We start from the raw sequence: 47,868 nt of genomic DNA on the forward strand, positions 1-47,868 counted from the left end.
AGCTAAAATCTGTTTGCAATCCCCATAGAGATAGAGTATAGATGTAACATTAAATCCAGCGGCTAAGTTCAACCTCATTTTATCTGTTAATGCCGCTGGCACTACAGATAAAACGCTAATTGTTATGCGTAAGAAACAGAAATGAATTTACTTATATCTAAAATACTCGAACATGATCAAAATGGAGTTCTTGAATTAATTACAGCTAATCCTGAATTATTAAATCAAGCAAGTGAGAGTAATAGATCACCAATTGAAGTAGCAAAAGCAACGGGTAATCCATATATTTACGTAACATTACTGCGTCATTATGAACCTAATCATAAAATTGAAGAAAATTGGTATGAATTATTAACAGAATATATAAGTCAGATATCTAATGACTGGATATGTTCAAGCTGGAATAAAGACATTGAATATGAGATTTGGCATGCCATAAAAGGTAATCCTTTTTGCATCAGTGGGTACGATGAATTTGCAGATTTGACCCCTGAAATCAAAAATGATTTAGAATATTTATCATTAAAAGTCGATGGCTGGGCAATATTTGAGGAAAATCAAGTTGTGCCAATTGAAAAATGGAATGCTCTTTATAATGAGTGGCTACATCAAAAATACGCATAACAAGACAAAGATAAATAATAATAAGGGGTCGCCCATTAGAAGTACCCCTGTTAATGGCAAAATGTATCTGTTAGCAAGAAAAAAGGACGATCCATCCGCATCAAGTGCATTCCTATTGATCAAGCTGTAAATAAAATAACCCGGATTCCGCATTTCTTCACCCCCGCTACCTGCTGATCAAAAGGAAAAGAAAACTATCCCCTTTTTCTCAGTCTGAGAGGCAGACAAAAAGTCCAGGGTCAGTGGCAGTTGTACTGCATGGTTCATAATATTGAGAAATCAGACAATATATTCTTGAAAAAAGGTAATGATTGAGATAAAGATAAGTTATTAAATTTAATTATTGGCTGTGGTGAGGGGAGTTCTACAAACAGGGTTTTTCTACAGTCTCGTTATCAATCGAAGAAACAACATGCCTAAGAATAAAGTTACCGGAAGTTGCCTCTGCAAGAAGGTGACATATGAAATCAGAGGCGATATTGGTATATTCCATTATTGTCATTGCTCGCGATGCAGGAAATTCACTGGAAGCGCATTCGCTTCAAATCTCATGGTTGATCCAAATGATTTTAGCTGGGTAAATGGTGAAGATTACATTGGAAGATTTGAACTAAACGGGGCTAAACACTTTGCAACGTCATTTTGCAAGAAGTGTGGGTCATCCTTGCCCTGGTTGGAGAAGAAAGGTAAGGTAGTAGTCATACCAGCTGGCACACTTGATGGAGACCCTCAAATCAGGCCATCTCAAAATATATTTTGCGGCTCACGAGCCAGTTGGTATAAAGATACAGACTCACTACCAAAACATGAGGAACTTCCACCTAAAAAAAATTAAACAATTGCTAACCCCGCCACTGCAAGGGACTTGCTGGTAGGAGTGTTGAATCGAATTTGTTGCTTTCTAAAATCTTAATTCCAGTTCAGAGGATTTGCTCTTAACCCGCACTCCCCTGAGCTAAAGCGATGGTTGCAGTCAAAAAATAGAAAATGAAAGTAATTGATAAAAGAGAATGGAAAAAATGGTGGGGCAATAAATTCCTTCGGAAGAAATTTAGGGATGAAATATTTTATAAGGTACTGTTTGATGACATTTCATTTAATAATCTCATTTTTTATGACTGTATATGGGAAAATTGCCATTTCAAAAATTGTCACATAGGTTTTAATACTCACTATTACAATTGTAAGTGGATAAATACAAAATTTACTGGCAAATATTCCGGGTTCAGCGATGGCAGGTTTGAAAGCTGTGAATTCACTAACGTAACCATTCAAAGCGGCTTAATGCATAATCTCAGATTCCGGGATTGAAAGTTTAGTGGTAAATTTAAGAATCTTATATTTATAGGGAACAAAGGAGGAAACCCTAAAGAAATTACTGAATTTCATAATTGTGACCTTAGTGCTGTTATGCTTGACAATGTCAGCTTTGTAAGTGGAGTAGACTTTTCTTCTGTTTGTTTACCAAAGAAGGGTATTCGGGTTTTTAATAATGCCGGTGGCGATTTTACCAATGCCCTGTTTAAAAAGAAAACAGAATTGGATGAAGAAAACTTTATTCCATTGGAGGTATTGGCGGAGGTGAGCAAAGACCAAGAGATAGAGGTTGTTGACATTTTAACGTTAAATCATTTGTTTTCGAAAAGACCTCTAGGCCTTGAGGCGTTTGAAAAAATAGCAAGTGAATTTGAGATGCCCAACCAGCCACTGCAAGGAACTTATTAACAGGGCGTTTGATTTGAACGTAGTTAATTTAAAATTATTTTTAAAGCTCAAAGGTCTTGCCTTTAACCCCGCAAGCCCCTCAGCTATTTTGTTATATTGCTAAAAAACGATAATGGATATTACTTTAGCCAATATTGAAGATTCGGAGCAGATTTTAAGCCTCCAGAAGCTGGCATATCAAAGTGAGGCAGCAATTTACCAAGATTACAGTATTCCTCCATTGACACAGACCATTGAAGAGATAAAGGGAGAATTCGAAAATCTGGTTTTTCTCAAAGCTATTTATGGAAAAGACATACTTGGATCAGTGAGGGCATACTCTGACAGTGATTCCTGTTTTATAGGCCGATTAATTGTTCATCCCGAATGGCAAGGGAAAGGTATTGGAAGCAAGCTAATGAATGCTATAGAAGTCTATTTTTACGGTGCGCAAAGGTATGAATTATTTACAGGAACAAAGAGCATGGGGAATGTACGTCTTTACAAAAGACTGGGGTACAAGCCATTCAAGGAAGAAATCGTAAATGAATCCGTTTCATTGATTTATATGGAAAAAACGGGAAGTACAATAACATAACAGTCGCATCAACTCGGACCGGCAATTCCGCTGCGCTCCATTTCCATCCGGTCATGGGGAGCATTAGCCATAAAAAACAGGAAGTATCCATGGAAATAGCTACCGCACTAATAATAGTTTCTATTGCAATAATGAGTATATTTCAATTGAATAGGGTATCTTCGAAGGTAAATATTAAACTAGGTGATAACGCATATTTAAATAATCATGCCAAATATCAGGCATCTCTATTATTGCTATCATTCATTGTTCTATTTTTTGTATATTTACAAAACCCTCAAAACTTTTGGTTGTTTTTCTCAAGTGGAGATTTATCCGCTCATGCTGAACCAGTCAGGTGGTTTGGTATTGGTGAAAATAAAACATGGATATTTGCAGGATTATATTTAAGTATAATTATTACGCTTGGAACATTTAGTTTTGTATATATTCAGTTCAGGAAATTAAAAGTACATTTTAAAGAACTTTCACCGTATATATTTTGGATTATAATTTTTTCTTTAACAAATTCATTTTCAGAAGAGGCTATTTTTAGGTTAGGGCTGGTTTCACCTCTATATGGCGTACTTGATACAAGTAATATCATTCTAATATCAGCCGCTTTTTTTGGGCTTGCTCATTTTGGAGGAATGCCGCACGGATTAATTGGCATGTTAATGGCTGGCTTTCTTGGTTGGTTTCTTGCCAAATCAGTTATAGAAACAGAAGGTATTTTTTGGGCATGGCTAATACATTTCATACAAGATGTGGTAATTTATATCGGCTTTATGTTAAGTAATATTTCTAGCGGGCGGATGGTTGAAAATGGCTAATCGGGTAGCCGGGAGGAATGAATCCCCCAGTCCCCAATTACCTACTACTTTTTCAAAGGCGGACTAAAAATGGGAACCCTTATCTCTTACTGAATTAATCCTTGATAATTTCCTGTTCTCTATTATCAATTTTCAATTAATCACCAGCAACCCGTTTCAGTTTTTTAACCCTCAACCGGCAGTTGCCTTTTGGTTTGCATCGGGATTAATATTCATGTATACATGTAAACATAATTAAAGAGAACTTGAATTAAGGCAGGATAAATTATTGCAATTAAACTTCGAGTGGGATCCGCGCAAAGCTGTTATTAATAAAGAAAAACATAGAGTTACTTTTGAAGAAGCATCGTCCGTATTTCTTGACCCAATAGCAATAACCATATATGATGAAGATCATAGCATGGAAGAAGAAAGATGGATTACGATGGGATTGTCTACAAAAAACAGTTTGCTCGCTGTCTGCCATACTTACAAGGAACAAGGAAGGAATTCAGCTACTATAAGATAATTTCCAGTCGAAAAGCGACAAGGAACGAAGAAAGACAATATGAGGCATAAGGAAATGAAAAAAGAATATGATTTTTCTAAAGGAGAAAGAGGAAAGTTTTCCAGACCTAATGCGCGCCTTAACCTCCCTATTTACCTGGAGCCGGAAACACTTGCATTTGTGGAGAGAATAGCCGCGAAGAAAAAGATAGACATGTCGCAAGTTGTCAATGATCTTATCAAAACGGACATGCAGATTATTGATTACAGCAAATAATTTCTCTCTCAATATTTATTCAAAAAATTATTCCCACCGATAGATTTTTTTCAGAGCATTATTCATATTTCACCTAATTAACATTTGACCAACATATCTTTCCACGTACAACGGGGCCAGACCAATTTTTATTTTAAGTTATATTTAGCGTGCGCCATGCGCTCGATTATCAGGGTTCTCTTACCAATCTGTTAATGAATGCTTTCATGAACACGGCGCGCACTACGAAGCCGGCAAAGAGTTAAAATATGATAATGTTAAAATTGGCAGGATGCTGACCCGCTTAAGGAAAGAGAAGGGGCACAGCACGTACCGGCTTGCCATAGAAAATTCAGAACTTCATCTGCAAAGCAGTGATGCGACAGATCAAATAAATTACGCATTATCAAATAAAAGTGTCAACTTATTTTACAATTCGACTTTTGGACAAAGAATCACAATGACAGTGTAATGTCTATACCTTTGCTAAAGTAAAGCCCTTCAACTGCACAATAAATATTCTAAAGACAAATGAGAGTGTCATCTTTTTTTACACTTTTCACAAATACGCTGGAAGCTTTTTTTAAAAAATCCCGCCAATTCAAGCGGTTATGATTACGGTACGAAAAATGCATCATACCTGCGCCACAAGATAGCTGTTGAGATTACATAACGGCCAAAATTAAAGTTGAAGGAGTTAAATCATGAAACAACAGGTAAGAGCAGTACTTTTTGCAGTAATATTGGGATTAAGTGGATGGTCTGGTGCAGCGAATGCCGCCCTCATCTTCTCGGATGTAAGCATGACGAGTAATTCCGTTACCTTTACCGTTAATGGTGATATGAGTGGGTATACAATTCCTTCCATAATACCGAACACCTTCGAAATATTATATACGGGAGATATATGGGCGGGAGTCACGGGTTATACAGCGAACACATGGTCAAACACGGTTTTTGACGGTATGACGATACAAAGTAGCGGCAATACAGGCGATTACGATTACTCAGGTCCCAATCGCCCATACACATGGACGCAATATACCACCGACCTGGCGGCGGGGATAGCAACGTCCCGCCAGGTAACGGTTACCTTTGGTGACGCTTATTTGAACCCCGACTTCACTGCAGGTGAGATGGTGTTCATCTGGGGAACCGAGGGATACGCTCATACGGAATTGGGACGATGGGACGGCAGCCAGCCGGTGCCTGAACCGGCAACGGTAGTCTTATTAGGCAGCGGATTGGCCGGGCTGGCTTTCATACGACGTAAGGGAAGCCGCAAATAGCTAACCATCCTGAAAAAAGGGGGTCCTGTATGAGTATACAGGCCCCCACTTTTTACACCTTTTCCCCCCTCATTTTTAAAATATTTTTTTTCTTCCCTGTCAAAAAAAGAAAATACACTTTTTTTCTTGCAAGTGTATGGTATCTTTAATAGAACGGTCGGGTAAACTGGAAGGGGGAAGGAAATGGGGAATTCATTAAAGCTCGATTGTAATTAAAGGCCCGCACCTGGATTGATTCAGGTTGTGGGCTTTTTACTGTTTAAAGGGAGGGGATTCAGCTTAATTCAAAAATAGCGATCACTTTACAAACACAGTAATCCCGGTAGAAAGTGAAAAAAGGAGGTATTTTCATGAAAAAAAACATTCCCATGCACTTGTTTCTTTTTCTTTTCCTGTTGTCTGGATGCGCTCACAGTTTAACCATACATGAGCCGGCCGATGGGTCAATATTCGTCGAAGGCTCGACTATTCATCTGGAAGCCGAGATCCGGGGAGGGGAGTCCGGTTGTGGCGGGGAAGACTGCAATTGCGCCCATTGGTGGTGGACATCAGAAGCTTCAGACCTGGGGCTCGATAAAAGTAACGGCACAGAAGTTTCTTATTGCCGGTATACCTGGGAACTCCCTGCTTCTACTCTTGGTGTGGGAAATCATAGAGTTACTATTCATGCTGATCAGACAAATTACAGGGAGACGAGAGAGAGTATTGGCATTATTATTCAGCCCTGACGCTAATCATATTTCTTCATCCCAGCTGAACCTCGGCCACATTAAGCGACTTCCAGTCCCTTATGCCGATGCCCCGCTCTTCACCCATTTTCAGGTAGGGAATCTCATCGGCTTTAAGGTCAAGAAACTGTAGCGCCCAGCTATCGATAGCAACCTCATCAAGGCCTGCCATGATGGTGTTTTCGATGGACACATCGGAAAGATTACCCCCTGTGGGGCCGTTTCGTTTAAGCACCCGGGTGGCATCCATGACGGTGAGGGTGGGCCTTACGGCGGATGCAAGGTCGGCAATGGAGGTATTGATATCCTGGTGCAGCTGGTTACGCCTGCCCCCGAGGACACCGTACCAGTTCTTCATGGCAAGGGTTGCCTTGCTCAGTGAATGGTGCTTGAGAGCGGGTATGTTGATTATCTTATCGACTTTATGATAGTGAGCGAAGACGGGCCATACCTTTAGGAGTTCCCCCTTCATATCGGTCTGGATAAAATCGTTGTCCGAAGGGTAGGCAATTTTTCCTCCCCGCTGAAGGGTTGCCTTTTCGATGCCTGAACGGGCGAAGGTACGGTAAGGGTCATTGATTGAAACGTCGGTCACCATGACGCCGGAGGCGCGGGCCTCGATACATAATTTCACAACAGCGCCCACGACAAGGGGATTGGTATTGGCTGCCTGCTCGGGCTGACGGTCCCAGGCGGCATTGGGTTTAATAAGAACAGAGTCTCCCGGTGTAATGAAACGGGCCATTCCACCCAGCTTTTCCATAACGCCTCTTACCATTTGCTCAACATCGGTCCCCCTTGCAACGGCAAGGTCAGGATAAAGGGTCGATGGGGCTATTCTAAAATCCTTGAAGCTGTATATCTTTTCAGCCTTTTCCCTGACCGGAACATCACTGTAAAAAAGATAGCCCCAGACACCGGTAGCCGCTACGGCACTGCCGGTAATAGCTGCCTTTTTGATAAAGGTTCGCCGGTCTATGGCCCCTTCTGCTTTATCATTCTTCGAAGTCATTATTTTTCCAACAGCTCCCTTAAAAAAATCTCATCAACGCCACCTTCGTCCATGCCATAAACCATAAAAAACTGCCCATTTCCCGGCAGGAGAAGCCAGTCTCCCTCAAAGGGGTCTTTAACATGATAGTAAGGGCTTTGCCCCAGCATTATTTCTTCATAATCTATCTCTTCATTTTTCAAAAATCCGAGAAGGCGTAAAACCCTTTTATCAAGCTCTTCTCTATCTCCTTCCATAAGGGCGACAGTGAGTTGTTTGCTCCCTATAAGGTAGTCTTTTTCAAATACATTATTTAAAAAATCAATGCCACGATAGGCCTCTTTAAAGAAGCGGAGCGAAGCGGCAATTGCTTTGGTTTCGGGAAAGCGTTTAAGCTGGGGGATTTCCGTTTTTAGTTCCCCCATGGCTTTTTCAATCATGATGGCCATAGATTCTAAGGGCGCGCCCCCGGTAAAGGCGCTGACCTTTACGTAATAAGGCCCTTTTGAAAAAGAGAGCATACGGGGAGAGACAAAGCCCATAAAACCCCTGTCGATTTTTGTAAAGTCATCGGAAATTTCCCCCATGAGGGCGCCAAAGGCATTGGCGGCTGTGCCCATGTCGTAAACATCAGCCGTGCAGCAAACCTTATCTGCCGGTTCTCCATATTCGGCAACGGCAAGGCTTTTAAAGCCTGCCGAGATAAAATATTCGGCATGACCGTTGATGTGTTCGTAAAGATTATCTTTTGTAAAAATCCTCACCCTTCCTTGCCGCGCCATAGCGCCTTCTTTTTCAGGGAAAAAAGACAGCAGGGGTGAGCTCTCTTCTTCGCTTTTGCTGAAATCAATCAGGCCCGGGTCATAACGCCGGCCATCCATGTAGATAACAGTCGCTATAAGAGGAAGAAGCAGAAGGAGGAGATACCTATAGAGCATTGTAGATGGTTGGGATTCAGCAGACACGGGGCCTCTTTTTTATTTGACACTGATTGGTTATGATAATTCTTGATAGTCTTTAAAATAATAAAATGTCATTTCGACCAAAGGGAGAAATCTTCAGAGTTACTTAATCCAATAAAAAAAATTTCTCTCTCTAGTCGAAATGACAAATACAGGAAACATCATCTGTGAAAATCATGACTAATCAGTAAAAATCTGTGTCCAAATACTTTCAAACAGAGCTTACACCTTCAAACTCAAGTCCTCATGTGCCCGCCTCAACATGGAAGCCACAGGAAGACCATAAGGACAGGCCTTTTCACAGGCATCATCTTCACAGCTTACACAACATTCAGCGTTACCATCAAGTTTAGCGTAACCCTCCATGGCCCTCTTTTCCATACCATAATTTTCAAAATACATCTGGTAGCGCAGAATGGTCGCAATCCCGGCGCCCGAGGGACAACTGCCGACACATTCTCCACAGCCCGTACGACAATAGCTGCTGCTGTATTTTGCTTCATATTTTTTTAATACCTCGGCATCCGCTTTGGTAAGATTCTTTCCCGAGGCCTGCAGGTATTCACCCATATCGCCAACAGACTTGATGGTAACGACAAGTCCATCCACTTCAGAATGGCTAAGAACCCACTTTAAAGCCGCCGGGGCAAAGGACTGCCCTTTTGAATCAAAGTCGGACTCCTTGGCGCCTGCAAGTGTTTTCATGGCTACAACACCGACGCCTCTTTTTTTTGCTTCCCTGATGACATCGGGCAATTTGGGGAATTTCATAAAATTGAAGGCAGGCATGATCATGTCGTAGTGGCCTGATTTAACAGCGGCCATTAGAAGCGCTTCCATATTGACCGGACCATGAGATGAAGCAGCCAGGTATTTTATTTTTCCCTCTTTTTTAAGTTGATCGACAGCGGAAAGAAGGTTCTCATCGAGCAGGCGTTTTTTCTCATCTTCGACTGTATCACCCATTTCCCCGAGGGCATGAACAAAGCAAAAATCGAGATAGTCCGTATTGAGCCGACTCAGGCTCCCCTCTACGACTGATATGTACTCTTTTTTTGGACTGCCTGCTTTGAGATGAGCCGGATAGGAAGGAGGATTGCAGAATTTGGACGCGATGATCATCTTGTCACGTTTTTTAAGCTTCTTTATGGCCTGGCCCAGAACCTTTTCACTTTTGCCGTAATCTGGCGCCGTATCGAAGTAGTTAATACCGCGATCCATAGCGCGGGCAATGAGGGAAGCGGAACTGAGCTTACCGCAGCCAAAAGAAATGTCACTCATTTTTAGCCCTGTTTTGCCTATCTCCTTATAGGCTTTGACCGATGCCTTGCCAGCCGCTGCACTCTTTCCCGGAAGACCTAAAGCTGCCGCCCCACCCGCTGCCGCCACCCCTTTCAGAAAATCCCTGCGTTTCATAACAGACCTCCTTTATAACCTCTATAGGGTTAATCTAAACATAGCAATAACTGCTACATAAAAAAGCTATCGGACAAAGGATGCCATGTCAAGGCAAATGATCTTTACCTTATGGTCTTCCCACACCCTGCCCCTGGTTTTAAAAACCTGGCATAACGTGCCTTTTTGTCAACCTCGCTACAAGCTTTGCCGAGATATAGGAGCCAGAGCCGGATCAAGTCTGGTCAGGAAGTTCTGAATAGTTTTGACGATGGTGCGGCTTAATAAACTTTTTTCTGATTTTGCGGATTTTGAGAACATTCAGCCCGCAAAGGAGCGACATGATCATGGCATATATAAGAGGGAGCATATGAGAGAGGCCGGGGTTTTGCTCCCGCAGTGCTCCCTCATGGGGTATCAATAGATGAAAGCCGGCAAGATAACATACCATGAGAATACTTAAGGAAAAACCAATCTTGTCAAGCTTGAGTACCGTTTTTAATTGCACTTTCAATTGCCCCCCCGTAACAAAAGAATTAACATCGAAATATACACAAAAAAGCCCGATTCCCAACAGAAGGGAACGGACCTTGTTATTTAAGCTTTTATCTTACATATAAAGCCTGTCTTCACGATTAAAGTTGTCTGCCTGAATCCATAATAACGAACTTATCAATTCAGGCTTTTGTCTGTCAAGTACTTTGCCGCACAGGAACTGATTTCGATGGTCTATTCTTCATCACCCTCCGTCAGGGTCAGTTCCCAGAGATCGTTTATCCGGTCATAGCGGATAATATACAGGCAGCCATCTTCTGCTTTTATCTTGAAATATTCATGATCTTCACCGTACCACCTGTCAAGGATATCTACCACCTCAAGGCGTTTTTCATCCAGCCTGATAGCCAGAGGCCTTTCATTCGCCTTATGACCGCTATAGGCCTCTACAGCAATAATCATTAAACAAGATACCCGGATTATCCGCCGATGAACCGGAGAACCTTTTCCAGGTTCTCCCCAGGGCTGTTTTGAATGCTCGTTATGTTGTCATCTTTTACTTCATCACCACTGTGGAAATGGTTGGGAAAGGTTGACAACTTTTTATGTAGGGGCGCTGTATCTATTCTTAAGGTAATGCTATCCTGTTCCCATGAAAAAACATATTCCTCAGCGCTCGGGTAAATTATTTGCAAGTCAGGCCCCGACTTAAGTTTCACTTGAATACCATCATAAAGAAACTGCGGTTCTCCATCAAGAAGCGAAGCCAGTTCATTATTTAATAATTCTACCAGGTCTTCATGAATAGAACTCATATTACGCTTCCTCCAGTATCTTTTGACACTTTTCCCTCATCGGCTCAAGTTCCTTAGTAATGGCTTGTACCGCAAGATAGTGATCGTAGGCCGGATGCTCACTAATTTCTCCACTTTTAATCTTATCAAGCAGTTCATCGGTTCTTCCCAGGTCATAGGGTTCAAGCAAACCGGCACGGTGCTCCCTGAGTGCAAGCATTTCATTGTAAACGCCGGAAAGCTTTGTTTTCAAACCTGTTTCAATATCATCAAAAAAATCCCTCATTCTTTTATCCTCCAATCATCTTAATAATTTCATCAAATGTCTTGATTTCTCCGCCATATTTTTTTATAAATGGCCTGGCCGACTCCCTGTCGGCAAAGGGTGCAAAGGTCGGGCCCATAGAACCCTGAATAGAGGCGCCAACAACGTAATAAGCCTTTTGCGCATCAATCCAGCTTCCCACCGGTTTTTCCCAATCCGTAGTTGCTGTATTTTGTACAAATAGGGCCGCTACCTGTGCCTCTTTACCCGGTTCGGCATAAACGTAAAAGAGCTCCTTCGTTTCGCAGAAAAAGACTTGTTTTCCATCTGCTTTGTATACTATTTGTGCCTTTGGCCCCGGATAATTACCAACAATCATCCCGTCAAGTGCACACTCCTCAATGCCCGATATCTTTCCGGGCTCAATGACAACCTTTTCTTTCTTCTCTTCCTCACAGGCAGTCAAAAAGGATAATAAAGACAAGAGAACAATAACACTCTTTTTCATCAGCAATTCCTTCGTCTGAATATAAAATATCCTGCAAGAAGCGGCCAGATTATCCAGATAAACATTCCACCATAGAGGAAGGGCTGGCTAAAAGCCTTTCCTTTCGTAATCGTAGCAAGTCCATAGGCAGTCTTTACACTCTCAATGGAGGCTAGATTTAAAAGTCTGAAAAGATCGGCAGGGTTGGCATAAAGAAGTGCCGAGAAAAGAAATGTGCTTATCTTACCTTCAGTGGCAACAAGAATACCGATGAGTACCAGATCAAAGATGAGGACAAAGAAAAACCAGAAGAAAATTACCCATCCGATTGCTTTTGAACGTTCTTTTACCATGACAGAAATCATGAGAGCAAGGCTTAAAAAGGCCAGGCCCAGCAGGATAGCTGAAATAATAAAAAAGATGTAATCACTGATATGTTCCGTACCCGATTTCCAGGCGATAATGGCGCCTGCAATTCCGAAGCCGGCTACGGTAGACGTAACAATAGAGAGAGAGAGGCCGATAAACTTGCCAAGATATAGCTCAAACTTGTTAATGGGCATGGTCAGAATAAGTTCCAGCGTCTTTCCCTCTGCTTCACCGACGACCGTATCAAATCCGAGGGTCAGCGCTATAATAGGAATGAGGTATGTAACCAGGCTGGCAAGGCTGACGATGGTAACATCAAAGCCGCCGAATCCCGTTTCTCCCCTCGGCGAAAAACCGAAGTAGGAAATAGCAAGGGCCATTACTGCCAGGATAAGGGAGACACCTATTATCCACCGGTTCCTGATACTATTTTTAAATTCCTTGACGGCTACCGTTGAGATTAGGACCGGTGACATTAAACCTCTCCTCCCATGGCATAACCCATAAAAACATCTTCCAGGGAAGGTTCATGAAACTCTATATCGGCTATCAAATGTCCTTCTTTCATGAGTTCCTTGAGAAGCACCATCTTGCTTCCGTTGGGACAATTAACAAGAAGGAGGTTCTCTTTTAACGAAGCTATCTCTCCCCCGGCCTTTATGGCTGCCTCTTTGACGGCATGAACCTTATCCTTCACAAAAACACGTACGGTGGATCTCAGCCCAAGAGCAGCTCTAAGTTCCTTTACACTTCCTGAAGCGAGAAGCTTTCCTCCTCCGATAATACCAAGGCGGTCGACGCGGTCCTGAATTTCCTTTAATATATGGGATGTTAGTACGATAGTTACCTCCCGTGCCTTAACGTCATTCAATATATTGTAAAATGCGCCGATCCCTTCAGGGTCAAGACCGGTTGTCGGTTCATCGAGAAAAAGGATTTCCGGTTTGCCGAGAAGCGCCTGGGCCAACCCTATGCGCTGTCTCATCCCTTTTGAATATTCTCCCACCTTCCTTGTGGCCGCTTCCGTCATGCCTACAAGATCAAGCAGTTCAGAGACTTCACTCTTTGGGGCACCTTTTAGCCTGGCATAAAAAAGGAGTGTTTCAAGACCGCTTAAATGATCGTAAAAAGCAATATTCTCCGGGAGGTAGCCTGTGTGTGCCCTTACTTCCCGGCTCCAGACTTCAGATACATCGGTTCCCATCACCCTGATCGTTCCCGTTGTCGGTTTAAGAAGTCCTAAAAGCATCTTGAAAAGCGTCGTTTTACCGGCGCCGTTTGGCCCGATAAGACCGAAAAGCTCCCCCTTTTTTATGGCAAAGGAGACCCCCTTTACGGCCTCCACGTGGCCGTAACTTTTACTTATATTTTCTACATCAATGATTAACTCTGCCAACCCATTTTCTCCATTCATTGTTTACCGGTCTCATGAGCGGCGCATCATCAACTATCCCTTTTTGTCTCAAAATGGGGAACTGGCTTTCAGCCATCCTTAAGGTCTGAACAGCAGGACTGTTAAACAGCAGTTTAATCATGGGGTAGGCCCATATGAGCCGCTCCATGACGGTATTGGCTTCATAAGGCTTGTCACCCTTGCCGTTACCATCGATATCCCAACCCATGTAATCACTCCAATAGTTGCCTTTCCCCTCATAAGTCCACTTTTCATCCTTCATACCTACATATTTAACCTGGGTCTTGTTTCTTATAAAAGAATTGTCGTAGACCTTATTGTCTTCAGACCCCGCCCAGACATGGGACCCGATGTCATTTCCCACGACAATGTTCTCCCATATTTCATTAAAAAGGGAATTGTAAATGAAGAGGCCTTTTTCATTGTTGGCCAACACGTTTTTGTGTACTTTCGTCTTGAAAATATCCCTGAAAAGAAGTCCGAATTCGGTGTTATCATAAGAGTAATTCGATTCAATTTCAAGTCCTTTGGAAAACATTATGGCAAGACCTGCCTTATTATTGTATGTTACGTTGCCTTCGACCCTGTTGAAGTCAGCATACATGTAGTGGATGCCATATCTTAAATCGTGGATTTTATTGTTCTTTATAAGCGTCTTTCTCGTAATAGAGACCAGGATTCCATCTCTGGCCCCTTCCACATGGTTAGCTTCAACAACACCATGTTTTACGTTCCAAAGGTGTATACCATTACCCCGCTTTTGCGATATGAGTCCACTGCGCCCTTTAACATGATTGTTGATGATTTTCACGCTTTTGGCACCATTCGCCCATATACCGAAAGCACAATCTTCAACAAGGTTATTTCTTATTTCACTTTTTTCAGCTTTTCCTTCTATGAATATGCATGAATCATCCTCGGCCAGGTCACCGCCACTTCGGATTACGCGGAAAGAATCAAGAATAACATGGGGGGATTGAATGATAATCGTATGTCCCCTGCCGCCGCCATCAATGACAGGCATATCAATGCCCCTCAAAGTGACCTGCTTATTAATAATAAGGTTTTCAGGGTATGTACCGGCACTTACTTCAATGGAGTCGCTGTCAGAGGCTGCTTCTATTGCCTCCTGAATAGTCTCATAGGAATGTCCTTTACCTACTTTTAAAGTGGCGGCCTTCGCTTCAAGGAGGGAAATACAAAAAATGAGGGGGCAAAGATATATCCATGCCCCCCTTATTTTCTTGAGATTCAGCATTTATGCTTTCAGGCAGAGCCTTTCTTTTTCTTTACTAGCGGTGGGCACTTGTCCATATCAACAAAGTTTTCCTCACAATCAAGACAATAGAGACATTCTCTCATGTTGATTTCTCCCTTTTCATTAATTGCACCTGAACCACACTCTTTTGCACAGATATTACATTTTGTGCAGAACTCCCTCCTCTTTATTCCGAAGAGGCTCAATGTGGAGGGGATCGCAAGACCTGCTCCGAGAGGACAAAGGTACTTACAGAAGAACCGGTAATTGACAAGACAAAAGGCAAGAAGAAGGAAGAAGTAGAATACATAATACCACTCCCTGTTGAGTCCCACAAGAAAGGCCGTCTTGAAAGGTTCAATCTCGGCATAGCGCTCAGCCATTTCCATAGAGTAGAAGGAAAGGCCAAGGAGGACAAGGAAAATAACATACTTGAGATACATAAGCTTGCTGTGTACCTTGTATGAGAATTCAAACTTTAATTTATTTGGGACAATGGTGTGGAATATTCTGTAGGCAAATTCCGTCAGCGTTCCATAAGGGCAGAGCCATCCGCAAAAGATCCCTCTTCCCCAGAGGATAATAGATATAGCGATGAACCACCAGAGAATAAAGATCATAGGATCGAGAAGGAAGAGGCTCCAGTCAAAGTTTCCAACAAACTTTTGAAGAACCGTAATAAGCTGAGTAACGGAAGGAGCGGCCATTTTGTAGAAACCGATAAAGACAAGGAAAATAGCCATAATGGTATACTTTGTCCATTTGGCTGCCACCCTGTTACGAACGAGTTTTAGTCGCTGAGTAAAGAGAAGAAGGATGATGATGAGAAGAATAATCAGGAATATTTCACTGACAATATTGCTTTTCCAGATCTCTACCCATACCGGTTCATCTTCCTCTGCCACTTTCTCGATAACCATATAGTTATCAGGAAGCTGGTATTCCGATTTAAATACGTTGAATTTTCTTTCGATTGAACCAACAACGTGGGCTGAAAGAAAATTAAAGGCAAAGGGCTCAAAGGGAGAAAATCCTTTTTCCCGAATGATATAAACGCCGCCCTCCTTGAATTCAGGGGCGCCTTCTGCTGCTATGTCGTAGAAATTGTAATAATCAAGATCTCTGAAAGTAAAGTTATTGCCTCTCTGTTCAAATCCGAAGCGCTCAAAAATACCTCCCCGAACAAAACCAGAGCCTTTAAAAGAGGAGACTCCGTTGCTTACAATAACAAAGGCATGTCCCCCTTTTTCTATCTCCTTTTTTACCCATCGATAGTTATTTTTTCCCATCAGGTTGAGGCCGGCCGAAGGCAGGTTAAGATAACCAAAATAAATATCGATCCAGGCCTCTCCCTCTTTGGCCTGCTCATAACCGACTTCATCAGGGTTTACCCGAAGATGACCGAGCAAACCCTTATCAATCAACGCCTTCCAGGACATCGGTGTAAAGTCTTCAATTAAACGGCCCTTGATCCCGGAAACCGCTTGAATTATCCCAACCTGTTCTGCAATGAGACGGGTGCTTTTCATAATAGTCAGGTCCTCGGCAATAACCGTAACAGTAGCGCCACTCACAGCATCGAGGGTCTTTACATTGGGGTCTTCACTGTCACCAAGCTTCGTCTTTGTGCCGACCTTCAGGCCGATATATTGATCTGCAAACCTGGTGAGTTCTTCTTCGGGAATACCAACCATCAAAATAGGTTCACTGTGCTGAATAATTTTGACGCCCTTTATGATTCCCTCCATATCCATGGAGATGAGCGTAACAATCGGTTGCCCCGAATAGGCAGGAATATCTACAATGTCTACGGAGAGAAAAAGGTAGCCTATGGTCTTTTTTGCGCCATCAATGGTTTGATAGGCCTCAATATATTTGGGATTCCCCTTACGCTCTGAAAAGTCCCCGGCCAAAGGCATAAGTTCTTTGCAGGGCACATGCGCGCACAGATCGGGAGCATTAAGTATGTCCGATGAGAGCTTTTTATGGAAGACTCTCGCATTTGATACGGAAACAAACAGGACAAGTGTTAAAACAAGAGAAAGAGAAATAATATGTAATGATTTTTTCATAATTGTCCCCTATCGAAAGTTAACTGTATTATGTTATCAGAAAGCTTTTTGATTCTCAACCAATCAATGGTGAAGTTCACACAAAAAAACACCGCTTACCCCTCAGTTTAATTAGCAACTTCTAAACTATGAAACTAAAGACATCACCAAGAATATCATAAGTGAACACTTACTTACAAGGCAAAAATAACAACGTTCCCGAAAGAAAGGTTCCTGTTATCCTTCATGATACAAATAAAAAAAGGGCGTAAAGAAATAACCTTTACGCCCTTTAAAAAAGCTGCTCCCAGATGATTATTTACTCAACAATCATCCTTCCTCTCATTTCGAGATGAAGCGCATGACAGAACCAGGTACAATAGTACCAGAACATACCTTTTTGGCTGGCCTTGAAGGTAGCCGATACGGTCTCTTGGGGATGCACGCCAAAATTGACATCGTGATTACAAAGAGCGAAGGCATGAGAAAGATCCTCAACTTCGTCATTGTTGGTTACGATAATCTGGACAGTATCTCCCTTCTTCACCTTGAAAGAAGTCATGCCGTATTCGGGGGCAACAGCACTCATATAAACCCTGACCTTATTCTTGCCTTTTCGTACGACTTTATCATCAGCGCCAAGCGTAACATTATCTTCCTTGGCCCACTTCTTGTACTGATCGAACATCTTGTCGTTGGGGTCGTAAATTTTCTTTGGATTGATAAGATCTCTTCTTACGATAACAGCGTCATGTGGCTCAGGGTGAACAGCACCGTCATGAACAAGCCTCATCTTTTTACCTGAAATATCAATGAGCTGATCGTTATCGGAGCGTCTTGGGCCAACATTGAGGAAACGATCCTTGGAGAATTTGCAAAGGGCAACGAGCCACTTTCCGTCAGCATCCTTGGTTTCACCCATAGAGGTATTAAGGTGACCAATCTGGTAGTGAACGTCGATCTTGTCAACAATCGGATTGATCTTCTTCGCCTTTTTAGGATCTTTTTCTGCATATTGCTTGATAGCCGTTTTAATGTTCCACTTGGTAACCTGGCTATCAAGGAAGATAGAGGTATAAGCATGCCCCCTGTCATCACAGAGCGTATGAAGCGGTCCCAAACCGACCTCAGGCTGGGCGACAACACAGTCTTCAGGCTTTACCTTCCCTTTGAAGGCCTGACGAACTTTTTTGAGATCAATAACGGTACAAGTCGGAGAAAGTTTGCCGGAGCAAATAGCGTACTTTCCGTCAGGAGTTACGTTGATTCCGTGAGGGCTTTTTGGTACGGGCACGTAAACTGTGTATTTCCCGTGGCCAGAGGTCCCTTTACTTCCATCAAGAACCCTTACACCGTTAATCTTCTTGAAGTCACCCTTCTTGAGTCCCGCCTCGATATTAGCGGTATTGAAGAATACAGCCCAGTCCCTGTCTTTGGCCATCATGCCGCCCAGATCAACAGCCTCTTCCGAGTTGTAGCACGTTGCCATAGAAAGTGTACCGTCATGGTCAGTGGCACAAAGATCCAGGTTACCCGTAACAGCAATCTGCCACTTCACCTTCATCTTCTCGCCATCAACCGCAGTATGGAACGCCTTATATTTGGTCGGATCTTCCATGTCGCGACCCTCGTTTGGATGGGGCGTTCTGAATTCCGAGTTACAGAATACGTAGTAAGTCTTGCCCTTTCTTACTCTCATGGGGAAAATACCATGTGTTCCCTGGCAGTTAGGGAGGTCGACACTGGCATCTGCCTCCATATAGTCAAGCCTTACCCTTCCAAGTCTGGCATTGAGCTTGTCATTGATATAGGCATATTTTCCGTCATAGGTGCCTTTGTCGTATGAGAGATGGCAGTGGTGAGTATCGCCTGATCTCATGACCTTGCCGCCTTTCATAAGAATCTTTTTCGATGCGTCTGTTGTTCCATAGCCGGTAGCGCTACAGTGATTGAACATGGGTATTCTTTTGAGCTCCCTCATGGAAGGAACGCCGAGAACCCTAACCTCGCCCGATTGACCGCCACTCCAGAAACCATAATAATCGTCAAGCTTGCCAGGCGGCACATGAGCGCTCAACGTCCCTTCTTTTGCCTGGCTTTCAGTCGGTTTAAGACCCATCGCCACACCTGCGCCTACAACGGTGCCGGCAGCAGCAGTTGTCAGAAAACCTCTTCGGGTTAGACCCTTGCCTTTCTTTTCCTTTGCCATAAATCCATCCTCCTAATGTTTAATAATTAAAAAACAACAATAAAAAAACTTTTACGAAAATCCGCCTGCCCATGATAAAACTGCAAAAAACCCAAAGCTGCTGCAAATCCAACAACCAATAAGGCATAAACAGCACAGATGACCCAAATATAATCACAATAAGAAATGCTAGTCAAGAAAAAATTACAAAATTTTTTTCTTTTTAAAAAAATCGATTTTGTGCTATTTTTATAAGCTAACTTTTATTGTACGGGAAAGGTATTTTGGGTAAGGTAATTACAATTGCTAATCAAAAAGGGGGGGTAGGAAAAACCACTACCACCGTTAATCTGGCTGCCTCCCTTGCTGTAGCAGAAAAAAAGACGTTAATTGTTGATATCGATCCTCAGGGCAATGCGGGAAGCGGGCTTGGCATTAATAAAGATCAACTTGACAAGACCGTCTATGATGTACTCATTGAGGAAGCTGAAATAAACGAGGTTATTATTGAGACAGACCTCGATTATCTTCATATAGCGCCGGCCAACTCACACCTTACCGGCGCCGAGATTGAACTCGTCGGCGCTTTTGCAAGGGAAAATCGCCTGAAAAACGCCATAGCCGGGGTTCTCGATGAGTATGAATATATCCTTATCGATTGCCCGCCATCGCTCGGCCTCTTAACAGTCAACTCGCTGACGGCTGCTGATTCGGTCCTCATACCGCTTCAGTGTGAATTCTATGCCATGGAAGGACTGAGCCAGCTTTTACGCACCATTAACCTTATCAGACAGCAACTGAATCCCGATCTTAGTATAGAAGGTATTCTGCTCACCATGTTTGACAAGCGAAATAATATTTCTCATCAGGTTGCCGAAGAGGTAAAAGACCATTTTAACGAGCAGATATTTACCTCTACCATACCGAGGAATGTTCGCCTCAGCGAGAGCCCCAGCTTTGGAAAGCCTGTGCTTTTATATGATATAGGCTGTACGGGCGCTACCAGCTATCTGGAACTTGCCAAAGAAATCATTTACAGGAGAAACTAGAACCTTTGGAAAAAAAGAGAAAGGCATTGGGAAAAGGCCTTGGCGCGCTTCTTCCAAGCTCCGAGTCTACGGGCCCATTGGGGAATAAAAAGGTCTACCTTCTTTGCCCCATTGAAAACATCCATCCCAACGAGTACCAGCCCAGAAAAGTTTTCGACCATGAGAAACTTGAAGAGCTCATTAACTCGGTAAAGGAAAAGGGCATAATCCAGCCGCTCATTGTGAGGAAAAGCGGTGAGCAGGATTATGAACTGATTGCAGGAGAAAGAAGGTGGCGGGCGGCCCAGAAAGCGGGTCTGAAAGAAGTGCCCGTCGTCATAAAAGATGTTTCTGATAAAGAGAGCCTGGAAATTGCCATCATTGAAAATATCCAGCGGGCCGATCTCAATCCTATAGAGGAAGCGGAAGGTTATAAAAGGCTAATCGATGAATTTTCCTATACGCAGGAAGAACTGGCCAAGCAGGTAGGCAAGGACAGAGCCACCGTCAGCAATCATCTCAGGGTACTCAAACTTCCCGATGAAATTAAAAAAGATTTATCGGCAGGCGCTATCAGCCTGGGTCATGCCAAGGCACTTCTTTCCGTGACATCGGAAGGTAATTTGATCACCCTGGGCAAAGAGATCATTAAAAAAGGATTGTCCGTCAGAGAGACTGAGGCGCTGGCAAAAAAAATGGAAAAAAGTCCTGCCGCCAATAAAAAAGAAGAGCCTGTCAGGGATCCCAACGTGGACAATCTTGAAGACAGGCTTGCTTCATTTTTCGGTACAAAAACAAGAATAATAAAAAAGGGGAAAAGGGGAAAGATCGAGGTTGACTTCTATTCATTAAACGAACTGGACAGAATTATAGAACTCCTCGGTCTATAACTATATTTTTTAATTTAAAGGAGGAACAAATGATTTCAAAAAAGGAATCTAGCGCAAATAGTGAAGATATTAACGCTTTTCTCGGCAAGGGGACCGATTTTAATGGAAAACTCACTTTTGAAGGAACAGTAAGGCTTGACGGCAAGTTTTCCGGTGAAATTTTTAGCCCCGGCATATTAATTATCGGCGAGTCTGCCAATGTAAGCGCCGACATCAATGTCAATACGCTTATTTTGAGTGGTGAACTGACAGGAAACATTGAAGCAAAGACAAGAGTAGAAATACATGCGCCGGGCAAGCTTTACGGAAATATTACCTCACCCGTCCTCGTTATCGATGAGGGCGTCATCTTTGACGGTGGCTGCAATATGAAAAAAAAGGACAACAATAAAGTCTCCATCCTTGAAAGAAAAGAAGAGGAAAAGGCAGTTAAATCCTAAATTGTTAGATCCTGGATCAGAAAACATTTTCAATCTCAAGCGCGAGGTTGACTGCATCCTTTCAGATGTCATTGCTGATTCCTACTCAACGGATGAGATGGAAAAAAGCGCAAAGCGTCTCTCTGAAATGGGTGACAGAGTACAACCCTTTGTGGCAAGGCGACTAAAAAACCTTACCGAATGGGGTAGTGTGGAGAGAATTCTTCACTTCATTGAACTTCTTAATGACTGCTCTTATGCGGAAGTTCTCAGAGAACTGCTGCAAAACAAGACCTTCAGGAATGCTTCCCTGAGAACGCGGGTTGAAGTCATGGCGACCCTTAAAAGTTATGAAGCGGCTCACTTTCATGAATCAACGGGCTTTCATAACAAGGATAAGGATATGGCCTACCTTCTCTGGGTCAAAAGAGTGCTCGAAGATTTCCATGTCAGGGAATACAGAGCGATATCTCTTATAGAAGACTTCTTTATCAGTCATCCAAAAGGGGCCGACATTCTCGACATCATACGCTCCATGACGGGTGAAAAAGGGGTACCTCTGCTGACCATTCTTGCAGATTGCGAAAGAACTGAAACAGCCCTTGCCGCCGTCAGGTGCCTGTCTAAAATAAAGGATGACAGCGCCGTCAGGGCATTGAAAGATATCTATCATCACTCCTGGCGAAGCGAGATCGTAAACGCGGCGGAAAAGGGATTAAGGCGTCTCATGTTTTGCGGTTATCATATTGACGGGGCGCCCTTTTCTGCGCAGAGCAAGTCCATCGATGTCCATAAACTTTTTGTCAGCCCTGTTGACGCCATGGGAAGTATCAACCTCTGTCTCTCAATGAACAGGGAAAAGGACAAGGTAGAAACCATTTTTCTTACACTAAATGATGAACTCGGCATTATCGATGTCTTTGGCGCCAAAAGTATGAGCGGGAAAGATCTTTCGGTCATGATTGACGATATAAAAAATGACGCCATGCTCGTTGAAGGAGATATGGCTTATTTTATGAAGCTTTTGAACAACTCCCTTTACCAGAGTGAACAGCACAGGCTTCTTCTCTCACCGGAGTTTCATTACAGGAAGCAACCCCTGAAAGGCTATTTAAAGCCTGAACCCTTTAATCCCCAACTTGGCTTATCCCTTTTAAAGAGGCTGAAAAAGGATAAAAAACGTGTTGAGAGAGGCGGAGAACTCCTGGAGCTCGATGAATTTTCAGGCTGGATAATCTCTCTGCCCGCTGTTTTCCACTATGCGGAAAAAGTTTCCCTGCTAAAAAATGCGGATCAAGGCGTCAAATCTTTCAAGGAGCGTTTGATCATTAAGGATTTTTGCAGGGAAGTGCTCGTGCCCATGGCCGGGCGTTTAAGATCACGATTATTCTCCATGGCGCACTTTCTGTTACATTACAGTGACAAACCTGATATGGCCCATATTGCCATTGCGACGGCAATTAATATGGGCAGGAAAGAAGCGCTGCCTTTTATCGAACTGCCCTTTATAAAGGCCATGGCAGAAAAGAGCATATTAAACTGCAAAGAAGTGCTGGAAGACGGCTTCGACCTGAGAGAGTATGAAGAAGAACTGGACGGGCTGGATGAATAATTGTTATTCCCTCCCCAAAGGAACAGGACATAAAAGGCAATATGATTAAAAGCGGGGCCATAGCCATCAACAACGAAATATCAGACAGCGGTAACGGTGTATCTGAAATTGCTGATTTTGAAAAGAGAATCCTTGAAGGGGGCGAGATAAGCGAAGAGGAAGCGATTCGCCTTATCAATCTGGAAGGCAGTGAGATTTTTGATCTGCTTCATTCGGCAAGCAGAATCAGGGGCCGCTTCAAGGGCAATAAAGTCAACCTCTGCTCAATTGTTAATGCAAAGTCAGGGCTTTGCTCCGAGGACTGCTCATTTTGTGCCCAGTCTTCACATTTTGAGACCAGGGCCCCTGTCTACGACATGATAGAGCCGGAAAAGATCGTCCATGCCGCAAAAAAAGCAAAAGAAATGAAGTCGCGCGAATTCAGCATCGTCACAAGCGGCATGTCCGTTGACAACGAAGAAGACCTTAACACCCTTTGCAATAGTATTGAAAAGATAAAAAACGAAGGCGGTCTCGAACGATGCGCCTCACTGGGCAACATGTCGAGAGAAGCGATGGAGCGGCTGAAAAAAGCAGGTCTCCAGAGCTTTCACCATAACCTGGAAACGGCAAGGAGTTTTTTTCCCAACATCTGTACGACCCATGACTATGAAGATGATGTCAATACGGTGAGGATGGCTAAAGAGCTCGGCTTTGAAACATGCTGCGGAGGGATATTGGGCCTTGGGGAAACAAGGGAACAGCGTGTTGAACTGGCGCTTACATTAAAAGAACTCGATGTGGATTCCATCCCTCTCAACTTTTTAAATCCCATTGAAGGAACGGCCATGGAAGGGGCGCCCACTGTTGAACCCATGGAAGCCCTGAAAACGATTGCTGTATTTCGCTTCCTTCTTCCGCAAAAAGACATTATCGTATCGGGAGGCCGCGAAGTGACCTTCAGAGACCTCCAATCCCTCATTTTTATGGCCGGAGCCAACGGAACACTTATCGGCAACTATCTGACGACAAAAGGATCGAGCCCGGAAAAGGTGCTTACCATGATAAGGGACCTTGGCCTCGAACCTGCCGGCTACTAGCCCTTTTCTTCCGGAATATTGACAAAATCAGCTCTAATTATTAAAATATGTATCGAAACTGGAAACTATGGAGGTAAAAATTATGCCACTTTATGAATACGGGTGCAGAGATTGCGGATATGACTTTGAAGTAATGCAGAAGATGAGTGATCCCGACCCTGCCGGCTGCCCAAAATGCAGCGGAACAAACGTATCAAAGCTGATATCTGCAGGCGCCTTCCACTTAAAAGGCGGAGGCTGGTATTCGGACGGTTATTCAAAAGAGAAAAAACCGGCAAGCTGTGATGCAGCCAAGGCGCCCTCCTGTGGCGGATGTCCGGCTGCTTAAAGACTTTAAGCCGGAAGCCGTGAACCAACTGCCCTTTCCGGGCTTAAAGCTAAAACGAATAAAAGCGGGATTTGATCCCGCTTTTTTATTTTGCCTGTAAAACATAAAAACTTTACTATTTCACGATAAGAGGTTAAAAATTCTAAATGGAAAAAAGGGGTGAATACAGCAGAGGCAAAAATGCCTTTGGCCATCTTTTAATCTGGCTTGTATCCCTGTTCATTATCTGGTTCTTTTTTATCAAACCTGAGAATTCCGTCCACAACCCTCATGCCGAACCTCGCACCGTGGAGGCCAGGGGAGATCTGGCTGAAGATGAAAAGAACAGTATCGATGTTTTTAAAAATATCTCTCCCTCCGTCGTTTATATTACCAGTGTCGAACTCAGACGTGACTTCTTCTCTCTTAACATCTATGAAATCCCGAGAGGGACCGGTTCAGGCTTCATCTGGGACGAGGAAGGACGCATTGTAACCAACTTCCATGTCATCCAGGATGCAAGCAGAATAGAGGTAACCCTTGCCGATAATACAACCTGGAAAGCAGCGCTTGTCGGCGTTTCACCTGAAAAGGACCTGGCCGTTGTCAAAATTTCAGCGCCTGAAGAAAAACTCAAACCCATTCCCCTGGGCAATTCAAAAAATCTCCTTGTGGGGCAGAAAGTCTTTGCCATTGGAAATCCCTTCGGTCTTGACCAGACCATGACATCAGGCATTGTAAGCGCGTTGGGAAGGGAAATTCAGTCCATTTCAGGAAGGACCATCCAGGGTGTCATACAAACCGATGCGGCAATCAATCCCGGCAACTCCGGCGGCCCCCTCCTGGACAGCGCAGGCAGGCTGGTTGGCGTTAATACGGCTATATACAGTCCATCAGGAACAAGCGCCGGAATCGGATTTGCCGTTCCCACAGAGGTAGTCAACCGGGTTGTCCCCGACATTATCCGCTACGGCAAAGTGATCAGGCCCGGTCTCGGTGTTACCATTGCCCATGAATCACTGGCTCAACGCCTTGAAATAAAAGGCGTGCTCATCATCAATATCCAGCGCGGAAGCGCCGCAGAAACAGCAGGACTGAGAGGAACTAAACAGATTGGCGGCGAAATCATCCTGGGAGATATTATATTTGATATTGACGGTAAATCCGTACAAAATCCCGATGATTTAAGAAACGAACTCGACAGACGGCAGGTGGGAGACAAGGTGACAATAGGCATCATCCGTGATGGTGAAAAGCATTATGTCAATGTCATGCTGGAAGAAATCGCCTGAAAGATAAAGGTTGAATTTTCAGGTTGGTAAATTATCTTAAAGGGGCGGTTTCCATGAACTGCCTCACCTCTTTAATCGTTGCAATACCCGCTCTTCCCCCGAGACACCTGCACTTTAAAGCGGCGCAGGCGGAGGCAAATTTCAAGGCCTCCTCCAGATCCCATTCCTGCAACAAACCATAAATATAAGCGCCGTGAAAAACATCGCCCGCACCTGTCGTATCAAGGGCCTTAACATCAAATGCCGGGGTTTCCACAATACCCTCTGCCCTAAAGGTAAGGCTCCCCCTCTCACCCCGTGTGATCGTCGTCAGGCCAAAACCACTCTTCTTCACTATTTTACGAAAGGCCTCCCTCTTTTCATTCCAGCCCAGATCTTTTGCAAACCCTTCAGAGGCCACCACGTAGTCGCATTCTCTTGCAAGTTCCATCATGCCATTCCTTAAACTGCCTGCATCAAGCATGACGGGAACCTTTCTTTTTTGCGCCTCTTTTGCCGCATAAATGGAAGCATCCTTCATAAGTCCGTCAAGAAGAAGAAATGAGCTGTTCGCAAGAAAATCCCCTCCCAGTTCCCCTTCGGAAAGCGCCTTTCCGGAAGGTTTTTTCCAGAAAATAGTCCGCCTGCCGCCGGGACGTTCTACAGCAATAAAAGCCTTCTGAGAAGCGCTGTTCTCTCTCATGAGAAGGTTATTTACATGAATCCCCTCTTTTTCAAGAGAGCCTGCAATCTTTCTCCCCGCTTCATCATCCCCCCTTACACCATGAAAGGAACAGGGGATACCAAGCCTTGCCAGGGTGACGAGGGCCGTAGCAACAGGTCCCCCGCCTTCTTCATGGCAGTCCTTAACTTCACACTTGCTATCGGGTTCAGGGTATCCATCGACGAGTGAAATATAATCCCATGAACATTGTCCGAGACCGGTAACATGCAGCTTTTTATTTTTCACGGGAAGTAACCGCCCTTTCAAGCTCCGATACAATATAACCGAAGTTGCTTTTTGTCTTGATCTTTACAGGAAGCTTCCTCTCATCATCGGTAAGCCAGAGGTAGGACTCCCCCTTTTTCTTCCCCTTTCCTCTCTCTACGGCACGAATAAAAACCTTCAAAGTCTCGAATGTGCCCCATCGGACACTCACCTTTTCACGACCCATCACCTGAATGGTGTTTTCATAAATCCTCCCCCCGGAAAAGGTATTGATGAAAACTTTTTCCCCCGCTTTGAGAGGCAACCTTCTTAAATAATAAAAGCTGGAGATTGAATCATAAAGATCAGGCGGAATGGAAATTATTTTTTCCTTTCCCCTTTTTTTGTACTTTATCTCACCCTTTTTGTAATCAAAAAAAGCAATTTCATCCCGTACCCTGCTATTCTCCTTTGTAAGGGCCACATATTTTAATGTTCTTAAATCATCGGTTGCAACATAGGTGTCTATACGGTCATTGAGACTGTAAAAGGTGGCGATTGCGTCATTTGAGCTTACCCTGGAAAGGAGATGGTAGGCCCTGGCGCCTTTCACGTCGACCATATCGACAACCTCCAGCACAGACCGTCCTGCCGGGATGCCTCCCCAGCTTAACCGGTATTCCAGCCTTTCACCCACCTTGAAAGGATCGGCAAAAACGGAAAGGGCAGCCAGAGTGCATATTAAAAAAAAGACTGCGCCAGAAATATTACCTTTTGATTTCATCCCCTTTATACCCTATATTAGTCCTAAAGGAAGCTCCAAAAAATTCATGGCCCACATATGCAGGTTCAAAAAAGCCACCTTTTGCATTAAAAGTTTTACCTATAGACTGGCTATAGGCTGCAATTTTTGCCTTGAAACTGACTTTTTTGATTTCCTTAACAGTCATCCGGAATTATTAGAGATTCCCTAAAGAAAGAATCATCTCTTTCCATATGTTATACTGAAGTATACGCCATTTGCGGCCCAAACAGTGAAGAAAAGAAAAAAGATGAAAAAATGGCTCCTCCTGTCAGCAGCACTTCTTGCCTTAAACGGATGCGCTCATGTCGTCTCCAGGGCAAATCTTGAAAAAGCCGACAGATCAATTTCAGTTGCCGACCTTATCAAAAAACCTGAAAAGTACAAAGGGAAAATCGTCATTCTTGGCGGAAATATCGTAAACTCCCTTAACAAAAATGACGGAACCTACATCGAGGTATTGCATAAAAAACTCGACTCTCTGGGCCGGCCTGTCGAAAGTAATGAAACATTGGGCCGTTTTATTGTCTTTCATGAAGGATATCTTGATACGGCCATATTTGCAAAGGGGAGACGCCTCACTGTTGCCGGAGAGGTAATAGGCCAAAAAAAACTGCCCCTGGGAGAAATAGAATATAAATACCCCCTCATAAAAAGCATGGAGCTGCATATGACAGACCCCCGTCAAGAACCCACTATCAGGCTTGGAATCGGCATCGGGGGAACCTTCTAAATGACAGCGCAAAATAGAAGATCCACCAACGATGAAGGCGCTGGCGTTGGAAAAAATTATTGATCTAGGGAAAGAAAAGGAAGCGCTGAAGACCATCTTTCCGCCCCTGCCGGAACCCGCTTCAGGTGAAATAATGATAAAAGTTTCTACCTGCGGTGTCTGTCATACCGAACTTGATGAAATAGAAGGAAGAACAGCCCCTCCCCGCCTTCCCGTCATTCCGGGGCACCAGGTTGTGGGAAGAGTGGCAAAAAAAGGAAAAAAGGCAAATGCTTTTAACATGGGAGACCGGGTGGGTGTTGCCTGGATATATTCTGCCTGTGGAAAATGCGATTTCTGCACAAGCGGCAGAGAAAACCTTTGCAGCCATTTTGTTGCAACGGGAAGAGACGTCAATGGCGGATATGCCCAATATATGACGGTCAGTGAAAAATTTGCCCATGCCATTCCTGACATTTTTTCCGATGTTGAAGCAGCGCCACTGCTTTGCGCAGGAGCCATCGGCTTCCGGGCTCTTAAGTTAAGCGGTATTGCTGATGGCGCTCATATCGGCCTCACCGGTTTCGGCGCTTCAAATCATATTGTCATGAAACTGGCCCGGCACCTCTACCCGGCGGCAAAGATATACGTCTTTGCAAGGAGCCAAAGAGAGAGGGACTTTGCCCTGGAACTGGGGGCATGCTGGTCCGGGAAAAGTGACGACAAGACACCGGAGAAGCTCCATGCCGTCATCGATACGACGCCCGCATGGAAACCGGTTATCCATGCCCTTTCCAACCTCAAAGGTGGCGGCAGACTGGTCATTAATGCCATAGGCAAGGAAGAGCATGACAAGGACTGCCTCCTCGAAATGGATTACCCTTCCCACCTCTGGATGGAAAAAGAAATCAAGAGTGTGGCAAACATTACAAGAGACGATGTGTCCGGCTTTCTTAAAATTGCAGCCCAAATTCCCATAAAATCACATGTGCAGGTCTTTCATCTGGAAGAAGCCAACAAAGCTTTAGCAGAGTTGAAAGAAGGAAAAATAAGGGGGGCCAAGGTCCTCCAGATAGGATGATTGATGTTTAAACTTCACTCCCGGTTAAAGGAGGATTGCCATATACTGGGACAGTCGGAACTGTCTCTCCTCCTTTTAATGAATGATTTAAGATATCCATGGTTTATCATGGTGCCAAAGCGGCCGGACATTAAAGAAATATTTCAACTTTCAGGAGAAGATCAACTACAGCTTGCAAGAGAATCCGCCAACCTTGCCTTTGCCCTGTCAACGGCCTTTAAAGGCGATAAAATCAACATTGCCTCTCTGGGAAATGTCGTTTCCCAGCTTCATATCCACCACATTGTACGCTTTAAAAATGATCCTGCCTGGCCCGGCCCTGTCTGGGGCCACAGTAAGGCAATCCCCTACGCTGACGAGGCGAGAGAAATGATAACAGGAAAAATAAAGGCGCAATTGAAAAAGGATTTTAATTTCTGCCGGGGAGCTGCCGGACTTGGGGATCACAGTGAAAATGAATAAAAAAACAGCGTTTCTTTTGATTGAAACCTTGCCCTTTCCTGTAAGAGAGAGCTTGTCTCCCAGTCATTGCAAATAGACGGTTATGACTCTCAAACCAAACGATTATCGAACTTTTTTACTGATCATGCAAAATAAATGTTTCATTTCTTTTCCTTTTCCATCACAATGATAGGACCGCCTTTAAAAATGGACAACAAAATATGAAGGAACTCGTACAGTGGCTCATCGAATTTGAAGGAACGGTTGCTGACTTATACTCTGAAGCTTCAGAGTATTTTGCTCATGACAGTAAATTTTCAGAGCTGTTGAAAGCGCTGGCAAGGGACGAGAAAAGCCATGAAGCGCTTGTCAGAAATCTGGCAAGTCATATTGAAAAGAAGCCTGAAGTCCAAACCGGCCTTTCTTTAGATAAAAAATTTAGAAACGAGATGTCTCTTTGCCTCAACAAATGTCGAACAAAGTTGCAGGCAGGCAACTTAAAGGAAGATGAACTCCTTCAGATATTAGTTCATGTCGAACTTTGTGAATATAATCACCAACTCACCTACCTGATAGAAGCCGTAAAAGAGACGGATCATAATTTTACCGCAAAATTTGCCGGTATGCAGAGCCACATTGATAGCATAAAAAACTTCATCGATGAGCGGCTGGGCAAAGATCACCGCCTCCTTAAAAAGGTTCACCTGCCCCTTGTCTGGCAGGAAAAAATTCTGGTTCTGGACAAATCGCAGGCTTTTTGTAAATTGCTTGCAAATATACTGGGCAAAGAAGGAGCTGTTTCTGCAACAAGTAAGGGGCAGGAAGCGCTGGAGAAAGTTTTCAGCAATTATTACAGACTCATCCTTTCGGAAATGCATTTGCAGGATATGAGCGGCATCCAGTTATACAGCCTGCTTGCCGGTAAATATCCGGATATTGGGAAAAGGTTTTTATTTATTACCAGTGATGATTCCGTAAAAAACCTCTCTTTTTTCAGGAAAAACAATCTTAACTACCTTATAAAGCCCGTTAATATAAAAGATATTATAAATACTGTTGCAGCAATGATGTAATTATTACCTCCCGCTATCAAAAGCTTGCACAGCTTTTTCGTTTTAATACCTCTTTGAGTAGGCTATTATAGGCTAACAATTCCAATAGAAACATTAGGGTTAAATGATTTGAAAAGCAGTGCACTCGTTGAAATCAAAGGGGCTGGTAATATCCTCTTTGAACGGAGCCGCAGGGCCAGGCGTCTAAACATTACCATCAGGCCGGTGAAAGGCGTACGGGTTGCCGTCCCCTGCTGGATGACTTTCGAAGAAGCCCACAAGATCGTCTCAGGAAGAAGCGCGTGGATCAGAAAACATACGCTCAGAATGGAAGAAGAAAGGTTGAAATGCAAAGCTCTTACAAAAGACCTGCCTCTTCCTGAAAGGAAAGAAGCTAAAAACAAAATAATAAAGAGAGTTGAGGCGCTTGCTTTAGAGCATGCTTTTCATTACAACCGCATTATTATCAGGAACCAGAAAACAAGGTGGGGCAGTTGTTCAGCAAAAAACAACATCAATCTCAACATAAAACTTGCCAGGCTTCCCAATGAACTGCTCGATTACGTCGTTCTCCACGAACTGGTTCATACAAGGATAAAAAATCACGGAAGCAGATTCTGGGGAGAGTTGGACAAGATACTGGGTAATGCAAAAAAAATTGACGCAAAAATGAAACCCTACAGGCTGGATCTGCTTTAAGTCAGGTTTTAGCCTGCATTTCTCGCCAGGGTCAGTCCTGAGCGCTGCTTGCCCCGCTCATGGTAAGCTTTTCCATTTTACTTGCAACACCGGCGTTATCAGCAAAAAGCAATCTGCTGCCTAAAGGTTCTGATAATCGGGAAAGCCGTGAAATTATCTCACTTCCCCTTTTCCCGGTAAGAAGCCCCGGCTGAAAATTAACTTCATAGTTATTCACATTAAGGGGCAGGGCTTCAACCTTTCCGATGCCATCGTTATCCACTGTTATCCTGGCAATAATGCTTTCCGTCGCACTTTTGCTATAGGAACCAAAAACAAAATTACCGAGGCTGTAAAAAATAATGCCCTCACCGTAATATTCAATCCCTTGCAAAACATGAGGATGGTGGCCCAAAACGATATGGGCTCCGCTGTCTATGGAAAGATGAGCCAGCTCCCTCTGGTAATCTTTGGGTGTCTCCCTCTTTTCAGCGCCCCAGTGAAAAGCGACAATAACAATGTCTGACAGTTTACGGGCCTTCCTGATATCTCTCTTTACATAGGCCGCATAACCGGGCGCAGTGCCGCCTTTCTTTTTTGTGGCATAAAATTCAAAGGGATAGGTCTTTGAATAGGAAAGAAAAGCTATCTTTTTCCCTTTGACTTCATAAATTGAACTTTTTCTTGCCGCGCCTAAAGTTATCCCCGCTCCTGCATAATTGATCTTTACATCATCGAGCGCTTTTAGTGTGGAAACGAGGCCCTTCATACCGTAGTCCATCATATGGTTATTGGCGAGAGAAAGATGAGTAACTCCCGCTGCCTTAAGCGCTGCTGCTGATTCCAGGGGAGCCTTAAAGGTAAATTTTTTATTTTTAAAGCGTGAACCACCGGTTGTAATGGGAGCCTCCATATTGCCGATAACGAGATCAGCGCTTTTAAACAACTTTGCTGTTGCCCTGTAGGGATAGTCAAATCCATGCTTTTTTACAAAGGGAAGTACCCTGGCTGTGGGCATAATATCACCAACAGCCTGGATGACAATCTCCCCCTTTTCCTCTTCCCCATTTTTTTCCGCAAACAAATCAATGGAAAAGAAAAGTGCCGTAATTGCAAATACGATGATTAATAAGATTCTATTCATTAAAAATAATGATCTTTCTATTTCTGAAAAAAAGTAAAAAATGTTCTCAACAAGAACATATTCTATTATAGAAAAGATTGCAAATGATAATTCCCGGATTGCAATTCAGGGAAGGGAGCAGTTTTGTGAAACCTAAGGACAGATAGTTTATCTTTAACAGTAGAAGCGCTGAATAATAACTAATCATGCTTGACTTTTTATGCGAGGCTGATATCTTAATGGTGTTTATTAAGGGGGACAACACTCTCTCGACTATATTATTGTTATATTTTCAGGAGGAATAAAATGAGTGGAAACGGATACAACGCTACGGTAATCCAAAAAATACAGATGACGCCAAACCTGATGACTCTCAGGGTGAGGCCTGACGATGAAGTGCCTGACTTTAAGCCCGGCCAGTACACCGTTCTCGGACTAAACAGCAGTGAACCCCGTCTGGAAGAGTCGGCTACTGACGATAAAACCTATGAGAAAGAAACACTGATCAGGCGGGCCTATTCTATCTCTTCTGCAAGCATTGAAAAAGAATATCTTGAGTTCTATGTAGCCCTTGTACGAAGTGGAGAACTTACTCCCAGGCTTTTCAACCTTGAACAGGGTTCAAGATTATTTATGGGAGGCAAGATCGTCGGTATGTTTACCCTCGACTCCGTGCCACAGGAAAAAGATCTCCTGTTTATCGGAACAGGCACCGGGCTTGCGCCTTACATGAGTATGATCCGCTCCGAGCTTCATATTCACAAAGATAGAAGGTTTGTTATTATCCATGGCGCCGCCTGTTCCTGGGACCTTGGATACAGGGATGAGCTTTCTATCCTGGACAGATATTCCGATACATTCAATTATATCCCGACAATCACCCAGCCTGAAGACGATCCTTCCTGGAAAGGAGAGACGGGATTTATACAGGATCTTATTACAACCGGCATTGTTGAAAGAAAAACAGGCCAAAAAATCACACCCCATAAATTCGACGTTTTCCTTTGCGGCAATCCCAAAATGGTTGAAACGGTGAAAGAAATTCTTATTGAAAAAGAGTTCACCCGTCACAGCAAAAAAGAGCCGGGAACCATCCATATAGAAGAATTCTGGAAGATGTAAGCTTCCGGAGATTGCCTTCATAACAGAACCATGCCTGCAAATATAACAAACATCCTTTTTCTTGCCCTGGCATGGACCGCCTTTTTTGTCATCCATTCTCTGCTTGCTTCAGTAACTGTTAAGGCGTTTATAAAAAAACGCCTTCCTAACTTTTTCCCCTTCTACAGGATCAGCTATAACGTTCTCTCACTCGTCCTGCTTATCCCCATTTTCTGGTTCAGCCATTCCATAAAAAGTCCTCTCCTCTGGCAATGGAAGGGAACGATGAAGATAATTTCCACCGTCATTGCACTTTTGGCCCTGGCGGCATTCCTTCTTACGCTCCGTTATTACGATACAGCTGAATTTATAGGCATAAAGCAGATAAGGGAGAAAGACCCTGACTCAAAAGGGGAAGGTGTTTTTACCCTCTCCCCCCTTCACAGGTATGTGAGGCATCCCTGGTACTTGCTGGCCCTTCTTATTATCTGGACAAGAAATATGGACCTCATCTTCTTCATAACAGCCATTGCGGTAACGGCCTATTTTATCATTGGGTCCAGGCTGGAAGAGGGGAAACTCCTGCTTTATTACGGCAAAAAATATGAAAAATATCTCTCTGCCGTACCGGGAATCATTCCTCTTCCATGGCGTTATATGACGAAAGTGGATGCAGAAAAATTGCAAAAAATGTAAAAGAAGTATGAAAAATGTATCAGGTAGAATGTGTCAGTTAGAATGTACCTGGCAGGAAGCAAGATTTTAGCCGACCATGACAAATCTTAAAGCAAGAGATTTAAACCAGTCAAAAACATGCTTTACATATTTTTTCCCGGCAAGATAAATACCGGCAAAAAGAAGTACATAAGAAAAAGAATAGACGGCGGGACCGCCGGTGGAAAGAATGAGAGGCTCTTCAAGGTAAGCGGAAACAATGCCAAGAAGCCCTATGAGGGGCCAGCAAAAAAGATAACTTGCCGTAATAAGCGTGATACCGGCAAGTGTTTTCAAATCTCTCCGAGGCTTTCCGGCAGTAAGGCCGTTTAGAGATTGTACTTCAATATTTCTGACTTTTGATTCCAAAAAAATACCTCATTACTGTCTGTCTGTTAAATCCGAAAAGCTGCTTATTTTAACTTTTTTGAAAGCAACCTTCAAGTGAATATTTCTTTTTTTGATAAAGCCACAGTAAAGTATTTGCAAAAAATGTTCCTCTTTACCGGAATCTCTAATATTCAGGAAAGCCTTCCCTTATAATCCTGATAGGTAAATTCTTTCACAAGCCTGAATTCGTTCTCTTTCGTCCATATACCAAGAGAAGGAAGCTTAATTCCATTAAAAGTCGTTGTTTTAACAAAAGTATAGTGGATCATATCTTCAAAAACCACTTTATCTCCGATTTTTAAGGGATCGGGGAAAGAAAAATCACCAATAAAATCGCCGGCAAGGCATGTTGGCCCACCGAAGCGGTAGACATGAGCATATTCACCCCCTTCACCGACATTTCTCACGGCAGGCCGGTAGGGCATTTCCAGGCAATCAGGCATGTGGTTGGCAATGGAAACATCGAGAATGGCAACCTGGACACCATTATTGACAATATCGACGACACTTGAAACGAGTGGTCCCGTCTGCCAGCCAATAGCCTCTCCCGGCTCAAGATAAACCTGTACATTATATTTTTGAGAAAAGTTTTTAATGAGCCTGACAAGTTTTTCCACATCGTAACCGGCCCGCGTAATGTGGTGTCCTCCACCAAAGTTAACCCACTTCATGCGGTGGAAATATTTGCCGAATTTTTCTTCCGTCACCTTAAGCGTTCTCTCCAGCACATGCGAGTCCTGTTCACAAAGGGTATGAAAGTGAAGACCATCTATGCCCTCAAGCTCATCTTCCTCAAAATTTTCAAGTCTCACACCGAGGCGGCTTCCCATAGCACAGGGATTGTAGATCTCCGTCTCTACCTCCGAATATTCGGGATTAATACGCATGCCGCAGCTCACTGCTCCTGCCCTGTCACGAAAACGTTTCCATTGGCCAAAAGAATTAAAAATCATATGGTCAGAGAGAGAAACAATCTCATCAATCTCGTCATCTTTATAGGCCGGGGAAAAGGTATGCACTTCCTTGCCCATCTCCTCATGCCCCAGTTTGGCCTCCCAGAGGCCGCTTGCAGCCGTACCATGAACTACTTTTCCTATCCGGGCAAATGTGCTCCACATAGCATAGCCCTTAAGTGCAAGGAGTATTTTTGCACCCGATTTTTTTTGAACAAAGTCGAGAAGGTCGAGGTTTTTCTGAAGCAATTCCTCTTCACATACGTAACAGGGTGTCGGTATTTTTGAAATATCGATTGCCATATAAAATATAAATCTCCCCGCAGAGCATAGAGAGAACACAGAAAAAAGAATTAACTTTACAAATTCTCTTTGCGCCCTTTGCGGCTTTGCGTGAAATAATAAGGATTAACTTTTAAGGAAAATTGCTACACTTCTTTCACATGCCAGGGCAGTCCCTGCCTGTTAAGTTCTTCCATAAAAGGATCAGGGTCCATCTGCTCCATATTGAGTGTACCCGGTACTTTCCATTTTCCTTCCAGCATAAGTTTGGCCCCGATCATGGCAGGAACGCCCGTCGTGTAGGATACGGCCTGTGATTTGGTTTCTTTGCAGGTTTCTTCATGGTCACAGATATTGTATATATAGATGCTTTTTTCTTTGCCATCCTTAATCCCCTTAAAGATACAGCCAATATTGGTTTTACCTTTTGTCCTCGGTCCAAGTGATGCCGGATCGGGGAGGAGAGCTTTAAGGAACTGGATAGGTACGATCTTTTTCCCCTCAAATTCTACTTCATCGATCCTTGTCATCCCCACATTCTGCAGCACTCTTAAATGGGTCAGGTAGCTTTCACCGAAGGTCATGAAAAAACGTATTCTTTTGAGCCCTTTCATATGCTTAACCAGTGATTCCATCTCTTCGTGATAAAGAAGGTAAGAGTCCCGGGGGCCGATTTCGGGATAATCATGAACAATTTTGATTTCCATAGGCTCCGTTTCGATCCATTTTCCTTCTTCCCAGTAACGGCCTTTGGCGGTCACTTCACGGATATTGATTTCAGGATTAAAGTTAGTGGCAAAGGGATAACCATGATCACCGGCATTACAGTCAAGAATATCGATGGTATGGATTTCATCAAAAAAATGCTTCTGAGCATAGGCGCAAAAAACATTGGTTACACCGGGGTCAAAACCACTGCCGAGGAGCGCCATAAGCTCGGCATCACGATACCTTCCATTGTAGGCCCACTGCTCCTTGTATTCAAACTTCGCCGTATCAGGGTGTTCATAATTGGCCGTATCGAGATAATCAACACCGCACCGGAGGCAGGCCTCCATAATGGTCAAATCCTGGTAAGGAAGCGCCACATTGATGACAACATCGGGTTTTACGAGTTTAATAAGATCAACAAGCTCAGACACGTTGTCTGCATCGACATGGGCAACCTCGATCCTGTCACCCCCAATTTCATCCCTTATCTGCTCACACTTGCTCAAAGTACGGCTCGCAAGAACAATCCTCTCAAAAACGTCCCTGTTCATGACACACTTATGGGTGACAACCCTGCCGACGCCACCGGCCCCGATTATCAATACACTGCTCATTCTCTCTCCTTAAAAATAACGCTGTTATAAGAGCTAAAATTAACTGCAAGCAGCAAAAATGTCAAACAGAAAAGATGGACTTTTTGTAATCTATGCTTTCCGGTAAATAAATAATCCGGGAGGGTTTTAGAGAAGCAAGAAGGACTTTCCTGTCTCCTTACTTCTCTATATAAAGTGATATGGGCCTTAAACCTGGAAAGGGCAGTTGAATCCTTTTCTACTATCTTTTACCCGCACAGGTAACGCAATAGCAGGTGTAAGGAATTGCTTCGAGACGCTTTACAGGAATCGGCATCCCGCACATGCGGCAGGTTCCGTATTCGTCTTTCTCAATTAACTCAAGCGTTCTGTCTATCTGGTTAAGCTCTTCCAATGCTCCTTTATGAATGCCGCTTAGCACTTCCGCGTTTTCGAGTTCAATTGCCTGCTCTGAAGAGTCTCTGTTAAGTGGACTGGAGTAATCGAGGTTGATTTTATCTATTCTTGAGAGAAGAATTTCTCGCTTACTCATTAGTTTTTCACTGATTCTTTCATAGTGAGACATTATCTTAACTCCCTTATATAAGTTGGCCTGAATCAGGCAGAAGCAGTAATAATTTTATAGAGTCGATCCTTAAGCAGGAGACGCTCTTTCTTCTTATCTTCCAGGTAAAAATCAGAAGATACTTCAACTTCAGCCTCTATTCTTCTTACTTCACGGTCAACTTCATGGTATTCATCAAAAAGGCGCAGGAAGTAGTTATTCTCCAACTTGAGAGTGTGGATACGTTCACGATGTTCAGGGAATTCATGTAACAAATCATGCTTTTCGACCATTTTCTCCTCCTTCAGTTAATATAAAAAAATAAAAAACACGCTTACCCACCATCCTTATTGCTGTAATAATTTCTGATGTGAAGATCCGCCTTTTCAGCTTCAAAGTACATGTCGATCCCATTCATGGCTGGCATAATGATAACAATCTCATGAAATATGACAATCAGTTAAAAACTCTTTTTTTTGTCACAAATTCTATTTATTTTTGTAAGTATTTTACCTACAAGAAGAGCTATAAAAACTGAGGGAAAACAATAAGAAAAAAATAAGGAGGTTTAAGGCTTGAAAACTTTATATAATCAAAACCGGGATTATTCTATTAATCCATGTTTTACGGCGTAGTATGTAATCTCTGAATTGTTTTTCAGGTTCATTTTTTCAAGAACCCTGGCCCTGTAGGTACCAATTGTCTTTTCACTTAAAAATAACGATTCTGCAATTTCTTTAACTGTTTTCCCGGTAGCAATCATGCGCATCACTTCATATTCACGATTTGAAAGCTTTTCATGAGGATCTATTTTCAGGTTATCCTCAATGGCATAGGCCAACCTCTCTGCCACTGATTTGCTCACATGTTTACCACCACATGAAACCTTACGAACAGCATCGATTAATTCATCAAGAGCGCCCTCTTTAGTTAAATATCCGGAAGCACCTAATTTCAAGGCCCGAACAGCATATTGATCTTCGGGGCAAGCGCTCAAAATGAGGACAGCCAGCCGTGGAAATTCATTTTTTATATCCTTGACAATATCGAGGCCACTCTGTCCCGGCATGATAATATCAAGAATAATGACATCATATTTATGCTTACGTATTTTATCAAACACTTCATGACAAGTGGTCGCCTCATCAACAACAAGCATATCGCCAGGAGAAGATAAAACCTTCCTCAGGCCCTGCCTGATAAGGGGGTGATCATCTGCAATTAAAATATTTATCATGCTCTCACGATATCATTTATACGTTTAAAAAATGTACTCATATAAAATTGACAACCCATATTATGTTAGCACAGTTAATTTAAAAAAAAGATGATTATTTTGGTTGTACTAACGAAAGTCAGCTAAGCCATTTTTTATCAGACAAATACAAATATTCCAATTGAAACTGGCACAACAAAGCCACCATCTGCTATAATCAGCCTTCTACTATTCGCAAAAGGAAGCTGCTTTGGAAATACCTGAAATAAAGCCCGGTCATTTAGGTCCGGACCATGTTGCGCCTGATGCCATCCCCTTTATCAAACGGCAGCAAACAAACCCGTCACGCTGGAAGGGTGATGGATGGGATGCTTTTGTCGCTGAACTTGAAGAAAAAGGGCTTGAAATAAGGCAAGGGAAGGCGGCAAAAGGCATATTTATCACCGATGCGGGAGGCCTTGCCTATGGTCTGCCTCATGGAGCAGTGAGAGCCGAGAGTGCGGAGCAGATCTCTCAACTGCTTAAAGCGGCCCAAAAACACAAGGTACCCGTTACCACCCGCGGAGGGGGACTTACTACGGAGGGTGAGTCCGTAGCCTTCGGCGGAGTGCTTCTCGATATGACAGGCATGAGCAGGGTCAAAAAGGTAGACAAGGAAAATCTCACCGTCCGTACCGAGGCCGGCATCTTCTGGCACTCCCTTGCGGAAGAACTGAGGCGTTATAATATGGACTACCTTTCATCGCCTCTTAACCTTACCTCCTCTGTAGGAGGAACACTCGGCGTAGGCGGTGTCGACGTCAACTCGACCCGTTTCGGCTGCAGCGCAGATCAGGCCCTTTCTGTTGAAGTGGTAACACCGACCGGTGAGATTGTGGAATGCTCCGACTCGGTAAATGCAGACCTTTTCAAGCGCGTCATCCTCGGTTACGGCCAGTTCGGCGTCATTACGGAAGCAACTCTCAGGATCAGACCCTATACTCCGCTTAAAATGCACTATTTTTACTACAGTTCATTAGGAAATGCGGTGAAAGATCTCGTCATGATTGACAAGGCTAGAGCCTGCCACTATTCAGGCATTCTCACCATGATGGACAGGGCTATCACCCTCCTTGTCGCATTCGACTCAGATAATGCAGAGCAGGAGTTCATGTCAGAATGGCGGCCAAAACTCAAGGGTCACGGAGAAGCGGCTTTTGCCGTTAATACCGCCCTCTATTATCTTTTGAGGCCATGGAAAGTGCGTGAGGCGCTTTTTCTCTATAATCGGAAGAAGGAACTTTTCCCTGACCTTCATCCGCCTCATCATATGAAAGACGGCAAAATCCTCGACCGCACCGTCGTATTTTCACGGGCTGTCTGGAAGCACTGGGGCGGTAAACAGATGATCATTCCCGACGTTTCAACCAATGCCGAAAAATTTGCCGAAGCGGTAGAAAAAGGAAACAGGGTTTGCAAAAAATACTTTCCACACTACACTCTTTACTGTGTCGGCATAAGATTAAGGGAAGACCACAGGGACCATTATGAAATGTCCTGCATTCCACCTGACGCTGAAGACATTGCTTATGGCTGCGAATTTGAACCCATGCTGGAAAACCGTATCTACAGCCGCGATTACCTGCAATCATTCAAGAATGAGATCTACGATATGGGCGTCGAACTGGAAGGAAGCTACTACCGCTTTGGCGGTATGATGAAAGGTTATATCCGTCGCGTATTCGGCGATGAAGTGGTGGATAAGCATCTCGAAATGAAAAAGAAGGCCGATCCCTCCATGATACTTAACAGGGACGTCATATTCTGATGGAGCCCCTCACTGCAAGCATAAGTCCTTCAGAAAATGATTTTTCGGCATGCAGCGGCTGCAGCCTCTGCCTCCTCCCCTGCCCCGTCTGGCGTCAGAAGAGAGATATAACCTTTACCTGGCAGGGCCGCGCCAGGGCTTTACAGCAGGGAGCCGCCAAAGAAGACCTGAGAGAGTCAATTTTTGCCTGCGCCTATTGTGGTTCCTGCGATCCCATCTGTCCTCAAGGAATAGACCTTAGAGGCAACATGGCACAGCTCAGGGGAAATGACGAGAATAATCCTTTTGCAAAAGAAATCTGCATCAGGATAGAAGAAGCGCTAAAAAAACCGGTTAATCCCGGGAAAAAGGCTCACACCCTCCTTGTCATAGGAGATAATGATCAACGTATTGAGAAGATAAGAAGCCTTCTTTCGGGAAAAACCACTGTTGAACCAGCCTCTGATAAGGGACGGGACATAGTCCTGGCCATAGAGGCGGGGCTGGAGATACCCGAAGAAAGACTTGAAGCTTTCATCAATCCACTGAAAAAGGCCAAAGAAATAATAGTCAGTAACGGCATATTGAAGCGTCCCCTCAAGCACCTTCTGCCCGGTCTTAAGGTGAGAGGGCTCGGTCAAGTCTTAAGCTCTCTTCCTCAAATTAGAAGCAAGCTGAAACCGACTGATTTCTATATCATTGAAAGCCGTGCCTACAACTGGGACTTGCAAAGCATGGTTGTTTACTATGATAAATTACGCAGGGAGACAGGCGCCATATTCAACCTCGATCTCAACCGCATTGCAATACCGACAACGGCAACAAGCATACAGCAGATATCAGGCATTAAGGGAATCAATGCAGCAGAACAGGTTAAGTGGCTCCTTGAAGGCAGGGAGGTAAAACGTATTGTCGTGGAAAGTGTGGACGATGGAGAAGCATTCAGCGCTTCAGTGGATATCCCCGTTATTCATCTTTCAGATCTTGGGGAAGTCTAAATGAAAACCTGAGATTTTTCATTTATTCGAGAATGCCGGAAATTACACGCTTTATTTTATTGATAAAAAGTCTCAATGAGGACGGTTCAAAATACCCTTCCAGAGCAGTTGACGCCAGAATATAAGGCTCGTAGGCATTGACAAATTCACTTTCCGATAAGGATGTGCCTTTTTCTATGAGGGGCATATCTTTGTTGAGCGCAAAGAGCACAAACCTGTATAAATGCTTCTCACCAGGACAGGGGCCTCTATAACCCTCTTTCCCCTCTACAATTCCTTCAATTCTTCCAAGCTTTTCTCCCAATGAAAAGTTTGAAATATTTTTGGGAATATTATAAACAGTCCAGTGTTTCGTTTCTCTCTCGCGCCCCCCATGGCCTCTATCAGTCATGATTAAAGCAAAGCTTTCCGAATTATCCGGTGGAGATGTCCATGCCAGGTGAGGCGATTTATTCTCCCCTCCTAACCATTGACAAACATTAACGCGTGGAATATTACCTCCGTTTTCCAAACCATTGCTGACTAATTTAAAATGGGAACTCAATTTTTCACCACTCACTCTTTTGTTAATAGCGCTGTCTTTGGGAGCATCACTAAAAGCAGCAGTCATTAATAATAAAACAAGATATTTCATAAAATCATCAAAGGTTACGATTATATACAGGATTACAAATTAAACACTCCGCCGCAGGCAGCGGCATATTGGCGTGGAGACTGTCTACCGGTTTATTCCGGGTATAGGAAGCTTATTGTTTGCTAAGAAAATAACCTAACTTCATATCCGTCCCAAAGATGTGCTCAATGAGCCAGTTTTTCAAAAAGTGCATCAACTTTAAGTGAACACTTTCCCTCCCCTCATCAAAGGTTTCCTTAAACGCTATAACCTGGTTTGTAAGCTTGTCATGTTCCAGCTTGTGAGCCTCGTAGTAATGGTAGCTTTTTTCCCTCATGAGACGTTCTTCGTGGGCAAAATGTGTCTTCGAATAGTCGATCAACTCATCGAGGATAGGGCCGACAACAGCTTTCCCCTTACCGGTACAAATAGCGTCGTACATTTCATTAAGGAGTATGACCAGTTTTTCATGTTGCCTGTCAATCGATTCTACCTTAACCGATAGCAGGTAATTCCATTCCATAAATAACATATAAATCCCCCCCCCAGGAAATAATAAAATAACAACATTATAATAAAAGAGACGCCTTAAAAAATCAATGAAGAGATTGGTAATTTCCCATTTTTTCCTGCCATTTAAATGCTGTGGATATTATCAAAAAAGCATATCGCTACAGTACTATCTTCCTGGCAATTAAATAACTCATTTCACATTACAGCGGGTCAAAGCGGCCAATAGAATGAAACCATAAAAACAAGGAATCAGCTATTTTCTGTCATCCTGGAAAAAGATACATCTGAATCATGGAATGAAAAAAGGGTCGAAAATTTAATGGAGAGGATAAATATGCTCAGGGGGTTTCGTAAATATGAACCTGGTTTTTACCTTCACTTTTAGCAATATACATTGCCTCATCAGCTTTCTGTATAATTTCAGGCAATGTAATCCCATCTTCAGGGTAAGATGAAATCCCCGCACTGAAAGTGACACCTGACAAAGGGCCGTCAGCGCCGAGAAATTTCAATTTTTTCGTCAGGTTAAGCAATTTGGAAGTGAGTGAATTTGCTCCCTTTTTATCGGTTTCAGAGGCAACGATGACAAATTCCTCTCCTCCGAATCTGCCGACAATATCATTTTTCCTGAGGCCATCTTTTACAAGAAGGGAAAAGTCCTTGAGAAGCTTATCACCGAGCAGATGTCCGTGTTTATCATTAAAGTTCTTGAAATTATCAATATCAATAAATATAACGGAAACAGAATGGTTATGCCTTTCCGCCCTTTTAATCTCCGATTCAATACGTTGAAGCAGGTATTTCTTATTGTACATATCCGTCAGGTGGTCATAAATGGCTTGCCTTTGAAGACTTTCCAACTGATTCGTCTTTTCAACAGCTTCAACAGCCTGTGCGCCAAAGATACTCATAAGAAGAAGATCATTTTCCACAAAAGGATTTTCATTTTTCCTGTAGATCGTAAGAGAACCGATGGCAGACTCTTTGTCTTTAAGAGGTATTGAAAGAACAGACTTGATACTCTCCATGCGGGCAAGATCTTTCTGACTGCACCTTTTCTCCTTCGAGATATCAGCAGTGATAAAACTTTCACCATTCTGGATAACCTTGCCGATTATACCTTCTCCAAGCTTTAATCCCGGCTGGGCAAGAAAGTCAGGGGATACACCAACGCCGGCCTTGATATCGAGTTCACCCGTCTCTATGTTGAACAATCTCAAAGTTGCTGCATCGGCCCTTGTAAGTGAAGCTGCTGTCTGAACGATATGCTGAAGAACTTCGTCTATCCCTTCAAAGACGATAATCCTTTCCATGCAGTAATAAATATTTTTTAAAGCATTGCTGTCCATTGATTACCTGAAACAAAATATCTTAAAATGTTAATTAGTATCCATCGGTCAACTATGGTGGATCAAATTTTGTTTTCAATTTGGAAAGGAGGGATTTTTTGCAAGGTCAAGGAAATCAAGGCTTTCACCGAGTCGTACTGCTGTATGTCGCACAAGCAAAGCCCGAGATTGACGCAGAGATTGCGAAAAAGCACCCTTTCCGGATGAAAACTAATTAAGGTATCAACTCAACAAGAAAGACCAAAAATTAAATGTTAAAAGCGATAGCCCTGTTAGAAATGAAAGGTAAATTCTTTGTACCGAGCATTTTTAACCCTGCCCTGCCGGGCGTAAAGTCCCGGATAGGGCAGAAGTTTCATCCTTTCCAGGATAATAACTTTTCCAGAGGACAATCCGTCATTTTTATACCAAGAGGAATTTTATAACATAGCGCAATCAATGTCTATTGAAAAAAAAAGAAGATAATAATGCGTTAAGAGAGAGAAAAGGCGAGGATTTTATGGTAAATAAATTGTGAGATACTTTTTTCAATTAGTACACTTTCGTCCAGAAATTTTTCGGCAATTTTTTTATTATCAAAAACACCGTCGGCAACAAGAATGGGCGACATTTTATATCTGCCTGCTTCACCTTCTCCGTCATCTACCTTGAGATGTGTTAGACCTGCTTTTTTGCTCCAGCTAAAAGCATGCTCGTTAATTTCTTTGTCGTAGCAAAGTTCAAACTTAACGATCTTACCCTTGCCGTCCTGCCACAGGATAAGGTCAAAAAACTCATCGCCAAACCACCGTTTTCGGATTCCCCCTTCATCCTGTCTGACGGCTGTAAATTCGGTGAGCATTTTATTAAAAAGTCAGACCTTTTCCCTGTCCGGCCCAAAAGGTTTAAGAACAATAATTAACTGAGGCAAGAGAGTGAGCGCAGCAACGAGAGCAATTACCATTGCAAGCACTGTCAAAATGCCAAAATAAATGCTTGGTATGAAGTTTGAAAGGAGGAGAATGGAAAAGCCAATGACAATGGTTACGGACGTATAATACATGGCATAACCAATGGAACTGTGGCAACGATGCATTATTTCCAGATAGGTACCGCCATTGGCGTACTCCCTCTTAAAGCGGTGAATGTAGTGAATGGTATCATCAACGGCAATTCCCACGCTGATAGCGGCAATCGTTATAGTCATCATATCGAGAGGTATTTTTACCCAGCCCATAAAACCCAAAACCGCACCCACTGAAAGGAGATTGGGAAAGATTGCGATCAAGGCAATTTTGAGCGACCTGAAAAGAATGAGAAACATAAACATAAGAATAAAAACAACAGCGCCAAGCGTCAGGATCTGCGAGTTAAAAAGACTTTGCAGCATATTGTTGTAAAGGACAACCAGTCCGGCAAGCTTTATATTCTCCTTTTCAAGTTCAAAATCTCCCGCCAGGTCACGCCGTATTTTTTTGATCAATTCATTCCTTCTCAGGTTTTTATCGGAATCCCTCACTCTTATGGAAAAGCGGACCTCATTATTTTCGACAGAAACATAGGGGCTCAGAATAATTTTTCGAAAACGTTCGGGAAGTTCATTATAAATAAGGGCCAGTTTGAAATTATCGAGAGGTTCGCCATCATTCAGGCTCTTTCCAACCTTGAGCATTGTGCCGAGAGACATAACTTTACCGGTCTCAGGAATGGAATCAAGGTAGTCATGCACCTTCTCCACTTCAGTCATCTTTCGCGATGTAAACCAGTATTGCGCTTTCCCCTTTTCCGCCTCAAACTCCTCTTCAAAATCATCAAACTCATCATCAAACTCATTGTCAGGCTCAGAATTAGCTGAAGAATCCTGTTCCGACGCTTCAGGCTCTTCAACAAACTTTATGACCACATCCAGGGGAGTCGTTCCTCCCAGCTGCTTGTCAATGACTGTCATACCCTGGTAGATTTCAGTCGTATCCTTAAAGTAGTCGATAAAGCTGTTTTCAACAATGAGCATGGCGCCGCCTGCCACACTTGCAACCATCAGAATCCCGCTGACCCACATTATCAACCGGCCAAAAGACTCGGTAAAACGCGCGAGAATTTTCGTAAAAATAAAATGGTTCTCGAAAGATGTATTGGCAGCCCGTTTATCAACAAGCATAAGAATGGAAGGAAAAATGAGAAAGGTAAGAACAAGCGAAACACCGATACCGGCAGTCATCATCCATCCAAAATTAATAACAGGGAGAATATTACAAAGAATGAGCGAACTGAAACCTGCCATGGTCGTCAAAATAGCATAGGCACATGGTTTTGCCATTGAGGTTACTGTATGGAGAATAAGTTCTCTTTGATCTGCTTCAGGTCTCAATCCCAACAATTCCCTGTATCGAACAATGAGGTGAATGGTAACAGCCATGGTGATAATGATCTGGATGGATATAAAGTTGGACGATATGACCGTCACTTCCCAGCCAAACATGCCCAGCAAACCCGATGTGGCAACAACGGAAAAACCGCAGCATAGTATAGGAATAATAACCCATCGCTTTTGCCTGAAAATAATCCAGAGAGTAATAACGAGAAATAACATGACGGCAGTGCCGAATATCTTGAGATCATTCTTAACATAGGTAATCAGATCATCAGCAACCATGCTGACACCACCGAGGAAGAGATCTGCCTCTCCCCGGTATTTATCCATGATGCCTCTCACCAGAGCAATATTTTCGTGCTGTTTAATGCGCATTCTGTCCCGGTGAATTTTAAAATCAGCCTTTACATGATCGAACTCCATTCGCTCTTCAGCAGTAATAGTTCCCTCTTTAAGCTTCTCTTTCAACTCATTTCTGCGCTTTAACAGGCTGCGGAACACCTCGTCTTCAGGCAGGTTAACCTGGAGTGCAGTCGTTTTAAAGTCCGGGCTTACCAGCATATCGCTGTATATGGGACTGCTGAGGAATTCTTTTTTGGCAAGGCCCCGGGCCGCCTCAGGCGATTCGAGGGTTCTCACACTTTTAACCATTTCCTTAACGGGCATGGGCGGGCTTTCAAGGAGGGGAACATCGAGAAGGGAAACAACAGATTCAACACCTTCAAGGGCGATAAGATCATCGCGAAGACGTCTTATGTTTTCGAGGGTCTTATCTGAAAGGAGATCATCTTCAGGAGAGTAGGTAATAATGAGATAGTCAGGACTGCCGTAACGGGCATTGACCTGACGGGTAAGACGAAGATCTTCATCATCTTCGAGAACAAGCGTTTCAGCCGAAGCATCGACTTCAAGTTTCCTCGCTTCATAGCCAAGGAAGGCGATAAGAAGAATAATAAAAAAGATAACAAGATAGGGATGGTTTAGTATCCACCTGTCATAGATCGTTTTGAGCATGTCAGGACAATTCCCTAGTTAGTTTTCATCCGGAAAGGGTGCTTTTTCGCAATCTCTACGTCAATCTTCGGTTTTGCTTGTGCGATGTACAGTAGTACATCTCCGCGCAAACCCTTGATTTCCTTGACCTTGCAAAAAATCCCTCCTTTCCG

53 protein-coding genes are annotated in these 47,868 nt (G+C 43.4%); 25 read left to right on the forward strand and 28 right to left on the reverse strand.

Going from position 1 to position 47,868, the window contains the following annotated elements; translation table 11 throughout:
- Window positions 1-141: 141 nt before the first annotated feature.
- Window positions 142-624 carry a hypothetical protein gene (locus OEV42_10310; protein ID MDH3974657.1) on the forward strand — a complete coding sequence of 161 codons (483 nt, stop codon included), beginning with the start codon at window positions 142-144 and terminating at the stop codon, window positions 622-624.
- 364 nt (window positions 625-988) lie between these two features.
- On the opposite strand, the gene OEV42_10315 is transcribed toward OEV42_10310, so the two are convergent.
- Window positions 989-1,117, reverse strand: coding sequence for a hypothetical protein (locus OEV42_10315; protein MDH3974658.1), 129 nt, complete (start codon window positions 1,115-1,117; stop codon window positions 989-991).
- On the opposite strand from OEV42_10315, the gene OEV42_10320 reads away from it, so the two are divergent.
- The 8 genes from OEV42_10320 (at window position 1,079) to OEV42_10355 (ending at window position 6,497) form a co-directional block, all read left to right on the forward strand.
- Window positions 1,079-1,459: a GFA family protein gene (locus OEV42_10320; GenBank protein ID MDH3974659.1), complete on the forward strand. Its 381-nt coding sequence runs from the start codon at window positions 1,079-1,081 to the stop codon at window positions 1,457-1,459. The two genes, OEV42_10315 and OEV42_10320, sit on opposite strands and share 39 nt — an antisense overlap.
- Window positions 1,460-2,034: 575 nt before the next feature.
- Window positions 2,035-2,349, forward strand: coding sequence for a hypothetical protein (locus OEV42_10325; protein ID MDH3974660.1), 315 nt, complete (start codon window positions 2,035-2,037; stop codon window positions 2,347-2,349).
- A 112-nt stretch (window positions 2,350-2,461) separates the two neighbouring features.
- Complete coding sequence (locus OEV42_10330; protein MDH3974661.1) at window positions 2,462-2,926, forward strand: GNAT family N-acetyltransferase; 465 nt, start codon at window positions 2,462-2,464, stop codon at window positions 2,924-2,926.
- A gap of 89 nt (window positions 2,927-3,015) precedes the next feature.
- Entirely contained in the window at window positions 3,016-3,738 is a 723-nt protein-coding gene (locus tag OEV42_10335) for a CPBP family intramembrane metalloprotease (protein MDH3974662.1), read from the forward strand.
- Between the two features lie 268 nt (window positions 3,739-4,006).
- Window positions 4,007-4,246, forward strand: coding sequence for a BrnT family toxin (locus OEV42_10340; GenBank protein ID MDH3974663.1), 240 nt, complete (start codon window positions 4,007-4,009; stop codon window positions 4,244-4,246).
- A 54-nt stretch (window positions 4,247-4,300) separates the two neighbouring features.
- On the forward strand, window positions 4,301-4,501 hold the full coding sequence (locus OEV42_10345) for a hypothetical protein (GenBank protein ID MDH3974664.1): 201 nt from the start codon (window positions 4,301-4,303) through the stop codon (window positions 4,499-4,501).
- Between the two features lie 683 nt (window positions 4,502-5,184).
- A complete protein-coding gene (locus OEV42_10350; protein MDH3974665.1) occupies window positions 5,185-5,769 on the forward strand; it encodes a PEP-CTERM sorting domain-containing protein in 585 nt (194 codons plus the stop codon).
- 350 nt (window positions 5,770-6,119) lie between these two features.
- A complete protein-coding gene (locus OEV42_10355; GenBank protein MDH3974666.1) occupies window positions 6,120-6,497 on the forward strand; it encodes a hypothetical protein in 378 nt (125 codons plus the stop codon).
- Window positions 6,498-6,513: 16 nt separating this feature from the next.
- Here OEV42_10355 and OEV42_10360 read toward each other — a convergent pair whose 3' ends face one another.
- From OEV42_10360 to nosZ, 13 genes are all read right to left on the reverse strand, one after another.
- Window positions 6,514-7,509: a DUF362 domain-containing protein gene (locus OEV42_10360; protein ID MDH3974667.1), complete on the reverse strand. Its 996-nt coding sequence runs from the start codon at window positions 7,507-7,509 to the stop codon at window positions 6,514-6,516.
- Window positions 7,509-8,453: a hypothetical protein gene (locus OEV42_10365; GenBank protein MDH3974668.1), complete on the reverse strand. Its 945-nt coding sequence runs from the start codon at window positions 8,451-8,453 to the stop codon at window positions 7,509-7,511. Before OEV42_10365 ends, OEV42_10360 begins: the two co-directional genes overlap by 1 nt.
- A gap of 219 nt (window positions 8,454-8,672) precedes the next feature.
- Window positions 8,673-9,866: an aldo/keto reductase gene (locus OEV42_10370; GenBank protein MDH3974669.1), complete on the reverse strand. Its 1,194-nt coding sequence runs from the start codon at window positions 9,864-9,866 to the stop codon at window positions 8,673-8,675.
- A 214-nt stretch (window positions 9,867-10,080) separates the two neighbouring features.
- Complete coding sequence (locus OEV42_10375; protein ID MDH3974670.1) at window positions 10,081-10,359, reverse strand: hypothetical protein; 279 nt, start codon at window positions 10,357-10,359, stop codon at window positions 10,081-10,083.
- 215 nt (window positions 10,360-10,574) lie between these two features.
- Window positions 10,575-10,802 (reverse strand): hypothetical protein, encoded by a 228-nt coding sequence (locus OEV42_10380; protein MDH3974671.1) that lies wholly within the window; start codon window positions 10,800-10,802, stop codon window positions 10,575-10,577.
- Between the two features lie 17 nt (window positions 10,803-10,819).
- Window positions 10,820-11,155, reverse strand: coding sequence for a DUF6516 family protein (locus OEV42_10385; GenBank protein MDH3974672.1), 336 nt, complete (start codon window positions 11,153-11,155; stop codon window positions 10,820-10,822).
- Between the two features lies 1 nt (window position 11,156).
- Entirely contained in the window at window positions 11,157-11,420 is a 264-nt protein-coding gene (locus OEV42_10390; protein ID MDH3974673.1) for a hypothetical protein, read from the reverse strand.
- Between the two features lie 4 nt (window positions 11,421-11,424).
- Window positions 11,425-11,907, reverse strand: coding sequence for a nitrous oxide reductase accessory protein NosL (locus OEV42_10395; GenBank protein ID MDH3974674.1), 483 nt, complete (start codon window positions 11,905-11,907; stop codon window positions 11,425-11,427).
- Window positions 11,907-12,731, reverse strand: a complete 825-nt coding sequence (locus tag OEV42_10400) for an ABC transporter permease (GenBank protein MDH3974675.1) — start codon at window positions 12,729-12,731, stop codon at window positions 11,907-11,909. The genes OEV42_10395 and OEV42_10400 overlap by 1 nt, the downstream gene beginning before the upstream one ends.
- Window positions 12,731-13,639, reverse strand: coding sequence for an ABC transporter ATP-binding protein (locus OEV42_10405; protein ID MDH3974676.1), 909 nt, complete (start codon window positions 13,637-13,639; stop codon window positions 12,731-12,733). Before OEV42_10405 ends, OEV42_10400 begins: the two co-directional genes overlap by 1 nt.
- Window positions 13,632-14,927: a nitrous oxide reductase family maturation protein NosD gene (locus tag OEV42_10410; GenBank protein ID MDH3974677.1), complete on the reverse strand. Its 1,296-nt coding sequence runs from the start codon at window positions 14,925-14,927 to the stop codon at window positions 13,632-13,634. Before OEV42_10410 ends, OEV42_10405 begins: the two co-directional genes overlap by 8 nt.
- An 8-nt stretch (window positions 14,928-14,935) precedes the next feature.
- Window positions 14,936-16,999, reverse strand: a complete 2,064-nt coding sequence (locus OEV42_10415) for a 4Fe-4S binding protein (GenBank protein ID MDH3974678.1) — start codon at window positions 16,997-16,999, stop codon at window positions 14,936-14,938.
- 298 nt (window positions 17,000-17,297) lie between these two features.
- Window positions 17,298-19,187, reverse strand: coding sequence for a TAT-dependent nitrous-oxide reductase (nosZ, locus tag OEV42_10420; GenBank protein ID MDH3974679.1), 1,890 nt, complete (start codon window positions 19,185-19,187; stop codon window positions 17,298-17,300).
- A 263-nt stretch (window positions 19,188-19,450) separates the two neighbouring features.
- Here nosZ and OEV42_10425 point away from each other — a divergent pair, with 263 nt between their 5' ends.
- From OEV42_10425 to OEV42_10455, 7 genes are all read left to right on the forward strand, one after another.
- On the forward strand, window positions 19,451-20,215 hold the full coding sequence (locus OEV42_10425) for an AAA family ATPase (GenBank protein MDH3974680.1): 765 nt from the start codon (window positions 19,451-19,453) through the stop codon (window positions 20,213-20,215).
- A 5-nt stretch (window positions 20,216-20,220) separates the two neighbouring features.
- Complete coding sequence (locus OEV42_10430) at window positions 20,221-21,084, forward strand: ParB/RepB/Spo0J family partition protein (GenBank protein ID MDH3974681.1); 864 nt, start codon at window positions 20,221-20,223, stop codon at window positions 21,082-21,084.
- A 29-nt stretch (window positions 21,085-21,113) separates the two neighbouring features.
- Window positions 21,114-21,524, forward strand: coding sequence for a polymer-forming cytoskeletal protein (locus tag OEV42_10435; protein ID MDH3974682.1), 411 nt, complete (start codon window positions 21,114-21,116; stop codon window positions 21,522-21,524).
- A gap of 1 nt (window position 21,525) precedes the next feature.
- Window positions 21,526-23,115, forward strand: coding sequence for a HEAT repeat domain-containing protein (locus OEV42_10440; protein MDH3974683.1), 1,590 nt, complete (start codon window positions 21,526-21,528; stop codon window positions 23,113-23,115).
- Between the two features lie 41 nt (window positions 23,116-23,156).
- Window positions 23,157-24,194, forward strand: a complete 1,038-nt coding sequence (gene bioB / locus OEV42_10445) for a biotin synthase BioB (protein ID MDH3974684.1) — start codon at window positions 23,157-23,159, stop codon at window positions 24,192-24,194.
- 82 nt (window positions 24,195-24,276) lie between these two features.
- Complete coding sequence (locus tag OEV42_10450) at window positions 24,277-24,522, forward strand: zinc ribbon domain-containing protein (protein ID MDH3974685.1); 246 nt, start codon at window positions 24,277-24,279, stop codon at window positions 24,520-24,522.
- Between the two features lie 146 nt (window positions 24,523-24,668).
- The gene (locus tag OEV42_10455) at window positions 24,669-25,793 is read left to right on the forward strand and encodes a trypsin-like peptidase domain-containing protein (protein MDH3974686.1); all 1,125 of its coding nucleotides are present in this window, start codon (window positions 24,669-24,671) and stop codon (window positions 25,791-25,793) included.
- Window positions 25,794-25,824: 31 nt separating this feature from the next.
- On the opposite strand, the gene OEV42_10460 is transcribed toward OEV42_10455, so the two are convergent.
- Together OEV42_10460 and OEV42_10465 are read right to left on the reverse strand one after the other, a co-directional pair.
- Window positions 25,825-26,742, reverse strand: a complete 918-nt coding sequence (locus tag OEV42_10460; protein ID MDH3974687.1) for a PfkB family carbohydrate kinase — start codon at window positions 26,740-26,742, stop codon at window positions 25,825-25,827.
- Window positions 26,732-27,484 (reverse strand): DUF3108 domain-containing protein, encoded by a 753-nt coding sequence (locus tag OEV42_10465; protein MDH3974688.1) that lies wholly within the window; start codon window positions 27,482-27,484, stop codon window positions 26,732-26,734. Before OEV42_10465 ends, OEV42_10460 begins: the two co-directional genes overlap by 11 nt.
- A gap of 268 nt (window positions 27,485-27,752) precedes the next feature.
- Here OEV42_10465 and OEV42_10470 point away from each other — a divergent pair, with 268 nt between their 5' ends.
- The 5 genes from OEV42_10470 (at window position 27,753) to OEV42_10490 (ending at window position 31,487) form a co-directional block, all read left to right on the forward strand.
- Complete coding sequence (locus tag OEV42_10470) at window positions 27,753-28,235, forward strand: Slp family lipoprotein (GenBank protein ID MDH3974689.1); 483 nt, start codon at window positions 27,753-27,755, stop codon at window positions 28,233-28,235.
- Window positions 28,236-28,266: 31 nt separating this feature from the next.
- The gene (locus tag OEV42_10475) at window positions 28,267-29,295 is read left to right on the forward strand and encodes a zinc-dependent alcohol dehydrogenase family protein (protein MDH3974690.1); all 1,029 of its coding nucleotides are present in this window, start codon (window positions 28,267-28,269) and stop codon (window positions 29,293-29,295) included.
- A gap of 3 nt (window positions 29,296-29,298) precedes the next feature.
- Entirely contained in the window at window positions 29,299-29,757 is a 459-nt protein-coding gene (locus OEV42_10480) for an HIT family protein (protein MDH3974691.1), read from the forward strand.
- Between the two features lie 200 nt (window positions 29,758-29,957).
- Entirely contained in the window at window positions 29,958-30,809 is an 852-nt protein-coding gene (locus tag OEV42_10485) for a response regulator (protein ID MDH3974692.1), read from the forward strand.
- A gap of 108 nt (window positions 30,810-30,917) precedes the next feature.
- Window positions 30,918-31,487 carry a M48 family metallopeptidase gene (locus tag OEV42_10490; protein ID MDH3974693.1) on the forward strand — a complete coding sequence of 190 codons (570 nt, stop codon included), beginning with the start codon at window positions 30,918-30,920 and terminating at the stop codon, window positions 31,485-31,487.
- Window positions 31,488-31,518: 31 nt separating this feature from the next.
- Here OEV42_10490 and OEV42_10495 read toward each other — a convergent pair whose 3' ends face one another.
- Window positions 31,519-32,610, reverse strand: a complete 1,092-nt coding sequence (locus OEV42_10495; GenBank protein MDH3974694.1) for a CapA family protein — start codon at window positions 32,608-32,610, stop codon at window positions 31,519-31,521.
- Window positions 32,611-32,895: 285 nt separating this feature from the next.
- On the opposite strand from OEV42_10495, the gene OEV42_10500 reads away from it, so the two are divergent.
- Both OEV42_10500 and OEV42_10505 read left to right on the forward strand, forming a co-directional pair.
- Window positions 32,896-33,711 carry a ferredoxin--NADP reductase gene (locus OEV42_10500; protein ID MDH3974695.1) on the forward strand — a complete coding sequence of 272 codons (816 nt, stop codon included), beginning with the start codon at window positions 32,896-32,898 and terminating at the stop codon, window positions 33,709-33,711.
- A 30-nt stretch (window positions 33,712-33,741) separates the two neighbouring features.
- Window positions 33,742-34,386 carry a hypothetical protein gene (locus tag OEV42_10505; GenBank protein MDH3974696.1) on the forward strand — a complete coding sequence of 215 codons (645 nt, stop codon included), beginning with the start codon at window positions 33,742-33,744 and terminating at the stop codon, window positions 34,384-34,386.
- Window positions 34,387-34,452: 66 nt separating this feature from the next.
- On the opposite strand, the gene OEV42_10510 is transcribed toward OEV42_10505, so the two are convergent.
- The 6 genes from OEV42_10510 to OEV42_10535 all read right to left on the reverse strand — a co-directional run bounded on the left by OEV42_10510 (window position 34,453) and on the right by OEV42_10535 (window position 39,114).
- Complete coding sequence (locus tag OEV42_10510) at window positions 34,453-34,773, reverse strand: hypothetical protein (GenBank protein ID MDH3974697.1); 321 nt, start codon at window positions 34,771-34,773, stop codon at window positions 34,453-34,455.
- A gap of 152 nt (window positions 34,774-34,925) precedes the next feature.
- Window positions 34,926-36,050 carry a carboxynorspermidine decarboxylase gene (nspC, locus tag OEV42_10515; GenBank protein MDH3974698.1) on the reverse strand — a complete coding sequence of 375 codons (1,125 nt, stop codon included), beginning with the start codon at window positions 36,048-36,050 and terminating at the stop codon, window positions 34,926-34,928.
- 125 nt (window positions 36,051-36,175) lie between these two features.
- Window positions 36,176-37,354 carry a saccharopine dehydrogenase family protein gene (locus OEV42_10520; protein ID MDH3974699.1) on the reverse strand — a complete coding sequence of 393 codons (1,179 nt, stop codon included), beginning with the start codon at window positions 37,352-37,354 and terminating at the stop codon, window positions 36,176-36,178.
- A gap of 220 nt (window positions 37,355-37,574) precedes the next feature.
- Window positions 37,575-37,898, reverse strand: coding sequence for a TraR/DksA C4-type zinc finger protein (locus tag OEV42_10525; protein MDH3974700.1), 324 nt, complete (start codon window positions 37,896-37,898; stop codon window positions 37,575-37,577).
- Between the two features lie 32 nt (window positions 37,899-37,930).
- Window positions 37,931-38,170 (reverse strand): DUF465 domain-containing protein, encoded by a 240-nt coding sequence (locus OEV42_10530; GenBank protein ID MDH3974701.1) that lies wholly within the window; start codon window positions 38,168-38,170, stop codon window positions 37,931-37,933.
- Between the two features lie 311 nt (window positions 38,171-38,481).
- A complete protein-coding gene (locus OEV42_10535) occupies window positions 38,482-39,114 on the reverse strand; it encodes a response regulator transcription factor (GenBank protein MDH3974702.1) in 633 nt (210 codons plus the stop codon).
- Window positions 39,115-39,343: 229 nt separating this feature from the next.
- Here OEV42_10535 and OEV42_10540 point away from each other — a divergent pair, with 229 nt between their 5' ends.
- Together OEV42_10540 and OEV42_10545 are read left to right on the forward strand one after the other, a co-directional pair.
- Window positions 39,344-40,900, forward strand: coding sequence for an FAD-binding oxidoreductase (locus OEV42_10540; protein ID MDH3974703.1), 1,557 nt, complete (start codon window positions 39,344-39,346; stop codon window positions 40,898-40,900).
- Entirely contained in the window at window positions 40,900-41,877 is a 978-nt protein-coding gene (locus OEV42_10545) for a 4Fe-4S dicluster domain-containing protein (protein MDH3974704.1), read from the forward strand. Before OEV42_10540 ends, OEV42_10545 begins: the two co-directional genes overlap by 1 nt.
- 22 nt (window positions 41,878-41,899) lie before the next feature.
- Here OEV42_10545 and OEV42_10550 read toward each other — a convergent pair whose 3' ends face one another.
- From OEV42_10550 to OEV42_10570, 5 genes are all read right to left on the reverse strand, one after another.
- A complete protein-coding gene (locus OEV42_10550) occupies window positions 41,900-42,511 on the reverse strand; it encodes a hypothetical protein (protein ID MDH3974705.1) in 612 nt (203 codons plus the stop codon).
- 112 nt (window positions 42,512-42,623) lie between these two features.
- Window positions 42,624-43,022, reverse strand: a complete 399-nt coding sequence (locus OEV42_10555) for a bacteriohemerythrin (GenBank protein MDH3974706.1) — start codon at window positions 43,020-43,022, stop codon at window positions 42,624-42,626.
- Window positions 43,023-43,341: 319 nt separating this feature from the next.
- Window positions 43,342-44,352: a sensor domain-containing diguanylate cyclase gene (locus OEV42_10560; protein ID MDH3974707.1), complete on the reverse strand. Its 1,011-nt coding sequence runs from the start codon at window positions 44,350-44,352 to the stop codon at window positions 43,342-43,344.
- Window positions 44,353-44,824: 472 nt separating this feature from the next.
- Window positions 44,825-45,193: a hypothetical protein gene (locus OEV42_10565; GenBank protein ID MDH3974708.1), complete on the reverse strand. Its 369-nt coding sequence runs from the start codon at window positions 45,191-45,193 to the stop codon at window positions 44,825-44,827.
- Window positions 45,194-45,205: 12 nt separating this feature from the next.
- Complete coding sequence (locus OEV42_10570; GenBank protein ID MDH3974709.1) at window positions 45,206-47,716, reverse strand: MMPL family transporter; 2,511 nt, start codon at window positions 47,714-47,716, stop codon at window positions 45,206-45,208.
- Window positions 47,717-47,868: the final 152 nt, after the last annotated feature.

This window comes from Deltaproteobacteria bacterium, from assembly GCA_029860075.1.
Classification (GTDB): Bacteria; Desulfobacterota; JADFVX01; order JADFVX01; family JADFVX01; genus JAOUBX01.

Bases quoted from the DNA above. Each gene is read 5' to 3' on its own strand.
- OEV42_10310 (MDH3974657.1), top strand. From the start codon at position 142: ATGAATTTACTTATATCTAAAATACTCGAACATGATCAAAATGGAGTT.
- OEV42_10315 (MDH3974658.1), bottom strand. From the start codon at position 1,117: ATGGAATATACCAATATCGCCTCTGATTTCATATGTCACCTTCTTGCA.
- OEV42_10325 (MDH3974660.1), top strand. From the start codon at position 2,035: ATGCTTGACAATGTCAGCTTTGTAAGTGGAGTAGACTTTTCTTCTGTT.
- OEV42_10330 (MDH3974661.1), top strand. From the start codon at position 2,462: ATGGATATTACTTTAGCCAATATTGAAGATTCGGAGCAGATTTTAAGC.
- OEV42_10335 (MDH3974662.1), top strand. From the start codon at position 3,016: ATGGAAATAGCTACCGCACTAATAATAGTTTCTATTGCAATAATGAGT.
- OEV42_10345 (MDH3974664.1), top strand. From the start codon at position 4,301: ATGAAAAAAGAATATGATTTTTCTAAAGGAGAAAGAGGAAAGTTTTCC.
- OEV42_10350 (MDH3974665.1), top strand. From the start codon at position 5,185: ATGAAACAACAGGTAAGAGCAGTACTTTTTGCAGTAATATTGGGATTA.
- OEV42_10355 (MDH3974666.1), top strand. From the start codon at position 6,120: ATGAAAAAAAACATTCCCATGCACTTGTTTCTTTTTCTTTTCCTGTTG.
- OEV42_10360 (MDH3974667.1), bottom strand. From the start codon at position 7,509: ATGACTTCGAAGAATGATAAAGCAGAAGGGGCCATAGACCGGCGAACC.
- OEV42_10370 (MDH3974669.1), bottom strand. From the start codon at position 9,866: ATGAAACGCAGGGATTTTCTGAAAGGGGTGGCGGCAGCGGGTGGGGCG.
- OEV42_10380 (MDH3974671.1), bottom strand. From the start codon at position 10,802: ATGATTATTGCTGTAGAGGCCTATAGCGGTCATAAGGCGAATGAAAGG.
- OEV42_10385 (MDH3974672.1), bottom strand. From the start codon at position 11,155: ATGAGTTCTATTCATGAAGACCTGGTAGAATTATTAAATAATGAACTG.
- OEV42_10390 (MDH3974673.1), bottom strand. From the start codon at position 11,420: ATGAGGGATTTTTTTGATGATATTGAAACAGGTTTGAAAACAAAGCTT.
- OEV42_10395 (MDH3974674.1), bottom strand. From the start codon at position 11,907: ATGAAAAAGAGTGTTATTGTTCTCTTGTCTTTATTATCCTTTTTGACT.
- OEV42_10400 (MDH3974675.1), bottom strand. From the start codon at position 12,731: ATGTCACCGGTCCTAATCTCAACGGTAGCCGTCAAGGAATTTAAAAAT.
- OEV42_10410 (MDH3974677.1), bottom strand. From the start codon at position 14,927: ATGCTGAATCTCAAGAAAATAAGGGGGGCATGGATATATCTTTGCCCC.
- OEV42_10415 (MDH3974678.1), bottom strand. From the start codon at position 16,999: ATGAAAAAATCATTACATATTATTTCTCTTTCTCTTGTTTTAACACTT.
- nosZ (MDH3974679.1), bottom strand. From the start codon at position 19,187: ATGGCAAAGGAAAAGAAAGGCAAGGGTCTAACCCGAAGAGGTTTTCTG.
- OEV42_10435 (MDH3974682.1), top strand. From the start codon at position 21,114: ATGATTTCAAAAAAGGAATCTAGCGCAAATAGTGAAGATATTAACGCT.
- bioB (MDH3974684.1), top strand. From the start codon at position 23,157: ATGATTAAAAGCGGGGCCATAGCCATCAACAACGAAATATCAGACAGC.
- OEV42_10450 (MDH3974685.1), top strand. From the start codon at position 24,277: ATGCCACTTTATGAATACGGGTGCAGAGATTGCGGATATGACTTTGAA.
- OEV42_10455 (MDH3974686.1), top strand. From the start codon at position 24,669: ATGGAAAAAAGGGGTGAATACAGCAGAGGCAAAAATGCCTTTGGCCAT.
- OEV42_10465 (MDH3974688.1), bottom strand. From the start codon at position 27,484: ATGAAATCAAAAGGTAATATTTCTGGCGCAGTCTTTTTTTTAATATGC.
- OEV42_10470 (MDH3974689.1), top strand. From the start codon at position 27,753: ATGAAAAAATGGCTCCTCCTGTCAGCAGCACTTCTTGCCTTAAACGGA.
- OEV42_10475 (MDH3974690.1), top strand. From the start codon at position 28,267: ATGAAGGCGCTGGCGTTGGAAAAAATTATTGATCTAGGGAAAGAAAAG.
- OEV42_10480 (MDH3974691.1), top strand. From the start codon at position 29,299: ATGTTTAAACTTCACTCCCGGTTAAAGGAGGATTGCCATATACTGGGA.
- OEV42_10485 (MDH3974692.1), top strand. From the start codon at position 29,958: ATGAAGGAACTCGTACAGTGGCTCATCGAATTTGAAGGAACGGTTGCT.
- OEV42_10495 (MDH3974694.1), bottom strand. From the start codon at position 32,610: ATGAATAGAATCTTATTAATCATCGTATTTGCAATTACGGCACTTTTC.
- OEV42_10500 (MDH3974695.1), top strand. From the start codon at position 32,896: ATGAGTGGAAACGGATACAACGCTACGGTAATCCAAAAAATACAGATG.
- OEV42_10505 (MDH3974696.1), top strand. From the start codon at position 33,742: ATGCCTGCAAATATAACAAACATCCTTTTTCTTGCCCTGGCATGGACC.
- nspC (MDH3974698.1), bottom strand. From the start codon at position 36,050: ATGGCAATCGATATTTCAAAAATACCGACACCCTGTTACGTATGTGAA.
- OEV42_10520 (MDH3974699.1), bottom strand. From the start codon at position 37,354: ATGAGCAGTGTATTGATAATCGGGGCCGGTGGCGTCGGCAGGGTTGTC.
- OEV42_10525 (MDH3974700.1), bottom strand. From the start codon at position 37,898: ATGTCTCACTATGAAAGAATCAGTGAAAAACTAATGAGTAAGCGAGAA.
- OEV42_10530 (MDH3974701.1), bottom strand. From the start codon at position 38,170: ATGGTCGAAAAGCATGATTTGTTACATGAATTCCCTGAACATCGTGAA.
- OEV42_10535 (MDH3974702.1), bottom strand. From the start codon at position 39,114: ATGATAAATATTTTAATTGCAGATGATCACCCCCTTATCAGGCAGGGC.
- OEV42_10545 (MDH3974704.1), top strand. From the start codon at position 40,900: ATGGAGCCCCTCACTGCAAGCATAAGTCCTTCAGAAAATGATTTTTCG.
- OEV42_10550 (MDH3974705.1), bottom strand. From the start codon at position 42,511: ATGAAATATCTTGTTTTATTATTAATGACTGCTGCTTTTAGTGATGCT.
- OEV42_10555 (MDH3974706.1), bottom strand. From the start codon at position 43,022: ATGTTATTTATGGAATGGAATTACCTGCTATCGGTTAAGGTAGAATCG.
- OEV42_10560 (MDH3974707.1), bottom strand. From the start codon at position 44,352: ATGGACAGCAATGCTTTAAAAAATATTTATTACTGCATGGAAAGGATT.
- OEV42_10565 (MDH3974708.1), bottom strand. From the start codon at position 45,193: ATGCTCACCGAATTTACAGCCGTCAGACAGGATGAAGGGGGAATCCGA.
- OEV42_10570 (MDH3974709.1), bottom strand. From the start codon at position 47,716: ATGCTCAAAACGATCTATGACAGGTGGATACTAAACCATCCCTATCTT.